General features: G+C 71.1%; 50 protein-coding genes (1 of these 50 running past the window's edge). 32 read left to right on the forward strand and 18 right to left on the reverse strand.

The genetic code is table 11. The features are described 5' to 3' along the window. Window positions 1-6: 6 nt before the first annotated feature. The 14 genes from IEY91_RS29355 (at window position 7) to recQ (ending at window position 18022) form a co-directional block, all read left to right on the forward strand. Window positions 7-561, forward strand: a complete 555-nt coding sequence (locus IEY91_RS29355; RefSeq protein ID WP_016640165.1) for a NuoB/complex I 20 kDa subunit family protein — start codon at window positions 7-9, stop codon at window positions 559-561. After that, the gene (locus tag IEY91_RS29360; RefSeq protein WP_189176306.1) at window positions 558-1310 is read left to right on the forward strand and encodes an NADH-quinone oxidoreductase subunit C; all 753 of its coding nucleotides are present in this window, start codon (window positions 558-560) and stop codon (window positions 1308-1310) included. Before IEY91_RS29355 ends, IEY91_RS29360 begins: the two co-directional genes overlap by 4 nt. After that, complete coding sequence (locus tag IEY91_RS29365) at window positions 1307-2641, forward strand: NADH-quinone oxidoreductase subunit D (protein ID WP_189176307.1); 1335 nt, start codon at window positions 1307-1309, stop codon at window positions 2639-2641. The genes IEY91_RS29360 and IEY91_RS29365 overlap by 4 nt, the downstream gene beginning before the upstream one ends. Next, window positions 2638-3495, forward strand: a complete 858-nt coding sequence (nuoE, locus tag IEY91_RS29370; RefSeq protein WP_164321902.1) for an NADH-quinone oxidoreductase subunit NuoE — start codon at window positions 2638-2640, stop codon at window positions 3493-3495. Before IEY91_RS29365 ends, nuoE begins: the two co-directional genes overlap by 4 nt. Continuing rightward, window positions 3495-4865 carry an NADH-quinone oxidoreductase subunit NuoF gene (nuoF, locus tag IEY91_RS29375; protein WP_189176308.1) on the forward strand — a complete coding sequence of 457 codons (1371 nt, stop codon included), beginning with the start codon at window positions 3495-3497 and terminating at the stop codon, window positions 4863-4865. The genes nuoE and nuoF overlap by 1 nt, the downstream gene beginning before the upstream one ends. Continuing rightward, window positions 4862-7375 carry an NADH-quinone oxidoreductase subunit G gene (locus IEY91_RS29380; RefSeq protein ID WP_189176309.1) on the forward strand — a complete coding sequence of 838 codons (2514 nt, stop codon included), beginning with the start codon at window positions 4862-4864 and terminating at the stop codon, window positions 7373-7375. Before nuoF ends, IEY91_RS29380 begins: the two co-directional genes overlap by 4 nt. Beyond that, window positions 7375-8763 (forward strand): NADH-quinone oxidoreductase subunit NuoH, encoded by a 1389-nt coding sequence (gene nuoH / locus IEY91_RS29385; protein ID WP_164328285.1) that lies wholly within the window; start codon window positions 7375-7377, stop codon window positions 8761-8763. The genes IEY91_RS29380 and nuoH overlap by 1 nt, the downstream gene beginning before the upstream one ends. Next, window positions 8756-9424, forward strand: coding sequence for an NADH-quinone oxidoreductase subunit NuoI (nuoI, locus tag IEY91_RS29390; RefSeq protein ID WP_373288045.1), 669 nt, complete (start codon window positions 8756-8758; stop codon window positions 9422-9424). Before nuoH ends, nuoI begins: the two co-directional genes overlap by 8 nt. Further along, window positions 9421-10284, forward strand: coding sequence for an NADH-quinone oxidoreductase subunit J (locus IEY91_RS29395; RefSeq protein WP_164321895.1), 864 nt, complete (start codon window positions 9421-9423; stop codon window positions 10282-10284). Before nuoI ends, IEY91_RS29395 begins: the two co-directional genes overlap by 4 nt. Continuing rightward, window positions 10281-10580: an NADH-quinone oxidoreductase subunit NuoK gene (nuoK, locus tag IEY91_RS29400; protein WP_164321893.1), complete on the forward strand. Its 300-nt coding sequence runs from the start codon at window positions 10281-10283 to the stop codon at window positions 10578-10580. Before IEY91_RS29395 ends, nuoK begins: the two co-directional genes overlap by 4 nt. Window positions 10581-10594: 14 nt before the next feature. Beyond that, the gene (gene nuoL / locus IEY91_RS29405; protein ID WP_164321891.1) at window positions 10595-12490 is read left to right on the forward strand and encodes an NADH-quinone oxidoreductase subunit L; all 1896 of its coding nucleotides are present in this window, start codon (window positions 10595-10597) and stop codon (window positions 12488-12490) included. 5 nt (window positions 12491-12495) lie between these two features. Beyond that, window positions 12496-14067, forward strand: coding sequence for an NADH-quinone oxidoreductase subunit M (locus IEY91_RS29410; RefSeq protein WP_189176310.1), 1572 nt, complete (start codon window positions 12496-12498; stop codon window positions 14065-14067). After that, window positions 14064-15716 (forward strand): NADH-quinone oxidoreductase subunit NuoN, encoded by a 1653-nt coding sequence (nuoN, locus tag IEY91_RS29415; protein WP_164321887.1) that lies wholly within the window; start codon window positions 14064-14066, stop codon window positions 15714-15716. The genes IEY91_RS29410 and nuoN overlap by 4 nt, the downstream gene beginning before the upstream one ends. A gap of 293 nt (window positions 15717-16009) precedes the next feature. Further along, window positions 16010-18022, forward strand: a complete 2013-nt coding sequence (recQ, locus tag IEY91_RS29420; protein ID WP_229697298.1) for a DNA helicase RecQ — start codon at window positions 16010-16012, stop codon at window positions 18020-18022. 195 nt (window positions 18023-18217) lie between these two features. Here the strand turns inward: recQ and fahA are convergent, their stop codons facing one another. After that, window positions 18218-19525: a fumarylacetoacetase gene (fahA, locus tag IEY91_RS29425; RefSeq protein WP_189176311.1), complete on the reverse strand. Its 1308-nt coding sequence runs from the start codon at window positions 19523-19525 to the stop codon at window positions 18218-18220. Between the two features lie 193 nt (window positions 19526-19718). On the opposite strand from fahA, the gene IEY91_RS29430 reads away from it, so the two are divergent. Both IEY91_RS29430 and IEY91_RS29435 read left to right on the forward strand, forming a co-directional pair. Further along, the gene (locus IEY91_RS29430; protein WP_373288046.1) at window positions 19719-20999 is read left to right on the forward strand and encodes a carboxylate--amine ligase; all 1281 of its coding nucleotides are present in this window, start codon (window positions 19719-19721) and stop codon (window positions 20997-20999) included. Between the two features lie 154 nt (window positions 21000-21153). After that, entirely contained in the window at window positions 21154-22338 is a 1185-nt protein-coding gene (locus tag IEY91_RS29435; protein ID WP_189176395.1) for an NAD(P)-binding domain-containing protein, read from the forward strand. Between the two features lie 65 nt (window positions 22339-22403). Here the strand turns inward: IEY91_RS29435 and IEY91_RS29440 are convergent, their stop codons facing one another. Then, on the reverse strand, window positions 22404-22721 hold the full coding sequence (locus tag IEY91_RS29440; protein WP_189176312.1) for a hypothetical protein: 318 nt from the start codon (window positions 22719-22721) through the stop codon (window positions 22404-22406). Between the two features lie 140 nt (window positions 22722-22861). Here IEY91_RS29440 and IEY91_RS29445 point away from each other — a divergent pair, with 140 nt between their 5' ends. From IEY91_RS29445 to IEY91_RS29475, 7 genes are all read left to right on the forward strand, one after another. Beyond that, window positions 22862-23368: a carboxymuconolactone decarboxylase family protein gene (locus IEY91_RS29445; protein ID WP_189176313.1), complete on the forward strand. Its 507-nt coding sequence runs from the start codon at window positions 22862-22864 to the stop codon at window positions 23366-23368. 329 nt (window positions 23369-23697) lie between these two features. Continuing rightward, complete coding sequence (locus IEY91_RS29450) at window positions 23698-24504, forward strand: HAD family hydrolase (protein ID WP_164321878.1); 807 nt, start codon at window positions 23698-23700, stop codon at window positions 24502-24504. 606 nt (window positions 24505-25110) lie between these two features. Then, entirely contained in the window at window positions 25111-26121 is a 1011-nt protein-coding gene (locus IEY91_RS29455) for a polyprenyl synthetase family protein (RefSeq protein ID WP_164321876.1), read from the forward strand. Between the two features lie 156 nt (window positions 26122-26277). Continuing rightward, the gene (locus IEY91_RS29460; protein WP_189176314.1) at window positions 26278-27306 is read left to right on the forward strand and encodes a CHRD domain-containing protein; all 1029 of its coding nucleotides are present in this window, start codon (window positions 26278-26280) and stop codon (window positions 27304-27306) included. A 398-nt stretch (window positions 27307-27704) separates the two neighbouring features. Continuing rightward, window positions 27705-28952 carry a LolA family protein gene (locus tag IEY91_RS29465; RefSeq protein ID WP_189176315.1) on the forward strand — a complete coding sequence of 416 codons (1248 nt, stop codon included), beginning with the start codon at window positions 27705-27707 and terminating at the stop codon, window positions 28950-28952. A 116-nt stretch (window positions 28953-29068) separates the two neighbouring features. Then, window positions 29069-30022: an ABC transporter ATP-binding protein gene (locus IEY91_RS29470; protein WP_164321870.1), complete on the forward strand. Its 954-nt coding sequence runs from the start codon at window positions 29069-29071 to the stop codon at window positions 30020-30022. After that, complete coding sequence (locus IEY91_RS29475; protein ID WP_229697299.1) at window positions 30009-31007, forward strand: ABC transporter permease; 999 nt, start codon at window positions 30009-30011, stop codon at window positions 31005-31007. Before IEY91_RS29470 ends, IEY91_RS29475 begins: the two co-directional genes overlap by 14 nt. Before the next feature lie 42 nt (window positions 31008-31049). Here the strand turns inward: IEY91_RS29475 and IEY91_RS29480 are convergent, their stop codons facing one another. The 5 genes from IEY91_RS29480 to IEY91_RS29500 form a co-directional block, all read right to left on the reverse strand. After that, on the reverse strand, window positions 31050-31661 hold the full coding sequence (locus tag IEY91_RS29480; RefSeq protein ID WP_164321867.1) for a flavodoxin family protein: 612 nt from the start codon (window positions 31659-31661) through the stop codon (window positions 31050-31052). 93 nt (window positions 31662-31754) lie between these two features. Continuing rightward, window positions 31755-32723 carry a M28 family metallopeptidase gene (locus tag IEY91_RS29485; protein WP_189176316.1) on the reverse strand — a complete coding sequence of 323 codons (969 nt, stop codon included), beginning with the start codon at window positions 32721-32723 and terminating at the stop codon, window positions 31755-31757. A 169-nt stretch (window positions 32724-32892) separates the two neighbouring features. Further along, on the reverse strand, window positions 32893-34365 hold the full coding sequence (locus IEY91_RS29490; protein ID WP_229697300.1) for a hypothetical protein: 1473 nt from the start codon (window positions 34363-34365) through the stop codon (window positions 32893-32895). A 74-nt stretch (window positions 34366-34439) separates the two neighbouring features. Continuing rightward, window positions 34440-35186: a hemerythrin domain-containing protein gene (locus IEY91_RS29495; protein ID WP_189176317.1), complete on the reverse strand. Its 747-nt coding sequence runs from the start codon at window positions 35184-35186 to the stop codon at window positions 34440-34442. A 34-nt stretch (window positions 35187-35220) separates the two neighbouring features. Continuing rightward, on the reverse strand, window positions 35221-37977 hold the full coding sequence (locus tag IEY91_RS29500; RefSeq protein WP_189176318.1) for an AfsR/SARP family transcriptional regulator: 2757 nt from the start codon (window positions 37975-37977) through the stop codon (window positions 35221-35223). Window positions 37978-38184: 207 nt separating this feature from the next. Between IEY91_RS29500 and IEY91_RS29505 the strand changes: the two genes are divergently transcribed. Beyond that, complete coding sequence (locus tag IEY91_RS29505; protein ID WP_189176319.1) at window positions 38185-39072, forward strand: TIGR03619 family F420-dependent LLM class oxidoreductase; 888 nt, start codon at window positions 38185-38187, stop codon at window positions 39070-39072. A gap of 49 nt (window positions 39073-39121) precedes the next feature. On the opposite strand, the gene IEY91_RS29510 is transcribed toward IEY91_RS29505, so the two are convergent. Then, window positions 39122-40123 (reverse strand): helix-turn-helix domain-containing protein, encoded by a 1002-nt coding sequence (locus tag IEY91_RS29510; protein WP_189176320.1) that lies wholly within the window; start codon window positions 40121-40123, stop codon window positions 39122-39124. A 52-nt stretch (window positions 40124-40175) separates the two neighbouring features. Between IEY91_RS29510 and IEY91_RS29515 the strand changes: the two genes are divergently transcribed. Next, a complete protein-coding gene (locus tag IEY91_RS29515; protein WP_189176321.1) occupies window positions 40176-40592 on the forward strand; it encodes a cupin domain-containing protein in 417 nt (138 codons plus the stop codon). 38 nt (window positions 40593-40630) lie between these two features. Here the strand turns inward: IEY91_RS29515 and IEY91_RS29520 are convergent, their stop codons facing one another. Next, window positions 40631-41080: a VOC family protein gene (locus tag IEY91_RS29520; RefSeq protein ID WP_164321851.1), complete on the reverse strand. Its 450-nt coding sequence runs from the start codon at window positions 41078-41080 to the stop codon at window positions 40631-40633. 7 nt (window positions 41081-41087) lie between these two features. Then, a complete protein-coding gene (locus IEY91_RS29525) occupies window positions 41088-41564 on the reverse strand; it encodes a winged helix-turn-helix transcriptional regulator (RefSeq protein WP_373288047.1) in 477 nt (158 codons plus the stop codon). A gap of 102 nt (window positions 41565-41666) precedes the next feature. Here IEY91_RS29525 and IEY91_RS29530 point away from each other — a divergent pair, with 102 nt between their 5' ends. Next, window positions 41667-43175, forward strand: a complete 1509-nt coding sequence (locus IEY91_RS29530) for an MFS transporter (protein ID WP_189176322.1) — start codon at window positions 41667-41669, stop codon at window positions 43173-43175. Here IEY91_RS29530 and IEY91_RS29535 read toward each other — a convergent pair. After that, a complete protein-coding gene (locus IEY91_RS29535; RefSeq protein WP_164321846.1) occupies window positions 43079-43984 on the reverse strand; it encodes an AraC family transcriptional regulator in 906 nt (301 codons plus the stop codon). The two genes, IEY91_RS29530 and IEY91_RS29535, sit on opposite strands and share 97 nt — an antisense overlap. 106 nt (window positions 43985-44090) lie before the next feature. Here IEY91_RS29535 and IEY91_RS29540 point away from each other — a divergent pair, with 106 nt between their 5' ends. Beyond that, the gene (locus tag IEY91_RS29540) at window positions 44091-44969 is read left to right on the forward strand and encodes an NmrA family NAD(P)-binding protein (RefSeq protein ID WP_164321844.1); all 879 of its coding nucleotides are present in this window, start codon (window positions 44091-44093) and stop codon (window positions 44967-44969) included. On the opposite strand, the gene rarD is transcribed toward IEY91_RS29540, so the two are convergent. Together rarD and IEY91_RS29550 are read right to left on the reverse strand one after the other, a co-directional pair. Next, a complete protein-coding gene (rarD, locus tag IEY91_RS29545) occupies window positions 44923-45906 on the reverse strand; it encodes an EamA family transporter RarD (RefSeq protein WP_164321842.1) in 984 nt (327 codons plus the stop codon). The genes IEY91_RS29540 and rarD overlap by 47 nt on opposite strands. A gap of 117 nt (window positions 45907-46023) precedes the next feature. Next, window positions 46024-46884 (reverse strand): SDR family oxidoreductase, encoded by an 861-nt coding sequence (locus IEY91_RS29550; protein WP_189176323.1) that lies wholly within the window; start codon window positions 46882-46884, stop codon window positions 46024-46026. Window positions 46885-46993: 109 nt separating this feature from the next. Here IEY91_RS29550 and IEY91_RS29555 point away from each other — a divergent pair, with 109 nt between their 5' ends. Continuing rightward, on the forward strand, window positions 46994-47389 hold the full coding sequence (locus IEY91_RS29555; RefSeq protein ID WP_189176324.1) for a winged helix-turn-helix transcriptional regulator: 396 nt from the start codon (window positions 46994-46996) through the stop codon (window positions 47387-47389). A gap of 47 nt (window positions 47390-47436) precedes the next feature. Here IEY91_RS29555 and IEY91_RS29560 read toward each other — a convergent pair whose 3' ends face one another. The 5 genes from IEY91_RS29560 to IEY91_RS29580 form a co-directional block, all read right to left on the reverse strand. Further along, window positions 47437-48519, reverse strand: coding sequence for a 2-oxoacid:ferredoxin oxidoreductase subunit beta (locus tag IEY91_RS29560; protein WP_164321836.1), 1083 nt, complete (start codon window positions 48517-48519; stop codon window positions 47437-47439). Beyond that, complete coding sequence (locus tag IEY91_RS29565) at window positions 48512-50446, reverse strand: 2-oxoacid:acceptor oxidoreductase subunit alpha (RefSeq protein ID WP_189176325.1); 1935 nt, start codon at window positions 50444-50446, stop codon at window positions 48512-48514. Before IEY91_RS29565 ends, IEY91_RS29560 begins: the two co-directional genes overlap by 8 nt. Before the next feature lie 352 nt (window positions 50447-50798). Beyond that, window positions 50799-51458, reverse strand: coding sequence for a response regulator transcription factor (locus IEY91_RS29570; protein WP_306309925.1), 660 nt, complete (start codon window positions 51456-51458; stop codon window positions 50799-50801). Window positions 51459-51754: 296 nt separating this feature from the next. Further along, entirely contained in the window at window positions 51755-53194 is a 1440-nt protein-coding gene (locus IEY91_RS29575) for a sensor histidine kinase (protein WP_189176326.1), read from the reverse strand. A 251-nt stretch (window positions 53195-53445) separates the two neighbouring features. After that, complete coding sequence (locus tag IEY91_RS29580) at window positions 53446-54630, reverse strand: sensor histidine kinase (RefSeq protein WP_229697301.1); 1185 nt, start codon at window positions 54628-54630, stop codon at window positions 53446-53448. Between the two features lie 321 nt (window positions 54631-54951). Here IEY91_RS29580 and IEY91_RS29585 point away from each other — a divergent pair, with 321 nt between their 5' ends. The 4 genes in view from IEY91_RS29585 to IEY91_RS29600 are tightly spaced (each overlapping or abutting the next) and all read left to right on the forward strand, a layout consistent with a single transcriptional unit that may run on beyond the window. Further along, entirely contained in the window at window positions 54952-55347 is a 396-nt protein-coding gene (locus IEY91_RS29585; protein ID WP_189176398.1) for an NADH-quinone oxidoreductase subunit A, read from the forward strand. After that, window positions 55338-55964, forward strand: a complete 627-nt coding sequence (locus tag IEY91_RS29590; protein ID WP_164321829.1) for an NADH-quinone oxidoreductase subunit B — start codon at window positions 55338-55340, stop codon at window positions 55962-55964. The genes IEY91_RS29585 and IEY91_RS29590 overlap by 10 nt, the downstream gene beginning before the upstream one ends. Further along, window positions 55961-56992, forward strand: coding sequence for an NADH-quinone oxidoreductase subunit C (locus tag IEY91_RS29595; RefSeq protein ID WP_189176327.1), 1032 nt, complete (start codon window positions 55961-55963; stop codon window positions 56990-56992). Before IEY91_RS29590 ends, IEY91_RS29595 begins: the two co-directional genes overlap by 4 nt. Continuing rightward, a protein-coding gene (locus IEY91_RS29600) for a complex I subunit 1/NuoH family protein (RefSeq protein ID WP_189176328.1) crosses the window boundary here: on the forward strand, window positions 56989-57082 show its beginning. The gene runs 875 nt beyond the window's last position; the window shows 94 of its 969 coding nt (coding positions 1-94); its start codon is at window positions 56989-56991; its stop codon lies off the right edge, out of view. Before IEY91_RS29595 ends, IEY91_RS29600 begins: the two co-directional genes overlap by 4 nt.

The following is a 57082-nucleotide window of genomic DNA, read 5'->3' on the forward strand; positions in this document are numbered from 1 at the left end:
CTGAGCATGGGACTCGAAGAGAAACTGCCGAGCGGATTCCTGCTGACCACCGTCGAGCAGGCCGCAGGGTGGGTGCGCAAGTCATCCGTCTTCCCCGCCACGTTCGGACTCGCGTGCTGCGCCATCGAGATGATGACGACCGGCGCCGGGCGGTACGACCTGGCGCGCTTCGGCATGGAGGTCTTCCGCGGCTCACCCCGCCAGGCGGACCTGATGATCGTGGCCGGGCGGGTGAGCCAGAAGATGGCGCCCGTCCTGCGCCAGGTCTACGACCAGATGCCGAACCCCAAGTGGGTCATCTCCATGGGGGTCTGCGCCTCGTCGGGCGGAATGTTCAACAATTACGCGATTGTGCAGGGCGTCGACCATGTCGTCCCCGTCGACATCTATCTGCCCGGCTGCCCGCCCCGGCCCGAGATGCTGATGGACGCCATTCTCAAGCTGCACCAGAAGATCCAGACCTCCAAGCTCGGCGTGAACGCCGAGGAAGCGGCCCGCGAGGCGGAGGAGGCGGCCCTCAAGGCACTCCCCACCATTGAGATGAAGGGGCTGCTGCGGTGAGCGAGAAGCACCCGAACAACGAGGGCACACCCGGCGGCGCCGGCGAGCAGGCGAACGGCACCGGCGTCCCGGCACCGCGCGACGCCGCCGGCGAGGTCATCGGCGTACGCAGGGGCATGTTCGGCGCCGACAACGGCGGCGACACCTCCGGCTACGGCGGACTCGTCCGCACCATCACGCTGCCCGGCGCCTCCTCGCGCCCCTACGGCGGCTGGTTCGACGAAGTCGCCGACGAACTCGAAGGCGCCCTGGAGGAACAGGGACTCGTCCCCGAGAACGCCATCGAGAAGACCGTCGTCGACCGCGGCGAGCTCACCTTCCACATCGCGCGCGAGCACCTCCTGCGGGTGGCCCGCACCCTGCGCGACGACCCGGCGCTGCGCTTCGAACTGTGCACCGGCGTCTCCGGGGTGCACTTCCTCGGCGACAAGGGCCGCGAGCTGCACGCCGTCTACCACCTGCGCTCGATCACCCACAACCGCCTGATCCGCCTCGAAGTCAGCGCCCCGGACGCCGATCCGCACGTCCCCTCACTGGTCGCGGTCTATCCGACGAACGACTGGCACGAGCGCGAGACCTACGACTTCTTCGGCCTGATCTTCGACGGCCACCCGGCCCTCACGCGGATCATGATGCCGGACGACTGGCAGGGCTTCCCGCAGCGCAAGGACTATCCCCTCGGCGGCATCCCCGTCGAATACAAGGGCGCCCAGATCCCGGCTCCGGACCAGCGGAGGTCGTACTCGTGACTTCTCCTCACACCGCTCCCCACGCAACCCCCCGCGCCACGACCGAAGGCACCGTCTACACCGTCACCGGCGGCGACTGGGACGAGGTCGTCCAGTCCGCGGCGAAGGCCGACGACGAGCGCATCGTCGTCAACATGGGCCCGCAGCACCCCTCCACGCACGGCGTGCTCCGGCTCATCCTGGAGATCGAGGGCGAGACGGTCTCCGAGGCCCGCTGCGGCATCGGCTATCTGCACACGGGCATCGAGAAGAACCTCGAGTACCGCACCTGGACCCAGGGCACCACGTTCGTCACGCGCATGGACTATCTGACGTCCTTCTACAACGAGACGGCCTACTGCCTGGGCGTGGAGAAGCTCCTCGGCATCGAGGACCAGATCCCCGACCGCGCGACCATCCTGCGCGTGCTCCTGATGGAGCTGAACCGGATGTCCTCGCACCTGGTGTGCATCGCCACAGGCGGCATGGAACTCGGCGCGACGACGATCATGATCTACGGCTTCCGTGATCGTGAACTCATTCTCGACATCTACGAGCTGATCACCGGCCTGCGCATGAACCACGCGTACATCAGGCCCGGCGGACTCGCCCAGGACCTGCCGCCCGGCGCGGTGGACCAGATCCGCGAGTTCGTGAAGAAGATGCACAAGAACCTTCCGGAGTACGACAAGCTCGCCACCGGAAACCCCATCTTCAAGGCCCGCATGCAGGACGTCGGCTATCTCGACCTGGCCGGCTGCATGGCCCTCGGCGCCACCGGCCCGGTCCTGCGCTCCGCAGGCCTCCCGCACGACCTGCGCAAGGCCCAGCCCTACTGCGGCTACGAGACGTACGACTTCGACGTCCCCACCGCCGACACCTGCGACTCCTACGGGCGCTTCCTGATCCGCCTGGAGGAGATGCGGCAGTCGCTGCGCATCGTCGAGCAGTGCCTGGACCGGCTCGAGCCGGGCCCGGTCATGGTCGCCGACAAGAAGATCGCCTGGCCCGCCCAACTGGCCCTCGGCCCCGACGGCCTCGGGAACTCGCTCGACCACATCAAGAAGATCATGGGCACCTCCATGGAGGCCCTGATCCACCACTTCAAGCTGGTGACGGAAGGCTTCCGGGTCCCGCCCGGCCAGGCCTACGCCGCCGTGGAGTCGCCCAAGGGCGAACTCGGCGTGCACGTCGTCTCCGACGGCGGCACCCGCCCCTACCGGGTCCACTTCCGCGACCCGTCCTTCACCAATCTGCAGGCCATGGCGGCGATGTGCGAGGGCGGCCAGGTCGCCGACGTCATCGTCGCCGTCGCGTCCATCGACCCCGTGATGGGAGGCGTCGACCGGTGACCACCAGTTCTCCCGAGGGCGTCGGCCTGGGCATGCCCCAACTGCCCCCGCCGGACTACCCGGACGACGTCCGCGCCCGCCTCGAGGCCGACGCGCGCGAGGTCATCGCCCGCTACCCCGACTCCCGCTCGGCGCTCCTGCCGCTGCTGCACCTGGTGCAGTCGGAGGAGGGCCATGTGACGCGCACCGGCATGCGCTTCTGCGCGGACGTGCTGGCGCTGACCACCGCGGAGGTGACGGCGGTCGCGACCTTCTACTCCATGTACCGCCGCAAGCCCTCCGGCGACTACCAGGTCGGCGTCTGCACCAACACCCTGTGCGCGGTCATGGGCGGCGACGCCATCTTCGAGGCCCTCCAGGAGCACCTGGGCGTCGGCAACGGCGAGACCACCGACGACGGCAAGGTGACGCTCGAGCACATCGAGTGCAACGCCGCCTGCGACTTCGCGCCCGTGGTGATGGTCAACTGGGAGTTCTTCGACAACCAGACCCCGGGCAGCGCCAAGCGCCTCGTCGACGACCTGCGCTCCGGCGCCCCGGTCGAGCCGACCCGCGGCGCCCCGCTGTGCACCTTCAAGGAGACGGCGCGGATCCTGGCCGGCTTCCCGGACGAGCGCCCCGGCGCCGTCGACGCGACCGGCGGCGCGGGCCCCGCCTCGCTGATCGGACTGCGCCTGGCCAAGGGCGAGGCGCCCCCCGCGCGCGTGGTCCACCCGCGTGCGGGCGGACCGGAGGGCACCCAGCCGCACGACCCGTCTCCCAGTGAGCACCTCAGCTCGCACGACGCGCCGCAGAAGACCTCGGCCTCCGACCCGGCCCACCCGGCCGGACCGACTGCCGAGGAGGGGGAGTGATGACGTTGGCCGCCGAGATCGACAACGAGACCAGCCCGGAGAAGCTGCTGGCGCCGGTGCTTTCGGCCTTCTGGGACGAGGACAAGTCCTGGACGCTGGAGACCTATCGCCGTCACGACGGCTACGAGGGGCTGCGCAAGGCCCTCGCCATGGCGCCGGACGACCTGATCGCCTATGTGAAGGACTCGGGCCTGCGCGGCCGCGGCGGCGCGGGCTTCCCCACCGGAATGAAGTGGCAGTTCATTCCGCAGGGCGACGGCAAACCGCACTATCTAGTTGTCAACGCCGACGAGTCGGAGCCAGGGACGTGCAAGGACATCCCGCTCCTCTTCGCGAACCCGCACAGCCTCATCGAGGGCATCGTGATCGCCTGTTACGCGATCCGGTCTTCGCATGCGTTCATCTATTTGCGTGGTGAAGTCGTCCCCGTGCTGCGGCGGTTGCACGAGGCCGTGCGTGAGGCCTACGCGGCGGGCTATCTGGGCAAGAACGTGCTGGGCAGCGGACTCGACCTCGAACTCACCGTGCACGCGGGCGCGGGCGCGTACATCTGCGGTGAAGAGACCGCACTGCTCGACTCGTTGGAAGGCCGTCGTGGCCAGCCGCGACTCCGTCCCCCTTTCCCCGCGGTCGCGGGCCTCTACGCATGCCCCACTGTTGTCAATAACGTCGAGTCCATCGCGTCGGTTCCCGCGATCCTGCATCGCGGAAAAGACTGGTTCAAGTCGATGGGCAGCGAGAAGTCGCCCGGCTTCACGCTCTATTCGCTCAGCGGGCACGTCACCTCGCCCGGCCAGTACGAGGCGCCGCTCGGCATCACGCTGCGCCAGCTCCTCGACATGAGCGGCGGCATGCGGGCCGGCCACCGCCTCAAGTTCTGGACGCCCGGCGGCTCTTCGACGCCCATGTTCACCGACGAGCACCTCGACGTGCCGCTCGACTACGAGGGCGTGGGCGCCGCGGGATCCATGCTCGGCACCAAGGCCCTGCAGTGCTTCGACGAGACGACCTGCGTGGTGCGGGCCGTGACGCGCTGGACCGAGTTCTACGCCCACGAGTCCTGCGGCAAGTGCACGCCCTGCCGCGAAGGGACGTACTGGCTCGTGCAGTTGCTGCGCGACATCGAGGCCGGCAAGGGCGTCATGTCCGACCTCGACAAGCTGAACGACATCGCCGACAACATCAACGGCAAGTCCTTCTGCGCCCTCGGCGACGGCGCCGCCTCGCCGATCTTCTCCTCGCTGCAGTACTTCCGCGAGGAGTACGAGCAGCACATCACCGGCAGGGGCTGCCCCTTCGACCCCGCCAAGTCGACGCTCTGGTCCGACCGGGGCGGCCGGTCCGACACGTACACGGAGGTGAACGCATGACAGTGACGACTAATAGCGCTCCCTCCGGAGGCGGCGAAGCGGCGGTACCGCCGGAGGACCTGGTCTCGCTGACGATCGACGGCGTCGAGATCAGTGTCCCCAAGGGCACACTGGTGATCCGCGCCGCCGAACTCCTCGGCATCGAGATCCCGCGCTTCTGCGACCACCCGCTGCTCGACCCGGCGGGCGCCTGCCGGCAGTGCATCGTCGAGGTCGAGGGCCAGCGCAAGCCGATGGCCTCCTGCACCATCACCTGCACCGACGGCATGGTCGTGAAGTCGCAGCTGTCGTCGCCGGTCGCGGAGAAGGCGCAGCGCGGTGTGATGGAGCTGCTGCTCATCAACCACCCCCTTGACTGCCCGGTCTGCGACAAGGGCGGCGAGTGCCCGCTGCAGAACCAGGCGATGCAGGTCGGCGATGCGGACTCCCGCTTCGAGGGCAAGAAGCGCACGTTCGAGAAGCCCGTGCCGATCTCCACGCAGGTCCTGCTCGACCGCGAGCGGTGCGTGCTGTGCGCGCGCTGCACCCGCTTCTCCAACCAGATCGCGGGCGACCCGATGATCGAGCTCCTGGAGCGCGGCGCGCTCCAGCAGGTCGGCACCGGCGACGGCGACCCCTTCGAGTCGTACTTCTCCGGGAACACCATCCAGATCTGCCCGGTGGGCGCGCTCACGTCGGCGGCGTACCGCTTCCGGTCGCGCCCCTTCGACCTGGTGTCGTCGCCTTCGGTGTGCGAGCACTGCGCGGGCGGCTGCGCGACGCGTACGGACCACCGGCGCGGGAAGGTCATGCGGCGGCTCGCGCAGGACGACCCCGAGGTCAACGAGGAGTGGATCTGCGACAAGGGGCGCTTCGGCTTCCGGTACGCGCAGCGGCCGGACCGTCTGACGACGCCCCTGGTGCGTGACGCCGACTCCGGAGAGCTCCAACCGGCTTCCTGGCCCGAGGCGTTGGAGGCGGCGGCCAAGGGGCTCGCGGCCGCGCGCGGGCGTGCCGGGGTGCTGACCGGAGGGCGGCTCACCCTGGAGGACGCCTACGCGTACAGCAAGTACGCGCGCGTGGCTCTCGACACGAACGACATCGACTTCCGCGCGCGGGTGCACTCCAGCGAGGAGGCCGACTTCCTCGCGGCACGCGTCGCCGGGCGCGGCAGGGACCTCGACGGCGGCGGCGTCACGTACACCGCACTGGAGAAGGCGCCCGCCGTCCTGCTCGTCGGCCTGGAGGCCGAGGAGGAGGCGCCCGGCGTCTTCCTGCGGCTGCGCAAGGCCTGGCGCAAGCACGGGCAGCGCACCTACGCGCTCGCCACGTACGCGACCCGCGGCCTGGAGAAGGCCGGTGGCACGCTGCTGCCCGCCGCGCCCGGCACCGAGACCGAGTGGCTGGACGCGCTCGCGGCCGGTGTCGGCCTGGACGAGGACGGCGCCAAGGCCGCCGAGTCGCTGCGCTCCGAAGGCGCCGTGATCGCCGTCGGGGAGCGGCTCGCGGCCGTGCCCGGCGCCCTCACCGCTGTCGTACGGACCGCTTCGGCGACCGGCGCGCACCTGGTGTGGATCCCACGCCGCGCGGGCGAACGCGCGGCGATCGAGGCCGGCGCGGTGCCGTCGCTGCTTCCGGGCGGCCGCCCGGCCACCGACCCGCGCGCGCGGGACGAGGTCGCCGGTGTCTGGGGCGTCGCCGAACTCCCGCACCGCTACGGCCGCGACACCGGCCAGATCGTCGAGGCCGCCGCGACCGGCGAACTGCGCGCGCTGCTCGTGGCGGGCGTGGAGGTCGCCGACCTGCCCGACCCGGCACGCGCGCGTGAGGCACTCGACGAGGTCGGCTTCCTGGTCAGCCTGGAGCTGCGGCCGAGCGAGGTGACGGAACGCGCCGACGTGGTCCTTCCCGTGGCCGCCGTCGCCGAGAAGCCGGGCACCTTCCTCAACTGGGAAGGAAGGGCCCGGCTTTTCGAAGCCGCGCTCAAGCCGGACCACATGACCCGCCGCCTGGCCCCGACCGACGCGCGCGTCCTGCACATGCTGGCCGACGCGGGCGACGTCCACCTGGGCCTGCCCGACCTGCTGACCGTCCGGCGCGAGCTGGACCGGCTCGGCGGCTGGGACGGGCCGCACGCCACGGAGCCCCTGGAGACGGCCGTGCAGCCGCCCCGGCCCGCTGCCGGGGAGGCCGTTCTCGCGGGCCACCGGCTGCTGCTCGACCAGGGCCGCCTCCAGGAGGGCGACGACGCGCTCGCCGGGACCCGGCACCCGGCGGTGGCCCGGCTCTCGGCCGCCACGGCGGCCGAGGCGGGCGTCAAGGACGGCGACACGCTCGCCGTCACCGGCTCCGGGGGCGTGACCACGCTGCCGCTGCAGGTCACCGAGATGCCCGACCGCGTGGTCTGGCTGCCGCTCAACTCGACCGGGGGAGGCGTCACTTCGGACACCGGCGCCCGGCCCGGCGCACTCGTCCGGATCGGCCCGGCCACCCTGCCGGAGCCCGCCGGGGCCACGGAGGTGACGTCGTGATGCTTCACGCAGCGCACACCGCGCACGCAGCGGTGCCCCTGGCGGCCGAGGACCTGTCGATGTTCGGCCGGGACCCCTGGTGGCTGGTCGGCCTCAAGGCCGTCTTCTGCTTCGCGTTCCTGATGGTGACCGTGCTGTTCTCCATCGTGTGGGAGCGCAAGGTCGTCGCCTGGATGCAGCTGCGCATCGGCCCGAACCGGCACGGCCCCTGGGGCATGCTCCAGTCCCTCGCGGACGGCATCAAGCTGATGCTCAAGGAGGACGTGGTCGTCAAGCGCGCGGACAAGGTGGTCTACATCCTCGCGCCGATCATCGCGGCCATCCCCGCCTTCATGGCGATCGCGGTGATCCCCTTCGGGCCCGCGGGCAACGAAGTCTCGATCTTCGGGCACCGCACCACGATGCAGCTCACCGACCTGCCGATCGCGATGCTCTACATCCTCGCGGTCGCCTCGGTCGGCATCTACGGGATCGTGCTCGCGGGCTGGAGCTCCGGCTCGACGTACCCGCTGCTCGGCGGTCTGCGCTCGTGCGCGCAGATGATCTCGTACGAGATCGCGATGGGCGCCGCGTTCGCCTCGGTCTTCCTGTACTCCGGATCGATGTCGACGTCACGCATCGTCGAGGCACAGGAGGGCCGCTGGTACGTCGTACTGCTTCCGGTGTCGTTCCTGATCTACATCGTCACGATGATCGGCGAGACCAACCGCGCGCCGTTCGACATGCCGGAGTCCGAGGGCGACCTCGTCGGCGGCTTCAACACCGAGTACTCGTCCATCAAGTTCGCGATCTTCATGCTCGCCGAGTACATCAACATGATCACCGTCTCGGCGGTGTCCGTGACGCTCTTCCTGGGCGGCTGGCGGGCTCCCTGGCCCATCAGCACCTTCTGGGAGGGCGCGAACCACGGCTGGTGGCCGATGGCCTGGTTCGTGCTCAAGGTGCAGTTGCTGCTGTTCTTCTTCATCTGGCTGCGCGGCACGCTGCCCCGCGTCCGTTACGACCAGCTGATGAAGCTGGGCTGGAAGGTCCTCATCCCCGTCTCGGTGGTCTGGCTGATGCTCGTCGCCACCGTCCGCGCGCTGCGCAACGAGGACTACGACTTCAGTGAGATCGCGCTCTACGTAGGCGGCGGAGTACTCGCCCTGTTGTTGCTCTCCGTACTCGTGGACATCTTCCGCGACAAGCGTGAGAAGCAGGAGACGGCGGCTTCCCCGCCCGCGGAATCCGCCGCCTTCGACCCGATGGCCGGTGGATTCCCGGTGCCTCCGCTGCCCGGACAGAGCCTGCCGCCGGTGCCGCGCCGACGCCCGCGCCACGAGCGGGAGTTGATTGTCAGTGGTGGGCCCGATACTCAAAGTGACGGAAAGGAGGCGTCCGATGGCTGAGCAGTCGAACATGCCGGACCGGCCGAAGCGCTCGCAGCTGCCCGAGCAGCAGCAGGCGGCCGACCCGCAGCAGTCGAACCAGTCCAACCAGGGGTTCCAGAACCCCGTCGCGGGCTTCGGCGTGACCTTCAAGGCCATGTTCAAGAAGCGGCTGACCGAGCAGTATCCGGAGCAGCAGAAGACCACCGCTCCCCGGTTCCACGGCCGGCACCAGCTCAACCGCCATCCGGACGGCCTGGAGAAGTGCATCGGCTGCGAGCTGTGCGCCTGGGCCTGTCCCGCGGACGCCATCTACGTGGAGGGCGCGGACAACACCGAAGAGGAGCGCTACTCCCCGGGCGAGCGGTACGGCCGCGTCTACCAGATCAACTACGCCCGCTGCATCCTGTGCGGTCTGTGCATCGAGGCGTGCCCCACGCGCGCGTTGACGATGACGAACGAGTTCGAGCTGGCCGACAGCAGCCGCGAGAACCTCATCTACACCAAGGAACAGCTCCTCGCCGGCCTCGAAGAGGGCATGGTCGAATCGCCGCACGCGATCTTCCCCGGCATGGACGAGGGGGACTACTACCGCGGGCTCGTCACGGAGGCCGCGTCGGGCACGGTGCCCCAAGTGGCCGTCTCCAAAGGCGAGAAGCCCGTCTCCGGGGAGGGTGCATGACCGGCCTCGCCGCCTACACCACCTCCACCGGTGAGGCCTTCCAGTTCTGGGTGCTCGGCACGGTCGCCGTGATCGGCGCGCTGTGCACGATCCTCATGCGCAAGGCGGTGCACAGCGCGCTCTGCCTGGCCGGGACCATGATCATCCTTGCGGTGTTCTACCTGGCCAACGGCGCGTACTTCCTGGGCATCGTCCAGATCGTGGTCTACACGGGCGCGATCATGATGCTGTTCCTCTTCGTGGTCATGCTCGTCGGCGTCACCGCCGCCGACTCCCTGACGGAGACCATCAAGGGCCAGCGCTGGCTGGCCGCCCTGTGCGGATTCGGCTTCGCGATCCTGCTGTTCGCGGGCATCGGCAACGCCTCCGTGAAGGACTTCAACGGCCTGGCCAAGGCCAACGAGGGCGGCAACGTGGAGGGCCTCGCGTCCCTCATCTTCACGAAGTACGTCTTCGCCTTCGAGATCACCGGCGCCCTGCTGATCACCGCGACGGTGGGCGCGATGGTGCTCACCCACCGCGAGCGCACGGAGCGCGCCAAGACCCAGCGCGAGCGCTCCGAGGAGCGCGTGCGTGGAAAGCACCTGCCGCCGCTGCCGGCCCCGGGTGTGTACGCCCGGCACAACGCGGTGGACATCGCGGGCCTGCTCCCGGACGGCACGCCTTCGGAGCTCACGGTCAACAAGACGCTGCGCGAGCGCGGCCAGATCCGTGACGTCTCCACCGAGGCGCTGAACGACCTGCGGGCCCTGGAGCAGCGCGCCGCGGACCGCCTGGAGCGGCCCGACCCGCACCGCAAGGGCGGCGGCCGCAACGGCGACGGCGATCGTGCCGAGGAGACCGAGGAGGCGTCGAAGTGAATCCGGTCAACTACCTGTATCTGGCGGCGCTGCTGTTCACCATCGGCGCCACCGGCGTGCTGATCCGGCGGAACGTGATCGTTGTCTTCATGTGCATCGAGCTGATGCTGAACGCCTGCAACCTCGCGTTCGTCGCCTTCTCCCGGCTGCACGGCAACCTGGACGGCCAGATCATCGCCTTCTTCACGATGGTCGTCGCCGCCGCCGAAGTCGTGGTCGGGCTCGCGATCATCGTGTCGCTGTTCCGCTCCCGCCACTCGGCCTCGGTCGACGACGCCAGCCTGATGAAGCTGTAAGGGGTCGCTGAATCGTGGAGAACTTGATTGCGCTGCTGGTAGCGGCGCCTCTGCTCGGAGCGGCCGTACTGCTGTGCGGCGGGCGCCGGTTGGACCGCGTGGGCCACTGGCTCGGCACGCTGCTCTCGGCCGCCTCCTTCGTGATCGGCCTGGCGCTCTTCACCGACATGCTCGGCAAGGGCGCCGAGGAGCGGTCCCTGCACCAGCATCTGTTCAGCTGGATCCCCGTGGAGGGCTTCAAGGCGGACGTCGCCTTCCAGCTCGACCAGCTGTCGATGACGTTCGTCCTGCTGATCTCCGGTGTGGGCACGCTGATCCACCTGTACTCGATCGGGTACATGGAGCACGACGAGCGCCGCCGCCGCTTCTTCGGCTATCTGAACCTGTTCCTCGCGGCGATGCTCCTGCTGGTCCTCGCCGACAACTACCTGCTCCTGTACGTCGGCTGGGAGGGCGTCGGCCTCGCCTCGTACCTCCTGATCGGCTTCTGGCAGCACAAGCCCAGCGCGGCCACCGCGGCCAAGAAGGCCTTCCTGGTCAACCGCGTCGGCGACATGGGCCTCTCGATCGCCATCATGCTGATGTTCACCACCTTCGGGACGTTCGCCTTCGGGCCCGTCCTGGAGGCCACCGGTGAGACCAGCGAGGGCAAGCTGACGGCGATCGGCCTGATGCTGCTGCTCGCGGCCTGCGGCAAGTCCGCCCAGGTGCCGCTGCAGTCCTGGCTCGGGGACGCGATGGAGGGCCCGACCCCGGTCTCGGCCCTCATCCACGCGGCGACGATGGTGACCGCCGGCGTGTACTTGATCGTCCGCTCCGGGGCGATCTTCAACGGCGCCCCGGACGCGCAGCTGGCCGTCACCGTGGTGGGCGCCGTGACGCTCCTCTTCGGTGCGATCGTCGGTTGCGCGAAGGACGACATCAAGAAGGCCCTGGCGGGGTCGACGATGTCCCAGATCGGCTACATGATCCTGGCCGCGGGCCTCGGCCCCATCGGCTACGTCTTCGCGATCATGCACCTGGTGACGCACGGCTTCTTCAAGGCCGGGCTCTTCCTCGGCGCCGGTTCGGTCATGCACGGCATGAACGACGAGGTGGACATGCGGAAGTACGGGGGCCTGCGGAAGTACATGCCGGTGACCTTCGTGACCTTCGGTCTCGGCTATCTCGCCATCATCGGCTTCCCGGGTCTGTCCGGCTTCTTCTCCAAGGACAAGATCATCGAGGCGGCGTTCGCCAAGGGCGGCACGGAGGGCTGGATCCTCGGCTCGGTGGCACTGCTCGGCGCGGCCATCACGGCGTACTACATGACGCGCGTGATGCTGTTGACCTTCTTCGGAGAGAAGCGCTGGCAGCCGGACGCTCAGGGCGAACTGCCGCATCCGCACGAGTCGCCCAAGTCCATGACGATCCCGATGATCCTGCTCGCCGTCGGATCGGTGTTCGCGGGTGGCTTCTTCAGCATCGGCGACCGCTTCATGCACTGGCTGGAGCCGGTCACGCACCACGACCACGGCGACTCCCCGCTCAGCGCCGCCACGGTCACGGGCGCCACCATGGTGGTCCTGGTCATCGGCGTGAGCCTGGCCTGGGTCCAGTACGGCCGCAGGCCGGTCCCGGTCGTCGCCCCGCGCGGCTCGCTGCTCACCCGCGCGGCCCGCCGCGACCTGCTCCAGGACGACTTCAACCACGTGGTCCTGGTGCGCGGCGGCGAGCACCTCACGCGCTCCCTGGTGTACGTCGACCACACCCTGGTCGACGGCGTCGTCAACGGCACGGCGGCCTCGGTCGGCGGGCTCTCCGGGCGGCTGCGCAAGCTGCAGAACGGTTACGCACGCAGTTACGCGGTCTCGATGTTCGGCGGCGCGGCGGTCCTCATCGTCGCGACGCTGCTGATGAGGGCGGTCTGATACCGATGTCCTTTCCTCTGCTGACAGCGACGGCCGCGCTCCCCGCGGTCGGCGCGATCGCCACGGCGGCCGTTCCGGCGGCGCGGCGGACCGCCGCCAAGTGGCTCGCGCTGCTCTTCTCGCTGGCCACGCTCGCCCTGGCCATCACGGTCCTGATCCGGTTCGACCCGGACGGCGACCGCTATCAACTGACCGAGTCGCACGCCTGGATCGCCGACTTCGGCGTGCGGTACGAACTGGGCGTGGACGGCATCGCGGTCTCCCTGATCGCGCTGACCGCCCTGCTGCTGCCCTTCATCATCCTGGCGGGCTGGCACGACGCGGATCCCCTGGAGACCAAGTCGTCGCGCTGGCGGCCGACTCAGGGCTTCTTCGCCCTGATCCTGGCCGTCGAGGCGATGGTGATCATCTCCTTCCAGGCCACCGACGTCTTCCTGTTCTACATCTTCTTCGAAGCCATGCTCATCCCGATGTACTTCCTCATCGGCGGCTTCGGAGACCGCGCCCACGCGGGCAGCGACGAGAAGGCCTCGGCCCAGCGTTCGTACGCGGCCGTGAAGTTCCTGCTCTACAACCTGGTCGGCGGCCTCATCATGCTGGCCGCCGTGATCGGGCTCTACGTGGTCGCCGGAAACTTCTCGATCCAGGAGATCGCCGAAGCACGGGCCAACGGCTCGCTCGACATGGCGACCAACACCGAACGGCTGCTGTTCCTGGGCTTCTTCTTCGCCTTCGCGGTGAAGGCGCCACTGTGGCCACTGCACACCTGGCTGCCGAACGCGATGGGCGAGTCCACGGCCCCGGTCGCCGTGCTGATCACGGCGGTGGTCGACAAGGTCGGCACGTTCGCGATGCTGCGCTTCTGCCTCCAGTTGTTCCCGGAGGCGTCGAAGTGGGCGACGCCGGTCATCCTGGTCCTCGCCTTGATCAGCATCATCTACGGCGCGCTGCTGGCCGTCGGCCAGCGCGACATCAAACGCCTGGTGGCGTACGCGTCGATCTCGCACTTCGGGTTCATCGTCCTCGGCATCTTCGCGATGACGTCCCAGGGGCAGTCCGGTGCGACGCTCTACATGGTCAACCACGGCCTCTCCACGGCCGCCCTGATGCTGGTCGCCGGCTTCCTCATCTCGCGCCGCGGCTCGCGTCTGATCGCGGACTACGGAGGAGTGCAGAAGGTGGCGCCCGTGCTCGCGGGCACCTTCCTGATCGGCGGTCTCGCCACGCTCTCGCTGCCGGGCCTCGCGCCCTTCGTCAGTGAGTTCCTGGTCCTGGTGGGCGCGTTCGCGCGCTACCCGGTGGTCGGGATCATCGCGACCCTCGGCATCGTGCTCGCCGCGCTCTACACCCTCGTCCTCTATCAGCGGACGATGACGGGCCCGGTGAAGCCGGAGGTGTCGACGATGCCGGACCTGCGGGTGCGTGAACTCGTCGTCGTCGCCCCGCTGATCGCGCTCCTCATCAGCCTCGGCGTCTACCCGAAGCCGCTCACCGACCTGGTGAACCCGGCGGTCGAGCACACCATGTCCGACGTACAGAAGAAGGACCCCAAGCCCGAGGTGGAGGCCGCCAAGTGAGTGCGACAGCCGTCCACAACCTGTGGACAATGGCGGCGGCGGATCCGATCGACAAGATCGACGCGCCGAACATCGAGTACGGCCAGCTGGCACCGACCCTGATCGTCATCGGTGCCGCCGTCATCGGAGTGCTCGTCGAAGCCTTCGTGCCGCGCAAGTCCCGTTACTACGCCCAGCTCTTCGTGTCCGTCGTCGCGCTGACCGCAGCGTTCGCCGCGGTCGTCGCCCTCGCCTCCAGCGGGTACGGCACCACGAAGGCCCGGATCGCGGCGATGGGCGCGATCGCGGTCGACGGCCCCGCGCTCTTCCTGCAGGGCACCATTCTGCTGGCCGGCCTGGTCGCGATCTTCACGTTCGCGGAACGCAGGCTCGACCCGGTGGCGCACGGCAACCGGATCGACTCCTTCGTGGCGCAGGCCGGCGCCGTGCCCGGCAGCGAGGGCGAACAGGCCGCCACCAAGGCCGGGTTCACCACCACCGAGGTGTTCCCACTGGCGCTCTTCGCCATCGGCGGCATGCTGGTCTTCCCGTCGGCGAACGACCTGCTGACCCTCTTCATCGCCCTGGAAGTCTTCTCGCTGCCGCTGTACCTGCTGTGCGCCCTGGCGCGCCGCAAGCGGCTCATGTCGCAGGAAGCGGCCGTGAAGTACTTCCTCCTGGGAGCGTTCGCCTCCGCGTTCACGCTGTTCGGCATCGCGCTGATCTACGGCTACGCGGGCTCGGTGACGTACGGCACCGTCGCCAAGGTCGTCGACGGGACCCTCACCACCGTCGACCCCGCCCTCGCGGGCACCATGGGCAACGACGCGCTGCTCCTCATCGGCTCCGCGATGATCGTGATGGGGCTGCTGTTCAAGGTCGGCGCGGTGCCGTTCCACATGTGGACGCCCGACGTCTACCAGGGCGCGCCCACGCCGGTCACGGGCTTCATGGCGGCGGCGACGAAGGTGGCCGCGTTCGGCGCGCTCCTGCGCCTGCTGTACGTCGTGCTTCCGGGGCTGCGCTGGGACTGGCGTCCTGTGATGTTCGGCGTCGCCGTGATCACGATGCTGGGCGGCGCGATCGTCGCGATCACCCAGACCGACATCAAGCGGCTCCTCGCGTACTCCTCGATCGCGCACGCAGGCTTCATCCTCGCCGGTGTCATCGCGACGACGGAGGACGGCGTCTCGTCGGTGCTGTTCTACCTGGGCGCGTACTCGTTCGTGACGATCGGCGCGTTCGCGGTGGTCACGCTGGTGCGGGACGCGGGCGGCGAGGCGACGCACCTGTCGAAGTGGGCGGGGCTCGGCCGCCGCTCCCCGCTGGTCGCCGCGGTGTTCGCGGTCTTCCTGCTCGCCTTCGCGGGCATTCCGCTGACCTCCGGGTTCTCCGGGAAGTTCGCGGTGTTCAAGGCGGCGGCGGAGGGCGGCGCGGGCTCCCTTGTCGTGGTCGGTGTGATTTCGTCCGCGATCGCGGCGTTCTTCTACATCCGCGTGATCGTCCTGATGTTCTTCAGCGAGCCGAAGGCGGACGGCCCGACGGTCGCCGTGCCGTCGCCGCTGACGATGACGGCGATCGGGGTCGGCGTCGCGGTGACGCTGGTGCTCGGTGTGGCGCCGCAGTACTTCCTCGATCTGGCCGGGCAGGCGGGAGTCTTCGTCCGGTAGGCGGGGCTTTCCGGCCCGGGGCTTCGGCTCCGCCGGGCCTGTTCGCGTACGGTGCCGCCCGGCACCCCGGTTCCGCGGGGTGCCGGGCGGTGGCGTGTGCGGGGGCGTACGGGCCGTACGCGCGGTCGTACGTGTCGTGCGTGCGCCATGGCGCATTCGTCATACCGCGGCGGCGAGCCTGTGGATAACTTCGAGGAGTGTCGGCGCGGACCCCTATCGTGGACGCAGTGGTGGAAGCACGCGGTGGTCGAGCCGTGACGTACGGGGGCTGGGCGATGTATGGGATCGGTGGCATGACAGAGATGGACGAGGGCGCGAGCCCCTTCGCGGACCCGGACCCGTTCGAGGACCCCTTCGAGGATCCGTTCGGGGACGAGGACCCGTTCGCGCCCGCGGAGGCTTCCGTGAGCGCGGGCACGCGTGCGGGCGTGGGCTCGGGGCCGGTCGGCTCCGCGGCCGCGGGGGGCGGCGACCCCGTGAGCACGCTGAACCGCGTGTTCGGGTACGACTCGTTCCGCGGCGAGCAGGAAGCGATCATCGAGCACGTGGTCGCGGGCGGTGACGCGGTCGTCCTCATGCCGACCGGCGGCGGCAAGTCCCTGTGCTACCAGATCCCGGCGCTCGTCAGGCCGGGCACGGGTGTCGTCGTGTCCCCGCTCATCGCGCTGATGCAGGACCAGGTGGACGCGCTGCGGGCGCTCGGCGTGCGGGCCGGGTTCATGAACTCGACGCAGGACTTCGACGAGCGCCGCGTGGTGGAGGCGGAGCTCCTCGCGGGTGAGCTGGACGTGCTGTATCTCGCCCCGGAGCGGCTGCGTCTGGACACCACTCTCGACCTGCTCTCGCGGGCTACGATCTCCGTCTTCGCCATCGACGAGGCCCACTGCGTCGCCCAGTGGGGCCACGACTTCCGCCCCGACTATCTGGCCCTGTCCGTCCTCGGCGAGCGCTGGCCGGACGTGCCCCGCATCGCCCTGACGGCGACGGCGACGGACGCCACCCACCGCGAGATCACCCAGCGCCTGGCCATGCCGGACGCCAAGCACTTCGTGGCGAGCTTCGACCGGCCGAACATCCAGTACCGGATCGTGCCGAAGGCGGACCCGAAGAAGCAGCTCCTGACGTTCCTGAAGGAGGAGCACGACGGCGACGCGGGCATCGTCTACTGCCTCTCGCGCAACGGCGTGGAGCGGACCGCCGAGTTCCTGTGCGCGCACGGCGTGCGGGCGGTGCCGTACCACGCCGGTCTGGACAGCGGGACGCGCGCGCTGCACCAGTCGCGGTTCCTGCGGGAGGACGGCCTGGTGGTCGTCGCCACGATCGCCTTCGGCATGGGCATCGACAAGCCGGACGTCCGCTTCGTGGCCCACCTGGACCTGCCCAAGTCGGTCGAGGGGTACTACCAGGAGACGGGCCGCGCGGGCCGCGACGGGCTGCCCTCGACGGCCTGGATGGCGTACGGACTGCAGGACGTCGTCCAGCAGCGGAAGATGATCCAGGGCAGCGAGGGCGACGAGGCGTTCCGGCGCCGCGCCGCCGCCCACCTGGACGCCATGCTGGCCCTCTGCGAGACCGTCCAGTGCCGCCGCACCCAGCTCCTGACCTACTTCGGCCAGGACCCCACGGCCTCCAACTGCGGCAACTGCGACACCTGCCTCATCCCGCCGGAGACCTGGGACGCGACGGTGGCCTCGCAGAAGCTCCTGTCGACGGTGGTGCGGCTGAAGCGGGAGCGCGGCCAGAAGTTCGGCGCGGGCCAGATCATCGACATCCTGCTCGGCCGCAGAACGGCCAAGGTCATCCAGTTCGACCACGACCAGCTGTCCGTCTTCGGCATCGGCGAGGAGCTGGGCGAGGGCGAATGGCGGGGCGTGGTGCGGCAGTTGCTGGCCCAGGGGCTGCTCGCCGTCGAGGGGGAGTACGGGACGCTGGTGCTGACCGAGGCGAGCGGGGACGTCCTTGGCCGGCAGCGGGAGGTGCCCATGCGCAAGGAGCCCAAGAAGGCCGCCGGCGGGGGGCGTTCGGGGGCGAAGGGGGAGCGCAAGGCGCGGGCCGCTGCCGCGGTGGCCGAGCTGCCCGAGGAGGCTGTGGCCGTCTTTGAGGCGTTGCGGGCGTGGCGGGCCGCGCAGGCTCGGGAGCTGGGGGTTCCCGCTTACGTCATCTTCCATGATGCGACGTTGCGGGAGATTGCTTCCCTGCGGCCCACTTCCGTGGGGGAGCTGGGGGGTATCGGCGGGGTCGGTGAGAAGAAGTTGGCCACGTATGGGGAGGGTGTGCTGGAGGTTGTGGCGGGGGTGGGGGCGTAGGCCCTGCGGGGCTTTCCCCAATCCCGCCCCTTCCCGAAACCGGGGGCTGCCGCCCCCGGACCCCCGCTGTCGGCCTGAACGGCCTCGTCCTCAATCGCCGGACGGGCTGGAAAACCCAGCCACACCGGCAAGGTTCAGCCCCTCCGGCGTTTGAGGAGCGGGGGTCTGGGGGCGGAGCCCCCAGCAGGGACCGCCTCAGCCCCGCGTCGCGGCGATGCGGCCCGATACCTCGCCCAGGCCGATGCGCGTGCCGTCCGGGCCGGGGGCCCACGCGGTCATCGTGACGACATCGCCGTCTTCGAGGAACGTCCGCTTTCCGTCGGGGAGTTCGAGCGGGTCGCGTCCGTTCCAGGTCAGCTCGATGAGGGAGCCGAACTGTTCGGGGGAGGGGCCGCTGACGGTGCCGGAGCCGTAGAGGTCGCCGGTGCGCAGGGAGGCGCCGTTGGCGGTCATGTGGGCGAGCTGCTGGGCGGCGGTCCAGTAGACGGTGGAGAAGGGGGGTTCGGAGATGACGTGACCGTTGAGGGAGACGGTGATGCGGAGGTCGTAGCCGCCGGGCTCGTCGGCGACGGACTCGGCGGAGTCGTCGAGGTAGGGCAGGAGCGGCTCGGTGCGCGCCGGCGGGGTGACGCGGGCGGCGTCCAGGGCCTCCAGGGGCGTGATCCAGGCCGAGACGGAGGTGGCGAAGGACTTGCCGAGGAAGGGGCCGAGCGGGACGTACTCCCAGGCCTGGAGGTCGCGGGCGGACCAGTCGTTGAGGAGGCAGAGCCCGAAGACGTGCTCGCGGAAGTCGGCGAGGGGCACGGGAGTGCCGAGCGTGGAGGGCGCGCCGACGACGAAGCCGACCTCGGCCTCGATGTCGAGCTTGACGGACGGGCCGAAGACGGGCGCCGCGTCGGCGGGTGTCTTGCGCTGACCGGTGGGGCGTACCACGTCCGTGCCGGAGACCACAACGGTGCCGGATCGGCCGTGGTAACCGATCGGCAGGTGCTTCCAGTTGGGAGTGAGCGGGGTGGGTGCGTCCGGGCGGAACATCCGGCCCAGGTTCGAGGCGTGGTGCTCGGAGGCGTAGAAGTCCACGTAGTCCGCGACGTCGAACGGCAGGTGCAGGGTGACGTCGGACAGGGGGTGGAGCAGCGGGCGGACGATGTCGCGGTGGGCCGGGACCGTCACCCAGGCGGTGAGGGCGCGGCGGACGTCGCTCCACGTGCGGCGGCCAGCGGCGAGCAGCGGGCCCAGCGTGGGCTGGGCGAGCAGCGAGACATAGGGCGAGCCGAGGGCGGCGGCGGCCGCGCCGGCGTCGAGGACGTACGAACCGAGCCGGACACCGACACGGCGCCCGTCCGGGGCGGCCGCGTGCCCGGAGGCGACGGGGGCAGAACCAGGCGCTGATCCGGGCGCGGAGTCCGTGGCGGACCCGGCCGGGGAGAAAACTCCGTACGGAAGATTGTGCGGGCCGAAGGGGTCGCCCTCGGGGAGATCGAGCGGGTTCTGCTCGGACATGCGTGCCTGCCTCGCTTTCCAATCTGAGTGCCTCACACGTTACGTGGGAAGCACGTCCGGGGGCAGTGTCTAAAGAGTTCGCAATGTCCGGATAAACCTTGGGTGGAATGGTCAGATCCTGCTTAGCTTCCTTGGGGGGACGCGGACAGGGGTGGGTCCGGGTTCGGTGCGGAGGGGACGCGTGGGGGGACCCGTGACCAATTCCAGTGGCCGTGGCCGTGTGGGCTTGCAGCCCGACCGTGAAGTGCCCGGACTCGTCGTGAAGTTCGGTGATTACCCGCTGCACCACGGCGGGGTGGGGGCGATCCGCAGTCTCGGGCGCCTCGGCATTCCCATGTTCGCGATCACGGAGGACCGGCACACGCCGGCCGCCGCGTCGCGCTATCTGACGCGGGCGTTCCCGTGGCCGACCACCGGCACCGAGGACCCCGCGTTCCTGGTGGAGGGGCTGCTGCGGATCGGGCGGCGCATCGGCAGACCGACGGTGCTGATCCCGACGGACGAGGAAGCGGCGGTGCTGATCGCCGAGCACCAACGGGAGCTGAGCGGGGCGGACTTCGGCGGGTTCCTGTTCCCGCGCGTGGAGCCCGCGCTGCCGCGGCGGCTCGCCAGCAAGCAGGGCCTGCACGAGCTGTGCGTGGAGCACGGACTCGCCTCGCCCGCGTCGGTGTGCCCGCAGAGCCAGGACGACATAGAGAAATTCGCGGCGACGGCGCAATTCCCGGTCGTCGCCAAGAACCGGGAGGCGTTCCAGCGCCGCGAACAGCCCGCGGTGAACGGCACCACGCGCATCAACACCCCCGAAGGCCTCCTGAAGCTGGCGCCCGGCTGGGGAGAGCGGCCCGGGGTGATCCTCCAGGAGTATCTGCCGCGTGAGCAGGCCGAGGACTGGGTCGTGCACGCCTATTTCGGCGCGGACTCGACGCCGCTCGCCATGTTCACCGGCGTGAAGGTCCGTTCCTGGCCGCCACACGCGGGCATGACGGCGAACGCGTACGTCGTGGACAATCCGGAACTCGCCGACCTCGCCGCACGTTTCATCAAACAGATCGGCTTCACCGGCATCATCGACCTCGACCTCCGCTTCGACCGCCGCGACGGTCGGTACAAACTGCTCGACTTCAACCCACGCATGGGCGCCCAGTTCCGCCTCTTCGAGAACGAGGCGGGGATCGACGTCGTCCGGGCGATGCACCTGCATCTGACCGGCCGCGCCGTCCCCGAGGGGGAGCAGCGCGCGGGACACCGCTATGTCGTGGAGAACATCGATCTGCCCGCCTATCTCGCCTACCGCCGCAGCGGCTATGTGACGCCGCACGCCCCGGCGCGCGCCAGCGGCACCGAGCTCGCCTGGCTCGCTCCGGACGACATGTTGCCGTTTTTCACCATGCTCGCGCGTTTGGTACGGCCTGGCGCGAAGCATCTGTACCAACTGTGGCGGACCAACCGCCACGGCAGCACGACCACGAAGTGACGGTGCGCCCGTGCGACGGCACGGCGCACATGACGTCCCGGGGAGGGACTTCGTGAATCAACCAGTTCAGCCAGACCAGCCATCCCAGCCATCCCAGCCATCCCAGCCACCCCAATCGGGCCATCCGGCCCCATCGCTCCAACCGGTCGTAGTCATCGGCGCGGGGCCCTACGGCCTGTCCACGGCGGCGCATCTGCGGGCCCGCGGTGTACGGGTGCGCGTGTTCGGCGAACCCATGGTGAGTTGGGACGCGCACATGCCCGCGGGCATGCTCCTGAAATCGACACCCGTGGCGTCCAGCATCGACGCGCCGCAGCGCGGCCACACCCTCGTCGACTACTGCGACGCGGCGGGCCTGCCCCGCCTGATCACCGACGAGGACATCATCCCCGTGGAGACGTTCGTCGGATACGGACGGTGGTTCCAGGAGAAGCTCGTGCCCGGCCTGGAGCGGGTGCGGGTGGTCTCCGTCGACCAGCGGCAGGCCGGTGGCTTCGAGGTGAAGCTGGATTCCGGGGAGCAGTTCGCCGCCCGCGCGGTCGTCGTCGCCACCGGCCTGTCCGGCCTCGCCCGGCTGCCGCGCGAGCTCGGCGCGGCAGCGCCCGACGGCCCTTCGCCCGCGGGCCCCGTCTCGCACAGCGCCCAGCACCACGACCTGACGCGGTACGCGGGCCAGGAGCTGATCGTCGTCGGGGCGGGACAGTCCGCCCTGGAGACCGCGGTGCTCGCGGCGGAGGCGGGCGCGCGCGTGCGGGTCGTGGCCCGCGGCAGGCGCTCGGTGGCCTTCGGCGGGCCGCCGTGGGAGCAGCCCAAGCTGCGCCCGGAGTCGCCGTTCGGCCGCGCCTGGTCGCTGTACGCGTTCAGTTACTACGCCCAGGCGTACCGCCATCTCCCCGCCGGCACCCGGCACTACCTCACCCGCCGCGTCCTCGGCCCGCTCGGCGCGTGGTGGCTGCGGGAGCGGTTCGAGGGGAAGGTCGAGGCGCGCGAGGTGCGGCGCATCGCGACGGCGGGCACGCGCGAGGGCCGCCCCGTCCTCACCGTGGAAACCCTCGGCGGCCGCTCCAGGGAGCTCACCGCCGACCACGTCATCGCCGCGACGGGATACCGCGTCGACCTCGCCGCCCTCAGCTTCCTCGGCCACGGCCTGCGCGCCCGCCTCGCCGTGAGCCGCGGCACCCCCAAGCTGGGCCCGGGGTACGCCTCGTCGGTGCCCGGCCTGTACTTCACGGGGATGCTGGCCGGGTCGTCGTACGGCCCGGTGATGCGGTTCGTGTGCGGCACGGAGTTCGCCTCGCCGCGGCTGGCACGGCACTTGGCGGCGGCGTACCGGAGCTGACGGTGCCCCGGTCCCGGCGGGGGTGAAGCGCGGCCGCCTGTCCCTGCCGACGGCGGCCGCCCGGCTCAGCGGCCGGAGTTCGCGCTGTCCGTGTCGTCGGGGAGTACCGGCATCGGCGCCGGAGCGGCCTCGCGCATGCGCTCCGGCGTCCAGTACTCCGCGGCGGAGGAGGCGTCGTGCGCGACCTCCTTGCTGCTCACGGTGTCCGGCTTCGCCCCCGGCGACGACGTGCGGTCGGTGCCGTCCGAGTCCGCCGCCGACGCCTGCCAGGCGAGCCCCGCGGTGAGCAGCGTGAGGGCGCTCGCGGTGGCGAGGGCGAGTTTGCGGGTCAGGGGCAGTGCCATGTCGTGCCGTTCCTTGTCGTCGGGTTCTTGCTCTTCCACGTCTGCTGTACGTCCTCCATGTGACGCGCGCCGTCGCCGACAGGTTCCGTCGCGCATCGGCGGTCACATTTCTCCGGCGCCATCCGTCAGGGCAGTGAAAGCAACTTGAAGGCCCTGAGGAAACGACGATGGAGATGGCGATGGAAACGCGTTCGATCACGGCTGAGGTCCCGATGGTTCCGCGGATGACCGAGGACCCGGCGGAGCTCGTCCCCGAACTGGCTGCGGTGTCGGCGGCGCTGTTCAAGGTGACCGGCAACGGCTCGGTGCCGCGCTCGACGATCAGTCTGGTGCAGTTGCGTGCGGGGCAGATCGTGGGCAGTACGTATCTGACCGTTCTGCACACGGGATTCCTGCGCAAGGCGGGGGAGTCGGAGGAGCGGATCACGTCCGTGGCGACCTGGCAGGACTCGCCGTACTTCACCGGTGCGGAGCGGGCCGCGCTGGCGCTGGTGGAGGCGGTGTTGCAGCCGGCGGCGCACGGCGAGCGGGTCTCCGACGAGCTGTACGCGGAGGCGGTCGAGCACTTCGAGGACAAGGCGCTCGCCACCTTGATGTTCGCTATCGGCCAGGTCAACTTCTTCATCGCCGTGGCGCTCATAGCCAAGCCGGTGCCCGGCCGGTCGTTCAACGACCCGTGGAAGTGAGGAGGCTCGCCGCCTTCCCGGGCGTCGGCCGCGTCGGGCTTTCGGGTGACTTCCGGTACGGGGGCAACCAGCCATCCGTACAAGGAAGTTCGAAGCCGGTCGGGTGCAGGGGCCCGCGTCGTCCCGGTGGCCGGTTCTGGGACGCCTCGTTCCGGTGAACCGGGAGTGGGGCGTCAAGTCCGACGCGCTAGTGCGCCCCGGGCGCGCGTCACCCGGCGTATCCGGGCCCACACCCCGGTGTCTGCCGGGAGTGCGCCGGGCGCACCCGAACCGTCACAGCTCCTGCCACACGGCTTACCGCCCGGCGTCAGATCCGTATTCTTCGGATCATGGCCGCTCCCCTCGCATATGCCCTCATCGCCACTGACCTGGACGGAACCCTGCTGCGCTGCGACGACACGGTTTCCGACCGGTCGCGCAGGGCGCTGGCCGCCGCGAGCGAGGGCGGAGCGCGGCACCTTGTCGTCACCGGGCGCCCCGCGCCCCGCGTGCGCCCGCTCCTCGAGGAGCTGGGCTGCGACGGGCTCGCCGTGTGCGGGCAGGGGGCGCAGCTCTACGACGCGGGCAGCGGCCGCATGGTGTGGTCGGTGACGCTGGACCGCGAGCTCGCGGAGGCGGCGCTCGGGAAGATCGAGGCCGAGGTCGGGCAGGTCTTCGCGGCCGTCGACCAGGACGGGGTCGACGGGCTGACGCTGATCGAGCCCGGGTACGAGATGCCGCACCCGACGCTGCCCGCCGTGCGGGTGCCCCGGCGCGACGTGCTGTGGGAGGAGCCGATCAGCAAGGTGCTGCTGCGGCACCCGGCCCTCGCGGACGACGAGTTGGCGGAGGTGGCCCGGGGCGCGGTGGGGTCGCTCGCGACCGTCACGATGTCCGGGCCAGGCACCGTCGAGCTCCAGCCGTGCGGGGTGACGAAGGCGACGGGGCTTGCGCTGGCCGCGGAGCGGATGGGGCTGCGGGCGGCCGACACGATCGCCTTCGGTGACATGCCGAACGACATCCCGATGTTCGCGTGGGCCGCGCACGGCGTGGCCATGGCCAACGCCCACCATGAACTCAAGGCGGTCGCGGACGAGTTGACGGCGTCCAACGAGGAGGACGGGATCGCGGTGGTGCTGGAGCGGCTGGTGGGGTGAGGGGCGGCTGCGCGCCGCGTGTTCGGGGCCGCAGGTGTGGCCGGTCACTGAGCGCGCCGGGGTCGGGCGGGGGCGTCGGGCTCAGCGGCGTGTGTGGCTCGTGTGCCGCAGGCGGTGTACGTGACTCATGCGCCGTAGGCGGTGTACGTGGCTCCCGGGCCGTGATGGGCGAGTGGCCGGAAACGTACGCGAGGTGGATGTCTGGCCGGATGCCGTCAGGTGGCGGAGGTGGAGGCTCCGGTTCGGTGGGCGGGGCAGGGTGCCGCTGTCGGGGTCGGCAGGGTCCGCCGCCGGACCCTCGTCCGGACCCTCGGCCGGTCCGGCGCTCCGTCCGGGGACCGGTCCGCCGGTGTCGGGCGGCCGTCCGTGGGGCGGCAGGCATCACTCGCTTCATGTGGGGCACATCGTTGCCTGTGGAGTAATTCGGTCATTCCATGTCTATCGGGCAGGCTGGTCTCCCTTGCTCGGGCAGGCGCTCGCTGTGATCGAAAGGCGACCGGATACGCTGACTTGAGTGATGGCAGCGACACATCGACAAACCGTGTCATCGACGAATGATCGACCGAGTGATCGACTTGTGATCGTCAGCAGACAGGAGAACCCCTCGTGACCGTCGTCGGGCCCTTCGGGCTGAGCGTGCGGGACCAGGCTCTCGAAGCCGATGTCCAGGCCGGGTTGGCGGCTGTCGAGGAAGGCCTGCTCGAGGCCACCAAGAGCGAGGTCCCCTTCATCACCGAGGCCGCGCAGCACCTCGTGCGCGCGGGCGGCAAACGTTTTCGGCCACTCCTTGTGATGCTCGCGGCCCAGTTCGGTGATCCGTACGCGCCCGGAGTCGTGCCGTCCGCCGTGGTCGTGGAGCTGACGCACCTCGCGACGCTCTACCACGACGACGTGATGGACGAGGCCGATGTGCGCCGGGGAGTGGCGAGCGCCAACCAGCGCTGGGGCAACTCCGTGGCCGTCCTCACCGGCGACTTCCTGTTCGCGCGCGCGTCCCACACGCTGGCCGATCTCGGGCCCGAGGCCGTCCGGATCCAGGCCGAGGCGTTCGAGCGCCTTGTCACCGGGCAGATCTTGGAGACGGCCGGGCCGTCCGACGGGCGGGACCCCGTCGACCACTATCTCGAGGTCCTTGCCGGGAAGACCGGCTCGCTGGTCGCGGTCGCGTGCCGCTTCGGCGCGATGATGTCGGGCGCCGACGAGACCGTGGTGGACGTGCTCACCCAGTACGGGGAGCGCCTTGGGGTCGCCTTCCAGCTCGCGGACGACGTCCTTGACATCGCTTCCGAGTCGACGGAGTCCGGGAAGACGCCGGGCACGGATCTGCGTGAGGGCATTCCCACGCTGCCGGTGCTGCGGCTGCGGGAGCGGGTCGCCCGGCTTGGGCTCGCGGAGGACGTCGCGCTGTGCGAGCTGCTCGACTCCGACCTCACGGACGACGCGCGGCACGCGGAGGCGCTGGCCCGGCTGCGGGTGCATCCGGCTCTCGAGCAGGCTCGACGGGACACCGTGCGGTACGCCGAGGAGGCTCGGGCCGCGCTGGCCCCGCTGCCCGAGTGCGACTCCAAGGCGTCGTTGGTCGAGCTCTGTGACCTGGTGGTCCACCGGGCTGGTTGAGGCTCGGGGCCTCGCCCTCACCGCACCGACCGACGTGTGACGCACGTCACGTGAAAATGCTCAGCCTGGATTGAGTCCAGGCTCGGATCCGTTCCGTACTCATGCCCAGAAGCCGACGCAGGGGGCGTCGGCTGAGGAACGGGGAGATTTCACGCCATGGGCGCTATCAGTACTTCTACGAAGAACCGCCGCCGCACGCTGCTCGTCACCGGTGTCGCGGTCGCCGCGGCCGCCGGGGTGGCCGCCGCCGTCCTGCCCGCGACGGCGGACAGCGGGAGCGAGTCGCAGGGCTCCAGGAACGCCGCGCACGGCGGCTCGCACGGCGGGGACGCCGTCGAGGTGCAGAGCAGCACCGCCGCCCGCGGCGGCAGCCTCTTCGTGGCCAGCATGAACGGTGCCAACGAAGTGCCCGTCCAGGGCGGCCCCGCCGTCGGCGACAAGGACGGCGCGGCCCTGCAGTTCGTGAAGGTCAAGGGCGACAAGGTCAGCGTCACCGTGAAGTGGCGCGGCACCGCCAAGCCCTCCGCCCTGCACATCCACCAGGGCGCCAAGGGAACCAACGGCGGCATCAAGGTCGACTTCACCAAGCTGCTCGCCAAGGCCAAGCACCAGCGCGTGACCGGCACGGTCAAGGTCAAGGATGCCGCCCTGCTCAAGCAGCTCAAGGCGAACCCGAACGGCTTCTACGCCAACCTGCACACCGCAGAGTTCCCCGGCGGAGCCGTCCGCGGCCAGCTCCACAAGGTCACCGCGAACGTCTCCCTGGACGCGGCCGCGCGCAGCTTCCAGGCGTCCGTGGTCAAGGGCAAGCAGATCTACCAGTGCAAGAAGGCCGAGGACGGCTCGGGCGGCTTCACCTTCCAGCAGCGTGACGTCCGCGCGACCCTCGGCGGCCACATCGCCCACGACTTCGTCGCCCCGAACTCCGGCACCCCCCGCTGGGTCGCCCCCGACCGCAGCGGCGTCACCGGCAAGCTGATCTCCAAGACGCCCAACGGCAAGAAGAACATCGCCGAACTCGACCTGAAGGCCAAGCAGGTCGGCAAGAAGCGCGGGCTGCTCGCGGGCGCGACCGAGATCCTGCGGCTCAACACCGTCGGAGGCGTCCAGCCGTCCGGCAGCTGCAAGCCCGGCAGCATCACGTCGGTGCCGTACGGCGCGGACTACGTCTTCGTGCAGCGCTAAACGCTTCGCTGGATGTGCGGTGCGAAACCTGCGGGCCGTCAGTGGCTGGTCGCGCAGTTCCCCGCGCCCCTTCAGGGCGCTCTTCGTACCGCAGTGCCAGCTCAGACCACGTGACGTACGTGCGGAACTCCCCCGTGACGCACCGATCGTCACCACCCAGGGCGGCGCCTCCCCTTACGGGACGGGGGAGGCGCCGCCCCTTTTTGTCATCCCAGAGCAGTACGCCGAGTTGCTCCCGCGGTCTGACGCTTCTGGCTGGCCGATTTGGTCGGATGGAGACAGCCGAAAGCCAACAGGGACAACCACTCCTGACCAATTCGGGTGAGAATGGCGGCGCGGGGTGGACGAGTGCACGCGAGGACGGAACGCCGCCGCCGACGACGGAGGTAAGGCACACAATGGCACCGTACGAACCGGAGCAGGACACCAACGAGGCGGACGAGTTGAGCGCGGGCCGACGCAAGGCCGCCCGCTATGTCGTCCCGCTCGCGGTGGCGGGGGTGGCCGCGGCGACCATCGGGCTCGTCCCGGCGCTCGCCACCTCGGGCGACCCGGATCTGAAGGACATCACCGCCCAGGAACTCATCGAGAAGATCGCCGCGTCGGACACCGAGCAGCTCTCCGGCACGGTGAAGATCAGCACCGACCTGGGCCTGCCGTCGTTCGGCGGCTCCGGCCTGGCCGGCGGCTTCGGTCCTGGCGCCGGTGGCGGCGGGGGTGAGGGCGGCAAGGGCTCGGCCGCAGACCCCAGCGCCAAGCTGATGGAGCTGGCATCCGGCACGCACACGCTGCGCGTCGCCGCCGACGGCCCGGACAAGCAGAAGCTGTCGGTGCTCGACGACGCCGCCGAGTACAGCCTGATCCACAACGGCGACGACGTATGGGCGTACGACAGCGCGTCGAACGAGGCGTACCACTCGAAGGAGGCGGGCAAGCAGGAAGGCCGAAAGGGCGAGAAGGAGCTGGGCAAGGAACTCCCCGCCACGCCCAAGGAGTTCGCCGAGCAGGCCCTGAAGGCCGCCGACAAGTCCAGGACGTCCGTGAAGGTCGACGGCAGCGCGCAGGTCGCGGGCCGTGACGCCTACCGCCTGGTGCTCAAGCCGAAGGAGTCCGGTTCGACGGTCGGCCAGATCACCATCGCGGTGGACGCGAAGACGGGTACGCCGCTGAAGTTCACGCTGTCCCCGGCGGGCGGCGGTTCCGCGGTCGTCGACGCGGGCTTCACGAAGGTCGACTTCGGCAAGCCGTCCGCGTCCACGTTCGACTTCAAGCCCCCGAAGGGCACGAAGGTCACCGAGGAGAGCGACGCGGCCAAGGGCAAGGGCGGCGAGCACGGCGAGGGCTTCTCCGGCGTCGAGGGCGGCGGCCTGAACGTCATCGGCGACGGCTGGACGTCCATCGCCGAGCTGAAGACCCCCGGCGGCCAGGGCCTGCCCACCTCGGGCTCGGGCGCCGACTCAGGCGACGTACCCCCGGAGGCCGAGAAGTTCCTGAACTCCCTCGGCGACCAGGTGAAGGGCGACTTCGGCTCGGGCACGGTCTTCAAGACCCGCCTGATCAACGCCCTGATCACCGACGACGGCAAGGTGTACGTCGGCGCGGTCACGAAGGACGCGCTGGTCAAGGCGGCGAACGCGGCCCACTAGGGGCGGCTCGGCCCACCAGGGCCGAAAGCCGTGAGCACGTGAGAGCGGGCGGCGGTTGGGAGGTACCGGACCGGTACCTCCCAACCGCCGCCCCATCGTTCAACGGGAGGAAGCCGGTGCCGAGCACCAAGGGCGGGGCCACGGGCAGCGTGATCGAGACGTTCGGGCTGACCAAGCGGTACGGCAGGCATCTCGCCGTGGACCGGCTCGACCTCACCGTGCCCCGCGGCAGCGTCTTCGGTTTCCTCGGCCCGAACGGTTCCGGCAAGACCACGACGATCCGCATGCTGATGGGCCTGATCGAGCCGACTTCCGGCCGCGCGAAGGTCCTCGGCCGCCCCATGCCGTTCCAGGCGCGCAGGGTCCTGCCGCAGGTGGGCGCGCTGATCGAGGGCCCGGCGCTGTACGGATTCCTCTCCGGCCGCGACAACCTCCTGCGCTACGACTCCGCCGACCCGACCGCCGACCCCCGCACCCGCCGGGCCCGCGCCGAGGCCGCCCTGGACCGGGTCGGCCTGACCGCCGCCGCGGCCAAGAAGGCGAAGGCGTACTCCCTGGGCATGAAGCAGCGCCTGGGCCTCGCGGCGGCCCTGCTGCAACCGCGCGCCCTCCTCGTACTCGACGAGCCGACGAACGGACTCGACCCGCAGGGCATGCGCGAGATCCGCTCCCTGGTGCGGGAGCTGGCGTCCGAAGGCACCACGGTGTTCCTGTCCTCGCACCTCCTCGACGAGATCGAACAGGTCTGTACGCACGCCGCGGTGATGACGCAGGGCCGGCTGATCACGCAGGGCCCGGTCGCCGAACTCGCCGCGGGCGCGCGCGGGCGGCTGACCGTGACGACGCCGGACACCGGCGACGCGGCCCGCGTACTGAAGGAACTCGGCGTGGCCGACCTGGTCGTCACCGAGGACCGCGTCACGGGCGAACCGCCCGGCGCGGACCTCGCGGACGTCAACGCCGCACTGGTCGAGGCGGGCGTCCGCGTCCGCGGATTCGGCGTCGAACGGGCCTCACTGGAGGACGCGTTCGTCGCGCTGACGGGGGAGGGATTCGATGTCGCGGGCTGAGGCCGACGCGGTGGCGGGAACGGGAACACCGGTACCGGGAAAGAGCGCACCGGCGGCACCGGAGACGGGAGCACCGGAAGCGCCGGGTCCGGCCGCCGGACCGGCAAGCGCGAGCGACAGCGGGCCCAGGCCGGTCCGCCTCGCCTGGACCCTCGGCCTCTTCCGCAGCGAGCTCTCGATCACGTTCCGCCGCTGGCGCACCCTCGCCCTGCTCGCCGTCCTTGCCGCCGTGCCCGTGCTGGTGGGCATCGCGGTCAAGATCGAGACGAGCGACGGCGGTTCGATCGGCGGCGGCGGACCCGACGGAGGCGGCGGACCCGCGTTCATCGCGCAGGTCACCAACAACGGACTGTTCCTCGTCTTCACCGCGCTCGCCGCGACGCTGCCGTTCTTCCTGCCGATGGCGATCGGTGTCGTCGCGGGCGACGCGATCGCGGGCGAGGCCAGCGCCGGAACGCTGCGCTATCTGCTCGTGGCGCCCGCGGGCCGCACCCGGCTGCTGCTCGCCAAGTACGCCACGACGCTGACGTTCTGCCTCGTCGCGACGCTGGTGGTGGCGGTGTCCGCGCTGGCGGTGGGGGCGCTGCTCTTCCCGCTCGGCGAGGTCACGACGATATCCGGGACGCGGATCGGCTTCGGGGACGGGCTGCTGCGCGCCCTGCTGATCGCGCTGGTCGTGGCCGCCTCACTGATCGGTGTGGCCGCGCTCGGTCTGTTCGTGTCGACGCTGACGAGCAGCGGCATCGCCGCGATGGCGACGACGGTCGGGCTGCTCATCACCGTCCAGATCATCGACCAGATCCCGCAGCTGCACGCGGTCCACCCGTATCTGTTCTCGCACTACTGGCTGTCCTTCGCCGACCTGATGCGCGACCCGATCTACTGGGACGACCTGGTCAAGAACCTCGGCCTGCAGGCGCTGTACGCCGGGGTGTTCGGCTCCGCGGCGTGGGCGCGGTTCGGGGCGAAGGACATCGCCACGTAGGCCTGCCAGTCGTACGCGGGCCTGCTCCTCGTACGAAACGGCCTACTCGTCGTACGAAGAAGTGCCGAACGGGAACTGGGCCACCGGCACGTCCTCCTGCGCGAAGAACGTCTTGGCGCGCGCAAGGGCCTCGGTGTCGTTCAGGACGTGGCCCGGCCGGGTGCCGTTGCCGAGCAGGACGCCGCCGAAGCGCATCGGGAAGAACGCGGCCGTGTTGAGCAGCGTGCCGACCAGCGGGTCGGCCGCCGCCTCGTTGCGGTCGGCGAGCGCCGTCACGCCCCACAGGGTGCGCTTGGCCATCTCGGCCTTGAAGTCGAGCTCCGGGACCTCCAGCCAGGCGTCCCAGAAGTCGAGGTAGCGCTTGGTGGTGGCCGAGAGCGAGTACCAGTAGAGCGGCGACGCGATGACGATGTCCGTGGCGGCGAGGGTGGCCTCCAGGAGCAGTGCCTCGGTGTCGCCCTCGGGGCGGGGGCGGGCGCGCGGGTGGTTGTCGTCGTGCCGCAGGTCCTGGAAGTCCGGGAGCGGGTGGTCGGCGAGGTCGATCCAGCGCTGCTCGACGTCCGACGGCAACTGCTCGGCGGCCTTGCGGGCCAGGAGCTCGGTGTTGCCCTGCTTGCGGGCGCTGCCGTGGACGAAGAGGAACGAGCGAGTCATGGGTGCCCCCTGGGTGCATACGCTTGCGTACGAGGAATGCTTGCGTGTGCACTATATGCACACGCAAGCATTCTCGTCCAGGGAGGCCAGAGGCTAGGAGGACAGCCCCCAGATCGCGTACGCGACCGCGTCACTGTTGCGGTCGAGCGCCGTGTCGTTGATGTTCGCCGTGGTGTCGCACGACGAGTGGTAGCAGCGGTCGAAGGCCTGTCCTGCCGTGCCGCCCCACTTCTGGGCCTGCGCCGAGGTCTTGGCGGTGCTGGCGCCGGCGAAGACGCCGCCGACCGGGACGCCCGCGTTCTTGAACGGCGCGTGGTCGGAGCGGCCGTCGCCCTCGCGGTCGGGCTCGGTGCTCACGTTCTTGGTCGCGTAGTAGTCCTTGAACGTCTTCTCGATGGTGGGGTCGTCGTCGTACACGAAGTAGCCCGGGTTCGGCGAGCCGACCATGTCGAAGTTGAGATAGCCCTTGATCTTCGTGCGCTCCGCGGCGGGCAGTCCGCGGACGTAGTTCGAGGAGCCGATCAGGCCCAGCTCCTCGGCGCCCCACCAGGCGAAGCGCAGGTGCTTGGCGGGCTTGTACTGCTCACGGGACACCGTGAGCGCGGTCTCCAGGACGGCGGCCGAGCCCGACGCGTTGTCGTTGATGCCGGCGCCGCGGCTGACGCTGTCGAGGTGCGATCCCGCCATCAGGATCCGGTTGGCGTCGCCGCCGGGCCAGTCGGCGATGAGGTTGTAGCCGACCCGGCCGCTGGTGGTGAACTGCTGGACGGTGGTGGTGAATCCGGCGGCGTCCAGCTTGCCCTTGATGTAGTCGATCGAGGCCTTGTAGCCCGCGCTGCCGTGGGAGCGGTTGCCGCCGTTGGCGGAGGCGATGGACTGGAGCTGCGAGAGGTGCGCCTTGACGTTGGCCACGGATATGTCCGGGGCGGCCGCTCGTGTGGGCGCGGTGGTGCCGGCGCCGGGGGACCCGGTGGCGGCGGTGGATATCGCGCTGGTCGTCAGGAGGGCGGCGGCGGCTATGACGGCGGCTGCCGCGCTGCGTCCGGATACGGAGAGTCTCATGTGGGGGGTCCGGCTTTCCGTGAGTTGAATTCCGAATGAGCCTGGAGTGCCCGATGGTGGAGCGCTGTTGAGTTCACGTCAAGAGCGGGATCCGGACGGCTTGTTCCGCATAGCGGTTCACTGGCGGTTCACCAGGCGTCGGTCGCTGCCGGTCTTTCGCGTTGCGGGGTCAGGGTCCTGACGGTACGTAGACCCGCCACCCCTGCGCGTACGTGTCCGGGACCGGGACCCGCTCCCAGTCCCGCGCCCACTCCGGCGCCGCGTGCTGCCGCAGCACCAGCACGTCGGGGCGCCGCTCGCCCCACCCCGGCTCCCCCTTCCGCGGCGCGGGCTCACAGCCCGCCGCGTACGCCAGTGGAATCACCGACGTGTTGCCCCCGAGCAGGCACGGCGGCCGCACCTCCTCCCGGTGCACCACCCGCGCCACCCGCTGCCAGTCCTCCCTCGCGGCCGACTGGATACGGGAGTTGGAGGACACGATCGACCCCTGCACGCCGAGATGCGCCGCGAGGAGCGCCGCGAGCAGCCCCCCGGCGAGCGCCGGCACCCGCGCCGCCCGCGCCCACCGCACCGCGGCGAGCACCCCGAGCGCCGCGGGCACCGCGAGCAGCGCGTGCGTGGGCAGCAGGAACCGCGGCGCGGTGTACGGCACGAGGGCGACGTACGGCAGCGCCGCGCACACCCCCACGGCCAGCGCCAGCCAGACCCCCGCCGCCGTCCGCCGGACCCGCCGCACCGACCACAGCCCGACCGGCACGAACACCACGAGCAGCACCCACCACCCGAGCGCGGGCGGCCGCACGCCGTCCCCGACGCACGGGCGGCACAGCAGGGGCCCGTCGATCGCGGTCCACTGGTGCAGCGCGGAGTCCGTGAACCGCAGCCCGCCCTGCACTTCGCTCGCGTCGCCGAGCCGTTCGCGTACGCCACCGAAGCGAACGTAAGCCTCGATCACCCACGGCAGCAGACCCGCCCCGAACCCGCCGAGCACGGCGAGTGCCCGGCCGCGCGAGCGCCACAGCGGCACCAGCGCGGCGGCGGCGAGCAGCGGCACCGCCACGGCGGCGCCGTCGTTGGGCCGCATCAGGGTGGCGAGCAGGAGTCCGGCGGCGATCCCCGTGTACGTGCGCGGCCCTGGGCGCCGGTGCAGGAAGAGTCCTGCGGCGCCCGCCGCGCCCATGGCGGTGTAGTGGTTGGGCATCGCGGCATTGGCGTAGAACACCGCGAACCAGAGGCTGCCGTACAGCGCCGCGGCGACCGTCGCGACCTCCGGGGTCCGGGGCACGGCCCGCAGCCAGGGCCGGAACCCCAGGTAGAGCGCGGCGGTGGACAGCGCCGTCAGCCACACCCGGAGCAGCACCACCGAGTCGCTCCAGAACGCGACGGGCGCGAGGAGCACGGGCACGCCGCGGGTGCGGGGCGCGCTGAACGGGACGCCCGGGGCCTGGTCGGGGGCGAACGGGCCGAAGCGGCTCGCGTAGACGAGCTCGTCCCAGCCGAGGCGCAGATCCAGCGGTACGAGGGTGAGCGAGGCGAGCGCGAACGCGGCGCAGACGGCGAGCAGGAGCTGGTGGGCGCGGTGTTCGCGGTCGCGACGCACGGGGAGGTCGCTCGTCGGCTGTCGCGTTTCGACCAGGTTCATCCACCAACGTTAAGGAAAGACAGGGTTGGGGCGGCAGCATCTTTATGGCCAGGCGTGGCGCCGAAGTCCTCCGCTCAGTGGTCCGCGTACGCGCCGAACACCTCCACTTCGTCGTCCGTGTACGCGCGGAACACCGACTCGGCGCCCGCCGCGGCAGTGCTGGCGCCGCCCGGTGCCAGGACACGCAGGTCCTCCGTGGTGGCGTACGACATCAGCCAGCCCCGCATCCACGCCGCGTGTTCGACCGGCGTTGCACGGCGGATCCTGGCCTCGGCGTCGGCGTAGTCCTGGGCGCGGACATGGCGGGTGATGACGGGAAAGAGGTCGCGCTCCTCGGCGGTGATGTGGTCGACGAGCACGTCACGCTGTGCGGTGAGGGCCTCGGCGAGGCGGCCCGCGTGCTGTGCCGGGGCCTCGCCGAAGAGCGTCGCCGCCCAGTCGCAGGCGTCCTGCAGCGGTTGGAGGGCGTCATGCTCCTCGGAGAGCGGCGCGAGGTCGACCGCCCCCTCGGCGGCGGCCGCGACGACCGGCCAGAGGATGTCGTCCTCGTTGCGGTGGTGGTGGCGTACGGCGGCGTTGAAGCGGTGTACGTACGCCGCGACGGCGCGGGCGTGCGCGTGGTCCACCGGTGGGGCGGTCACGCGGGTTGTCGTCCGGGTCCTGGTGGTGAGGTCCGTGAGCAGGGTGACGAGGCGGTCGATGTCGCCGAGGATCGCCCGGTGGGCGAGGCGGATGCCGGTGAGGTCGGGGGCCGTGGCTGTGGTCGTGGCCGTGGCTGTGGTCGTGGTGCGGTCGGCGGGCGAAGGCGTGCTGTCGGTCATGGCGTGACTGTGCGGCACCGTTGTCCCGATGGGGTCAACGATCGCTCAACGGCGCCGCCCGGTGCAGTTCGTCGCCCAGGCGGGCCACCCCGTCGTCGGTGGTCAGGGACGCGCCCGTCGCGTCGACCGCCCGCATCATCGGTGTCATCACGGACAGGCCGGGCTGTTCCGCGCTGAGGGTCACGTGCAGCCGGGACACGAAGCTGGCCACGGAGGCGGGGCTGCTCGGGTCCTCGGGGTCGCCCGCGTGGCGCTGGGCCGTGCGCATGGCCTCGTCGGCCTCGGCGGCGCGGCCCATCGCCCGCAGGGTCAGGGCGAGGAGGACGCCGGACATGTGGTGGCGCAGCGGGTTGCCGGTGCGGGCCGCGCAGTCGAGCGCGGCGCGCACGTCGGCCTCGGCGGCCGCGTACCGCATCACGACGACGGACAGCCAGGCCCGGGTGTGCAGGGCGCGTGCCTCGCACTCGTCGTCCCCGTGGGCCCGCGCCCGGTCGGCGGCCAGGCCCGTGATCCGGGCCACTTCCAGGTAGTGGGCGCGGCCCAGGAAGATGCCGCTGGTCGCGACGATGATCAGCAGGTCGATCGACTTGCGCAGGAACTGCGGCCCGGAGCCCAGCAGCTGCTCGACGGCGGCCGCGAGCAGCGCGTGCTCGGTGCGGAACCAGGCCCGTACCTCGTCGATGTCCGTGAACGACAGGCCGGGGTGGTGCGCCGGGCTGAGCCAGATGGCGGGCATCGGGGCGCGTACCGCCGCCTCGGCGGCCCGCACCACGCTGCCGAGCAGCAGGTCGAGTACGCGCATCAGCGCCGCTCGGCGCTCCTCGGCGCTCTCGGTCCGCTCCGCCTGGCGGCGCGCGTACAGCCGCAGCAGGTCGTGGAACCGGTAGCGGCCGGGACCGTACGACTCCAGCATCCCGGCGTCCACCAGTTCCTCGGCGAGCGCCTCCGCGGTGTGTTCCGCCAGGCCGAGCAGCGCCGCCGCGACGGGCAGCGGCAGGTCGGGCGCGTCCAGGAGGGAGAGCGTGCGGAAGGCGCGGGCGGGTCCGGGCGCGAGCGCCTCGTAGCCGAGGCGGAACGTCGGCTCCACGCGCAGCGTGCCGATGTTCAGCTCGTCGAGCAGCGTGTGCGTGTCGCGCAGGCGCGCGTCGAGGGAGGCCAGGGTGCGGCCGGGCCGGGCGGCGAGCCGGGAGCCGATGATCCGCACGGCGAGTGGAAGGCGTCCGCACGCGGCCACGAGCGCGTGGGCGGCCACCGGCTCGGCGGCGACGCGCTCGGGCCCCGCGATCGCGGCGAGCAGCGCGAGCGCGTCCCGCTCCGGCGGTACGTCCAGGTCGATGCGGTGGGCCCCGGCGAGCGCCAGGTCGCGGGCGCGGCTGGTGACCAGGACGGCGCAGCCCGCGGTGCCGGGCAGCAGGGGCCTGACCTGTTCGGCGTCGCGCGCGTTGTCGAGGACGAGCAGGACGCGCCGGTCGGCGAGCACGGTCCGGAAGAGCGCGGCCCGCTGCTCCAGTTCGAGCGGGACGCGGTCGGAGGGCGTGCCGAGGGCGATGAGGAAGTCGGTGAGGACGCTGGCGGGTTCGGCGGGGGTGCTGCCGGCGCCCAGGTCCACGTGCAGCCGCCCGTCGGGGAAGTCGGCGCGCAGCGCGTGCGCCACGTGCACCGCCACGGTGGTCTTCCCGACGCCGCCGGTGCCGATGAGGGTGGCGACGGTGACGGTACGGGCACCGTCACCGTGCCCGCCGCCGCGCAGGACGGCGCCGAGCTCGTCGACGACGTGCGTGCGTCCGGTGAAGTCGGCGGTGTCGGTGGGGAGTTGCTGGGGGCGGGCGGAGCGAGCGGGGTGAGCGGGGAGGGGCGCGGCGGGGGTTCGCGGCCGCGCCGGGGCCGGTGCGGTCGCATGGACCGTGGTGGCCGTGGTGGCCGTTGTGCTCGTGCCGGTCGCTTCGGCTCTGTACGACGAGTCGTTGCCCGCCTGGTACGGAGGGCTCTGCGGCCGGGGCTCGTCGGCCGCGTACGCGAGTTGTGGATCACCGGTGAGGATGGCCTGGTGCAGCGCCGTGAGGTGGGGGCCGGGGGTGATGCCCAGTTCGTCGCGCAGGCCGCGCCGGGTGTCCGCGTACACGGCGAGGGCGTCGGCCTGTCGCCCCGAGCGGTACAGGGCCAGCATCAGCAGCGCGCGCAGCCGCTCCCGGAGCGGGAACTCGACGGCCAGCGCGGTCAGCTCGGGCACGGAACGGGCGTGCAGGCCCAGGTCGAGCGCGTACGTGTGCAGCGCTTCCAGCGTGGTCGTGCGCACTTCGGCCAGCCGGTCCCGCTGGCGCTGGGCGTAGGGTCCGGGCACGCCCGCGAGCGCGCTGCCGCTCCACCGGCCGAGTGCGCGCGACAGCCGCTCGTGCGCCTCGCGCGGGCCGCCGCCGCGGGCCGCCACCGCGCGCTCGAAGCACACCGAGTCGACGGAGTCGTCGGGCAGGGGCAGGGCGTAGCCGCCGCCCACGGAGACGAGGACCCCGTCCGTTCCCCGGGCGGCCCGGCCGGGTTCGAGTACGCCCCGCAGCCGCGACACGTACGTGCGGATCGCGCCGAGCGCCCGCCGTGGCGCCTGCTCGCCCCACACCCCGTCGACCAGCTCCTCCGCGCCTACGGGCCTGCCCTCGTGCAGCAGCAGCATGGCGAGCACCGCCCGCTGTTGGGGCGAGCCGAGGCCGAGCCGCACGCCGTCCCGGTGGGCCTCGACGGGGCCGAGTAGCCGGAAGGTGAGATTCCGTGGCTGTGTGTGCGTGTGCGTGTGCATTGCGCGTGTTCCCCCGTGTCGCGTGCCGTGCGTTCCCCCTGATTGAGAGTAGATGTGCGATCTCCCGGTTCGGCGTGCCGGTACGCCCACGTCGGCGGCACTCTGACGGCACGTCGAGGCGGGGCGTGGCTGCCCGTGTCGTGGCGTGGCGGGCGTCACACGTGGGGCTGTGCGGGCCAGGGACGGTACGGCCCTCAGGATGACCTCATGCACATAGGTATCGCTCTGCCGCAGTACGGAACCCACGCCCGCGCCGAGGCGATCGCGGCCTTCGCGCGCGACGCGGAGGCAGCCGGGTTCGACTCGCTCTGGGCCGGGGACCGGTCGCTGACGCCGGTCGCGCCCAGTGACCTGTATCCGGGCCACACCCCGGACAACCCGTACCCGCCCGAGTACAAGACCTTCCTCGATCCGCTCACCGTCCTGACCGTCGCCGCCGCGGCGACCAGTCGCGTGCGGCTTGGTACGAGCACCCTCAACGCCCCTTGGTATCCGCCGCTGTTGCTCGCGCGTTCGCTCACCTCGCTGGACCAGGTCAGCGGCGGCCGCCTCGACGCCGGGCTCGGCATCGGCTGGCTGCGCGACGAATACACCGCCGTCAACGCCGACTTCGGCAAGCGCGGTGCCCGCCTCGAAGAGATCCTCGACATCCTGGAGGGCATCTGGACGCGGGAGGTCTTCGAGCACGACGGGCCGCACTGGACGATCCCGCGGTCGTACGTCGGCCTGCGGCCGGTCCAGGCGCCGCATCCGCCGGTCTACCTGGGCGGGTTCAGCCCGGCCGCGATGGCCCGGATCGGCCGCCGGGCCGCCGGGTGGGTCGGCGTCTCGCTGCCCGCCGAGGCGCAGGCGGGGCTGTGGGGCATCGCGCGGCGCGCCGCCGAGGACGCGGGCCGCGACCCGGACGCGCTGCGCCGCCAGATCCGCCACAACCCGAAGCCCGGCGCGACGAGCGAGGAGATCGCCGCCGTGCTGCGCGGGGTGCGGGACACGGGGGCGGAGAGCTGCTTCGTGGACCTCCAGCAGTGTGTGCGGGAGCCGGGGGAGGCGCTGGAGCTGGGGGGTGCGGTGCTGGAGCGGGTGCGGCGGGCTTAGGCCCGTAACGGTGCCCTAGGCCGTACCGGCGCTCGGCAGGTTCAGGGGTTCAGGGGCCGAAGCGGCGGCGGTACGCCGACGGGGTCAGGCCCGTTTCGCGGCGCAGCCGGGACCGGAGGTTCGCCGCCGTGCCGAGGCCGCTGCGGTGGGCGACCACGTCGAGGCGCTCCTCGCCGCGCTCGATGAGGCGGCAGGCGAACGCGGTGCGCTCGCCGTTCAGCCAGGCCAGCGGGGTCGTGCCGAGCTGGGCGCGGAAGCGGCGGTGCAGTGTCGCCGGGCTCATCGCGGCGTGCGCGGCGAGTCCGGCGACGGTGAGCGGTTCGCCCAGGCGCTCCTGGGCCCACGCGAGCAGCGGCGCGAGGGACTCGTCGGGCACGTCGGGCACGGGGCGCTCCACGAACTGCCGCTGTCCTCCGTCCCGGTGGGCCGCGAAGACCAGCCGCCGTGACACCGAGTTGGCGACCTCCGCGCCGAAGTCGCGGCGCACGATGTGCAGCCCGAGGTCGAGCGCGGCGGCGCTGCCCGCGGCGGTGAGGATGTCGCCGTCGTCGACGAAGAGGACGTCCGGTTCGAGGCGTACGGCCGGGAAGCGCCGCCGGAAGTCGTCCGCCCACTGCCAGTGCGCGGTGGCCCGGCGCCCGTCGAGCACTCCCGCCTCGGCGAGCGTGAAGGCGCCGCTGCAGAAGCCGACGAGCCGGGCGCCGCGCGCGTGCGCCCGGCGGACGGCGGCCAGGACGGCGGGGCGGCGCGGGACCTCCGTGTCGGGCCGGTTCGGCACGATCAGGGTGTCCGCCGAGTCGGCCGCGGTGAGCTCGGCGACCCCGGTGAGCGTGAAGAAACCGTCCCGCATCAGGGTGCGCGGCTCGGGCGAGCAGAGCGTGAACTCGTAGAGGTCCCGGCCCAGTTCGGGCCTGCGGAGGCCGAAGATCTCGGTGACGCAGCCGAGCTCGAAGGGGTTGGAGTTCTCGTCGATGACGACGACCACGCGATGCGGGCGGCTGCCGCGTCGTGCGGACCCTTGAGAGTTTCCGTGAGAGTTTTCTTGCGCCATGTGCGATTTCTAGCACTCGTACGGAGCCGGGGGCGAGGCCGACGATGGGTCCATGAGCAACGAGACCCCCGTCCACCGACGGGAACCCATCGCCCTGAACGACGCCCTGGCCTCCTTCGACGCCCTGTGGAGCCCCCGCATCGTCACCCACGTCAACGACTACGACGTACGCGTCGCCAAGATCGAGGGCGAGTACATCTGGCACGTCCACGACGACACCGACGAGTTCTTCCTCGTCCTCGACGGCGAGCTGGACATCGCGCTGCGGGGGCCCGACGGGGAGCGCGCGGTCACGCTCGCCAAGGGCGACGTCTTCACGGTCCCCCGGGGCACCGAGCACAAGCCGATCGCCCGCACCGGCGCCTCGATCCTGCTGTTCGAGCCCACCGGCACGCTCACCGTCGGGGACAGCCACGAGGCCGTACCGGACCACGTGGACGCGACGACGGGCCACGCGCTGCGCGCCTAGCCGCGCCCGGCCGCCCCCCGGCTGCCCCCCGGCCGCCCCTAGTGGAGGCAGAACTCGTTCCCCTCCGGGTCCGCCATCACCACCCACTCGCCGCCGGGCTCCTTCACGTGCCGCAGCACGCTCGCGCCCAGCGCCCGCAGGCGGGTCAGCTCCTCGTCGCGGGTGCCGGGCCCGGAGTGCACGTCCACGTGCAGGCGGTTCTTGCCGGACTTCGTCTCCGGCACCCGCTGGAAGAGGATGCGGCGGCCGAGGCCCGTGCCGCTGTCCTCGTCGTACGGATCGTCCGGGTGCCGTACGGCGATGAGGTCCCGCCAGGCGCGGCGCCCGCGGAACTCGACGGTCAGTGCCTCCGGTACGGCGCCGACGCCGAGCAGCCGCTCGATCAGCGCGTCGTTGTCCTCGACCTCGTACCCGAGCGTCTCGCCCCAGAAGGCGGCCTGGGCGTGCGGGTCCCGCGCGTCGATCACGAGTTTCCAGTGCAGGGTCATGCCCTGATCATGCGTCGGCCGACTCCTGTGCCGCCACCCGCGCGTCGTACGCCGAACGGGCCGCCGCGACCTCGTTCTGGTGCTCCTCCGTCCAGGTCACCAGGGCCCGGATGGTGTGGTGCAACGTGCCGCCGAGCGGCGTGAGTTCGTACTCCACCCGGGGCGGCACCACCGGGTGGACCGTGCGCTTCACCAGGCCGTCGCGCTCCAGCTGGCGCAGCGTGACCGTCAGCATGCGCTGGCTGATGCCGTCGATCTCGCGGCGCAGCTCGGTGAAGCGCAGACAGCGGCGGTCCAGGAGCGCGATCACGAGCAGGGACCACTTGTCGGCCACCCGGTCCAGGATCTGCCGCACCTGGCAGTCCTCGCGGGTGTCCCACTGGAACGGGTCGGGGTCTCCGCAGTCGACGCTCGCGTCGGTTTCGAGAGTGCTCTCGGTGCCCTTGGTCTCCACGGTGCCCTCGCAGTGCCTCGGTGACTTCAAAGTGCCTTCTTCCGCACCTGTAGATGCTGCCGCAGGATCTCAGTGGTTACAAGAAGGAACCGGCCCCCATTGGGGTAACCACTGCACTCCGAAGGAGACACCATGGGCGCCCGCGCCTGGGCACTGCTGCTCGTCCTGTGCGGAACGATCTTCCTGGAGGGCGCGGACATCGCGATGCTCGCCGTCGCCATCCCCTCCATCAGGTCCGACCTGGGCCTTTCCACCGGCACCGCGGCCTGGGTGATCAGTGCGTACGTCCTCGGCTACGCCGGGTTCACGCTGCTCGGCGGCCGCGCGGCCGACCTGCTCGGCAGGCGCCGGATGTTCCTGACCTGGCTCGGGGTGTTCCTGGTCTTCTCCGGGCTCGGCGGCTTCGCGACCGAGGGCTGGATGCTGATCGTGGCGCGGTTCGTGACCGGCGTGGCCGCGGCGTTCATGACGCCCGCCGCGATGTCGATCATCACCACGTCGTACGCGGAGGGCCCGGCCCGCAACCAGGCGCTGCTCGTCTTCGCGGGCACCTCCGCGGGCGGCTTCTCGCTCGGCCTGGTCATCGGCGGGCTGCTCACGGAGCTGGGCTGGCAGTGGGTGTTCTTCGCGCCGGTGCTGTTCGCGGCGGTGATCCTGGTGGCGGCGGTACGGCTGATTCCGGCCCCGGCCCCGGCCCCGGTAGTCCCGGCCCCGTCCCCCGGCGGAGGCTTCGACCTGCCGGGCGCCGCCGCCGCGGCCGGGGCGATGCTGCTCCTCGCCTATGGCGTCGTCAGCCTCGAACACGGCCTCGCCGACTGGCCGTTGACGCTCACTTCAGTGGCCGCGGGCCTGCTCCTCGTCGCGGCTTTCGTCGGCATCGAGCGCCGCGCCGACGTGCCGCTGGTCCGCCTGGGGATCTTCCGTACGGGGACGGTGGTGCGGGCCGGGCTCGGGGCGCTGCTCTTCCTCGGCGCGTTCATGGGCTTCCAGTTCGTCCTCACGCTCTACCTCCAGGAGCTGCGCGGCTGGTCGTCCTGGCAGACCGCGATCGCCCTGGTCGTGATGGGCTGCGACGTCGTCCTCGCGCCGACGCTCACCCCGCGCCTGGTGAACCGCTACGGCCACGCCCGCGTGATCCTCGCCGGGTTCCTGCTCGCGGCGACGGCGTACGCGCTGTTCCTGCCGGTCGGCATGGACTGGACGTACGCGGCGATGTTCCCGACCCTGATCCTCGCCGGCACCGCCTTCGCGCTGGCCTACGGCCCGCTCCTGATCGCGGCGACGGACGGCGTGGCCGAGGCCGAACAGGGCCTGGCGGGCGGCCTGTTGCAGACGGCCACGCAGTTCGGCGCGGCCATCGGGATCTCGGCGGTGACGGCGGTGTACGGGATCGCGTCGGCGGGCGGCGGGAGCGGCGGGGCGCACGGCGGGGACGCCGAGGGTTCCCTGGAGGCGTTCCGGGCGGCGCTCACCGTGCCGGTGGTACTCGCGGTCCTCGGGGTCGTGGTCTCGCTGGCCGGGGTGCGCGGGAGCCGGCGGAAGGCTCAGCCCGCGACCCGCAGCCACGAGTCGGGGTCCACCCTCTCCGCCACCGCAGACCCGGCCCCGGCCGCCGCCTCCGCGGCCCGCGACGCCCGGTAGCCGCTCGGCGTGACCCCGCGGGTCCGCTTGAAGGCGTCGCTGAACCCGAACCCGTCGGCGTACCCGACGCGCGCGGCCACGGAGGCGACCGTCGCGCCCGGCTCGGTGAGGAGTTCGGCCGCGAGGGTCATGCGCCAGTCGGTGACGTACGCCATCGGGGGCCGCCCCACCAGGTCGGCGAACCGCCGGGCGAAGGCGGCGCGGGAGACCTGGGCCCGCGCCGCCAGGGACGCCACGGTCCAGGGCCTGGCAGGGTCCTCGTGCAGGGCGCGCAGGGCGGGGCCGACCACGTCGTCGCCGAGCGCCCGGTACCAGGCGGGCGGGCGCGACTCGGGCAGGTCGAACCACTCGCGCAGGGTGCAGGCGAGCAGCCAGTCCAGCATCCGGTCCATCACGTACTGCCTGCCGGGACGGTCGGCGGCGATCTCGGCGGCGATGAGCTCCACGATCGGCATGCACTCGTCCTCGGCGGGCACGACCAGGAACGGCGGCAGCGCGCTGGTGAGGCGGCGGCCCACGGCTCCTTCCAACTCGTAGTACCCGGAGACCAGTTCGGTCTCCCCGGCGCCGGGTCCTGTCGAGGTCAGCGCGAACGGGGCCGTGGTGCAGGCGATCGTGGCGTCCCCCGCGCGCAGGGTGCGCGGCTCGCATCCGGCACCGGCGATCCGGGCCGTGCCCCGCACGACCAGGAACAGTTCGAGCGCGGCGCCCCGCGGGCAGCTCCGTTCCCAGTCGTCCGTGAGCACCTCGCGGCCGAACAGCGCGCCGTCCGCGCGTACGCCGCGCAGCAGATCCCCCAGAGCGTCCATGCGGTCCACGGTAGACGCCCGTCCGGGGGCTCGCCGTGGACGTACTCCCATGGTCGTGAGACGGGCACCCATGTCACGGGCGCGGCCGGGCGGATTGGCTGGTGCCATGACCGAATCCCAGCGGAACACCGAATCCCAGCAGGACCCGGCAGCAGCCACCGCCGCCCCCGTCCTCGTCCTCGGCGCCACCGGCAAGACCGGCCGCCGCATCGTGCCCCGGCTGCGGGCGGCGGGCCATACGGTGCGGGCCGCGTCCCGCTCCGGCGAAACCCGCTTCGACTGGACCGACCGTGCCACCTGGGCCCCGGTCCTGTCGGGCGTCCGGGCCCTCTACCTCGTCGCGCCGGAGGACCCTGAGCCCGTCGTCGACTTCGTGAAGCAGGCCGAGGAGGCGGGCGTGCGCCGCTTCGTGGTCCTGTCCGGGCGCGGCGTCGACGTGTCCGGCGAGGCCTTCCTGCCGGGCATGTGGCGGGCCGAGCGGGCCGTCGCGGAGGCGGGCGTGGACTGGTCGGTGATCCGGGCCAACAACTTCGCGCAGAACTTCTCCGAGGACTTCTTCCACGCGCTGCTCCTCGCGGGCCGCCTCGCCCTGCCGGTCGGCGACGCCACGCCGGAGCCGTTCGTCGACGTGGAGGACATCGCGGACGTGGCGGTCGCGCTGCTCACCGAGGACGGCCACACCCACCGCGTGTACGAACTGTCGGGCCCGCGCGCCCTCTCGTACACCGAGGCGGTCGCGGAGGTCGCGGCGGCGTCGGGCCGCGAGATGCGCTACGAGACGCTCACGCCGGAGGACTTCCTGGCCGAGCTGGCCGCCGATGGCGTGCCCGAAGCCCTCGCCGAGGAGCTCACCGCGCTCTTCACGTTCGTCTCCGAGGGCCACCTCAGCCCGGTGGCGACGGGCGTACGCGACGTACTGGGCCGCGAGCCGCGGGACTTCAGGGAGTACGTGCGGGCGGCTGCTTCAGCGGGAGCCTGGAAGTAGCCGGGGCTTCCTGGGCGGCGGCCAGGGCGGACGCCCGTACGGCGTTGCGCCGCGCGGTGCGAAACGCGTCGAAAGTGAGCAGGGCCAGCGCCAGCCACACCAGCGCGAACCCGGCCCACCGCTCCGGCGGCATCGCCTCGTGGAAGTACAGGATGCCGAGCATGAACTGGAACACGGGCGCGAGGTACTGGAGCAGGCCCAGGGTGGACAGCGGCACCCGTATCGCCGCCGCGCCGAAGCAGACGAGCGGTGCCGCCGTCACCACACCGGTGGCGGCGAGCAGCGCGGCGTGCCCGAACCCCTCGGTGGCGAACGTGGCCTCGCCCCGTGAGCCGAGCCACAGCAGGAAGGCGACCGCGGGCAGGAACTGCACGGCGGTCTCGGCGGCGAGCGACTCCAGGCCGCCGATGTTGACCTTCTTCTTGACCAGTCCGTACGTGGCGAAGGAGAAGGCGAGGCAGAGGGAGATCCACGGCGGGCGGCCGTAGCCGAAGGCGAGGACCAGGACGGCGGCGGCGCCGACGCCGACGGCCGTCCACTGCACGGGCCGCAGCCGCTCGCCGAGCAGCAGGACGCCGATCGCGATGGTGACCAGCGGGTTGATGAAGTAGCCGAGGGACGCCTCGACGACGTGGCCGGAGTTCACGGCCCAGATGTAGACGCCCCAGTTGAGGGTGATCACGGAGGCGGCGATCGTCACCAGGCCCAGCTTGCGGGGCTGGCGCAGCAGCTCGCCTGCCCAGGCCCAGCGGCGTACGACGAGCAGCGCGACGCCGACGACCACGAGCGACCAGGCCATGCGGTGGGCCAGGATCTCGCCCGCGCCCGCGGGCTTGAGGAGCGGCCAGAACAGGGGGACCAGGCCCCACATGCCGTACGCCGCGAAGCCGTTCAGCAGGCCTATGCGTGCCTCGGCCTTGGCCTGCGCTGGGGTCACGGCTCCTCCTTGGTGCTCGGCAGCCACCCGCTGCCCGGGCACGAAGGTAGCGCCCGCGCCGGGGGGCTGTCATGTCCGTATCGCCATACGGTCATGACAGCCCCCCGGCGGCACGGTTCAGCCCTTGAGCGCCGCGGCCACCGCGTCCGTCAGCGGCGTCGTCGGCCGCCCGATCAGACGGCTCAGGTCACCGCTGCCCCCGGCGAGCAGCCCCCGCGCTATGGCGGCGTCCACGTCCACGAGGATCGCGGCCATCGGCTCCGGAAGCCCGGCACCGGTGAGGACGGCGAGGTGCTCCGCGGGAGCCACCTGCCGGTACGCGACCGGCTTGCCGGAGCGCGCGGCGATCTCGGCCGCGTACTCGGGGAAGGTCCACGCCACATCGCCGCTCAGCTCGTACGCGCGGCCCTCGTGCCCCTCGCCGGTCAGCACCGCGACGGCCGCCGCCGCGTAGTCGGCGCGGGCCGCGGACGCGACCCGGCCCCCGCCCGCGCTGCCGACGACCGCGCCGTGCGCCAGGACCGGAGCCAGGTGCTCCGTGTAGTTCTCGTGGTACCAGCCGTTGCGCAGGAACGTGTACGGAAGCCCGGAGTCGAGCACCGCCTGCTCGGTGGCCTTGTGCTCGTCCGCCAGGTCGAAGTCGGCGTCGGGCCCGCCGAGCACGCCCGTGTAGACGAGGTGGGCGACCCCGGCGGCACGCGCCGCGTCGATCACGGCCCGGTGCTGCGGCACCCGCCGCCCCACCTCGCTGCCGGAGACGAGGAGCACCTTGTCGCCCGCGCCGAACACTCCAGCGAGCGTCTCCGGCGCGTTGTAGTCGGCGACGCGCAGCTCCACCCCGCGCTCGGCGAGGTCCGCGGCCTTCTCCTTGTTCCGTACGACGGCCGCGACCTGCCCGGCGGGCACGCCCGCGGCGAGGAGGCCCTCGACGACGAGGCGGCCCAGGTGACCGGTGGCTCCGGTGACGACGATGCTCATGGGATTTCTCCTGCTGTGCCTAGTTATGCCCGGTGACGTTCGGTATGCCACTCACCCTAGTTCCGGCACTAACTATCCGTAAGTACCCACTTTGAAGTAAGGTACTGGCATGGCAGTAAGGTCCTTGTGGAACACCGACGCCGAGGTGATGTGCCCGCACCGCCTCGTCCTGGAGCACGTCACCAGCCGCTGGGGCGTCCTCGTCCTGATCGCGCTGTCCGAGCGTTCGTACCGGTTCAGTGAGCTGCGCCGGGAGATCGGCCGCGTCAGCGAGAAGATGCTGACCCAGACCCTGCAGACCCTGGAGCGCGACGGCGTCGTGCACCGCGACGCCAAGCCCGTCATCCCGCCCCGCGTCGACTACTCCCTCACCGACCTGGGCCGCGAGGCCGCCGAACTGGTCCGCGCCCTCGGCGAGTGGACGGACCGGCGCATGGATGACGTCCTGGCGGCGCGCGTGACGTACGACGAAGCACGGGCGAAGCACGACGAAGCCCGGCCCTGACGGATCAGGACCGGGCTTCGGGCGCCGGAAAAGCGGGCCGGGCCGGACTAGCCGACGACCGTCCAGGTGTCCCCGCCGGCCAGCAGCGCAGCCAGGTCACCCTTGCCGTGCTGCTCGATGGCCGTGTCGAGCTGGTCGGCCATCAGCGTGTCGTACACCGGGCGTTCGGTGGAGCGGAAGACGCCGATGGGGGTGTGGTGCAGCGTGTCCGGGTCGGCGAGGCGGGAGAGCGCGAAGGCCGTGGTCGGGGACGCGGCGTGGGCGTCGTGGACCAGGATCTGCGACTGGTTCTCCGCCGTCACCGCGACCACCTTCAGGTCGCCGGTGAGCGAGTCGCGGACGACGCCCTTGGAGCCGTCGGTGCCGAAGCGGATCGGCGCGCCGTGCTCCAGGCGGATCACGGCCTCCTCGGCCTGCTGCTTGTCCTTGAGGACCTCGAAGGCGCCGTCGTTGAAGATGTTGCAGTTCTGGTAGATCTCCACCAGCGCCGTGCCGGGGTGGTCGGCGGCCTGGCGCAGCACGTCGGTGAGGTGCTTGCGGTCGGAGTCGACGGTGCGGGCCACGAACGACGCCTCCGCGCCGATCGCCAGGGACACCGGGTTGAAGGGCGCGTCGAGCGAGCCCATCGGCGTCGACTTGGTGATCTTGCCGACCTCGGAGGTCGGGGAGTACTGGCCCTTGGTGAGGCCGTAGATCCGGTTGTTGAACAGCAGGATCTTCAGGTTCACGTTGCGGCGCAGCGCGTGGATGAGGTGGTTGCCGCCGATGGACAGCGCGTCGCCGTCACCGGTGACCACCCACACGCTCAAGTCCCGCCGGGATGAGGCGAGTCCGGTGGCGATGGCGGGGGCGCGGCCGTGGATGGAGTGCATCCCGTACGTGTTCATGTAGTACGGGAAGCGGGACGAGCAGCCGATGCCGGAGACGAAGACGATGTTCTCCTTGGCCAGGCCGAGCTCGGGCATGAAGCCCTGCACGGCGGCCAGGACCGCGTAGTCACCGCAGCCGGGGCACCAGCGCACTTCCTGGTCGGACTTGAAGTCCTTCATGGACTGCTTGCCCTCGGCCTTGGGCACGAGCTTCAGAAGCGTCTCGGAGCCTGTGGGCCCCTCGAGCGTGGTGTCAGCCATCGATGGCCTCCTTGAGAGCCGTGGCGAGCTGCTCGGCCTTGAACGGCATGCCGTTGACCTGGTTGTAGGAGACCGCGTCCACGAGGTACTTGGCGCGGATCAGTGTGGCGAGCTGACCGAGGTTCATCTCGGGGATCACCACCTTGTCGTAACGCTTCAGGACCTCGCCCAGGTTCCGCGGGAACGGGTTGAGGTGGCGCAGATGCGCCTGCGCGACGCTCTGCCCGGCGGCGCGCAGGCGGCGTACCGCCGCGGTGATCGGCCCGTACGTCGAACCCCAGCCGAGGACGAGGAGGTTGGCGTCGCCGGTCGCGTCGTCGACCTCCAGGTCGGGCACGTCGATGCCGTCGACCTTGGCCTGGCGGGTGCGGACCATGAAGTCGTGGTTGGCCGGGTCGTAGGAGATGTTGCCGGTGCCGTCCTGCTTCTCGATGCCGCCGATGCGGTGTTCGAGGCCGGGGGTGCCGGGGATGGCCCACGGGCGGGCGAGGGTCCCGGGGTCGCGCTTGAACGGCCAGAAGACCTCGGTGCCGTCCTCCAGCGTGTGGTTGGTGCCGGAGGCGAACTGCACGCGCAGGTCCGGGAGTTCGTCGACCTCCGGGATGCGCCACGGCTCGGAGCCGTTGGCCAGATAGCCGTCGGAGAGCAGGAAGACCGGCGTGCGGTACGTGACGGCGATGCGGGCCGCCTCGATGGCCGCGTCGAAGCAGTCCGCCGGGGTGCGCGGCGCGACGACCGGCACCGGGGCCTCGCCGTTGCGGCCGAACATCGCCTGCAGCAGGTCTGCCTGCTCGGTCTTGGTCGGCAGCCCGGTGGAGGGGCCGCCGCGCTGGATGTCGACGATCAGCAGCGGCAGTTCGAGCGAGACCGCGAGCCCGATGGTCTCGCTCTTGAGCGCCACACCCGGGCCGGAGGTCGTGGTCACGGCCAGCGAGCCGCCGAAGGCGGCGCCGAGGGCCGCGCCGATGCCGGCGATCTCGTCCTCGGCCTGGAAGGTGCGTACGCCGAAGTTCTTGTGCTTGGACAGCTCGTGCAGGATGTCCGAGGCCGGCGTGATCGGGTACGAACCCAGGTACAGCGGCAGGTCCGCCTGGCGCGAGGCCGCGACGAGGCCGTACGACAGGGCGAGGTTGCCGGAGATGTTGCGGTACGTGCCCGTGGGGAACGCCTTCGACGCGGGCGCCACCTCGTAGCTGACCGCGAAGTCCTCGGTGGTCTCGCCGAAGTTCCAGCCCGCGCGGAACGCCGCGATGTTCGCCGCCGCGATGTCCGGCTTCTTGGCGAACTTGGTCTTCAGGAACCGCTCGGTGCCCTCGGTCGGCCGGTGGTACATCCACGAGAGCAGGCCGAGCGCGAACATGTTCTTCGAGCGCCCCGCGTCCTTCCGGGACAGCTCGAACTCCTTCAACGCCTCCACCGTCAGCGAGGTCAGCGGCACCGGGTGCACCTGGAAACCGTCCAGGGAGCCGTCTTCGAGCGGTGAGGTCTCGTACCCGACCTTCTGCATCGCGCGCTTCGTGAACTCGTCCGTGTTCACGATGATCTCGGCGCCGCGCGGTACGTCCCCGATGTTCGCCTTCAGGGCCGCCGGGTTCATCGCGACCAGCACGTTCGGCGCGTCGCCGGGGGTCAGGATGTCGTGGTCGGCGAAGTGCAGCTGGAACGAGGAGACGCCCGGCAGGGTGCCTGCGGGCGCGCGGATCTCGGCGGGGAAGTTCGGCAGCGTCGACAGGTCGTTGCCGAAGGACGCGGTCTCCGATGTGAACCGGTCGCCCGTGAGCTGCATGCCGTCACCTGAGTCACCCGCGAACCGAATGATCACCCGGTCGAGTCGGCGCACGTCCTTCTCGCCCGTAGCGGGCTTGCGCTGCTCTCCTACGACGGCTTCGTCGGCCTGCTCGGCCGGGCTACTGACCTGGCTGGTCACTGAACTGGACCTCCCTCGAGGCGGCTCTGCGGGAGCGGCAGGCCGCCCTGCGCTCCCATGGCCCACCCTACGTCTGTAAGGGTCACCTTCTTAGGGCCGCTCGCATGATGGACGCACCTTTGAGACAGCCGAATGCCCTGGTTTGTCATGCTGTGACTCGCCCCCCGGCCTTTCATGAAGACGCTCTCCGCTCATCCTTTGGTTCTAGGACCATGCCTGGTTCCAGTGCCGTGCTGCGGTGCGGTGTCGTTCTGTCCGTACGGGTGGTGCCCACGGTGGCGCTGTGCGGTCGACCCTCGATCGTGTCCCGGTGGCGGGACGGCGCGAGGCGCTAATTCAGCGACTCACGAATTCACGAGTTCAGGTACGTGAGGACGGCGAGCACGCGGCGGTGGTCCCCGTCGCTGGGGGAGAGCCCCAGCTTCAGGAAGATGTTGCTGACGTGCTTCTCGACGGCGCCGTCGCTCACGACGAGCTGACGTGCCACGGCCGAGTTCGTGCGGCCCTCGGCCATCAGGCCCAGGACCTCCCGCTCGCGCGGGGTGAGACCGGCGAGAACGTCCTGTTTGCGGCTGCGCCCGAGCAACTGCGCCACGACCTCGGGGTCGAGCGCGGTGCCGCCCTGCGCGACACGCACGACCGCGTCCACGAACTCACGCACCTCGGCGACGCGGTCCTTGAGCAGATACCCCACGCCCCGGCTGGACCCGGCGAGCAGCTCCGTCGCGTACTGCTCCTCCACGTACTGCGAAAGGACCAGCACCCCGAGCCCCGGATGCCGCGCGCGCAGCTTCACGGCCGCCCGCACCCCTTCGTCCGTGTGTGTCGGCGGCATCCGCACGTCAGCGACCACGACGTCCGGCAGCAGGTCCTGCGCCGCGAGATCGGTGACCGTCTTGATCAGCGCCTCCGCGTCACCCACACCCGCGACCACGTCGTGCCCACGGTCGGTCAGCAACCGGGTCAGGCCCTCCCTGAGCAGCACTGAATCCTCGGCGATGACCACCCGCACCTTGTCCTCCACGATGTTCCGGCCCCCATGCCCTGTCCCCGCCCCATTGACAGGACCAAGCATCCCAGCATTCGGGCGCCGGGGCTTCACGCTCTTTCAATTAGTCGAGCGGGTCGGCTCCGTCAGCGCTTGAGGGCGAGGCCTGGGGCGGCGAGTTTCAGCCTGTCCGGCGTTTGAGGACGAGGCCGTTCAGGCCGATACGGGGGTCCAGGGGGCAGAGCCCCCTGGTTACGGGAAGGGGCGCCCGCGCGCGGAGCGCGCTAATGGACGCAGCGGGGAGCCCCCGGCAGGGCCCCCTACCCCCGCCAAGGCAACTCCGCCGTGATCACAGTCGGCCCTCCCAAGGGCGACTCGACCACCAGAATCCCGTCAACCGCGTCAAGCCGCTCCGCGAGCCCCGCAAGCCCGGACCCCCCGGAAACATCCGCCCCACCCCGCCCATCATCACTGACCTGCAACATCAGCCGACCCTCCACCTGCCACACATCCACAGAAGCCCGCCCCGCCCCACTGTGCTTGCTCACGTTCTGCAGCAGCTCGGACACGGTGAAGTAAGCAATCCCCTCGATGGCCGCCGCCGGCCGCGCCGGCAGATCCACCTCGACATCCACCGGCACAGTGCACCGCGCGGACAGCGAGGACAGCGCCGCATCGAGCCCCCGGTCGGTGAGCACGGCCGGATGAATCCCACGAGCCAGATCCCGCAGCTCCTGCAAGGCCACCTTCACCTCGCCGTGCGCCTCGTCCACCATCCGGGCCGCCGCCTCCGGGTCCTCGGTCAGCTTCTCCTTGGCGAGCCCGAGGTCCATGGCGAGCGCGACGAGCCGCGCCTGCGCCCCATCGTGCAGATCCCGCTCGATGCGCCGCAGGTCAGCCGCGGCGGTGTCCACGACGACCCCCCGGTCCGACTCCAGCTCGACGACACGTGACACCAGCCGCGAGGGACCGAGCAGCCCGAAGACCAGGACCCGGTCGACGGTGGTCAGCGCGCGAATGATCCAGGGCGTGGCCAGCGTGACGAGCAGACCTGTCGCCGCGGTGAGCCCGATCTCGAAGGGGTTGTCCAGGTATATGCGGTGGCCGTCGTCGCCGTAGAGCTGGATCCCGTCCTGTCCCCCGTACATCGGGAACAGCCAGAACCACAGCGGATACGTCAGCATCGCCCAGCCGTACGTCCAGAAGAGCGTCGTCACCACGAACGAGAAGATCGCCCACGGCATGTGGATCACCGCGTACACGACGTGCCGCCAGGAGACCCCGCTCTTGAGCATGGCCCCCATCCACGCCATGAAGCCGCCGCCGCGCGGCTGCAGCGGATGCGGGTCCTTGACGTCCACGCCGAGCAGCGTCCGCGCCCGCATCCGCTCCAGCGAGCCGAAGCCGCGGAGGGACGCGAGGCCCAGGGCGAGCACCGGAATGCCGATGAACGTGACCAGCAGGCCCACGCCGACCGACAGCATCGTCACCGCGAAGACGAAGCCGATGATGCTGATCGGGAACGAGAGCATCACGTAAAGGAACTCACGCCATGTGCGCCCCTCCAGGGGCGCCCGCAGCGCGGCCGGCAGCCGGCTCAGGCGGCCCTCGCCGCGCCCGCCGCCCGGCTGGCTGCCGTAGCCGCCGTGGTCCCCGTAGCCGCTGTGGTCCCCGTAGCCGCCCTGGTCCCCGTGGCCCCAGCGGTCCTCGACGTCGGCTCCCATGACGTGTCCGTACCCCTGTCCGTAGTCCGTGGCCATCGGTGTCGTCCGTTTCTGCTCGGCCCCGCGCGGCTCGTACCCGCTCCGCGAGAGCTGTTCCTTGTCGTACGTCCAGACTGCGGGTCGGCGACCGCGCGGGCCATGGAGTGCGTCGGCCTCTTGGACCGGGGGTTTTCCCTACCTTCAGGGGTGGCCCGGAGCATCCGAAGCACCGGGCCGCGCAGCCGGCCGAAGCGCCGGGCCGCAGGCGGCCGAAGCGTCGAAGCACCGACCGCACCCCGGAGCGACCCTCACCCCTCCGCGCGGTCCCGCCACGGCAGTTCCGCCGTGATCGTCGTCGGGCCGCCGACAGGTGACTCGATGATGAACAGGCCGTCCACCGCGCCCAGCCGGTCCGCGAGGCCCGCCATGCCCGTGCCGCCGTCCAGGCTGGCGCCGCCGTGGCCGTCGTCCCACACCTGTATGAGAAGCCGCTGGTCGGAGCGCCACACCTCCACGCTCGCCGTGCGCGCGCCACTGTGCTTGCTCACGTTCTGCAGGAGTTCGGAGACCGTGAAGTACGCGATGCCCTCGATCGCGGCGGCCGGGCGCTCGGGCAGGTCGGCGGTCACCTTCACCGGCACCGTGCACCGTGCGCCGACCGAGGAGAGCGCCGCGTCGAGCCCGCGGTCGGTGAGGACCGCCGGGTGGATGCCGCGCGCGAGATCCCGCAGCTCCTGGAGCGCCAGCTTCACCTCGCCGTGCGCCTCGTCGACCATCGCCGCCGCCGTGTCCGGGTCCTCCAGGAGCTTCTCCTTGGCGAGGCCCAGCCCCATGGCGAGGGCCACCAGGCGGGCCTGCGCGCCGTCGTGCAGATCGCGCTCGATGCGCCGCAGGTCGGCCGCCGCGGTGTCCACGACGACGCCCCGGTCCGACTCCAGTTCGGCGATGCGCCGCTCCAGTTCGTCCGACCGCGACAGCAGGCCGCGCACCATCGCCCGGTCCGCGTTGGCGAAACCCCGCGCGATGTACGGCAGCACCGGCCACAGTACGAAGAGCCCGACGGCCATCACGGAGAACGTCACGACGGCCCACGGCAGCCGGATGAAGCCGTACAGCATCGTCCGCCAGCCCACCGGGTCCTTGAGGCTGGACCACAGCCAGTTGAGCCAGCTGCCGGAGCGCTTCGACGGCGCGGGCATCGGGCTCGGCTCGTCGATCCGCACGTCGAGCAGCATCCTCGCCCGGCCCCGCTCGAACTTGCCGATCAGGCGCGCGCCGAACAGCGCGAGCGCGAGCAGCGGCAGGCCGACCACCGTCACCGACAGAAGGCCGCCGACGAACACGGCCGTCACCACGTACGTGAATCCGATGATGCCGACGGGAAGGTTCGCCAGCAGATGCGCGATCTCCTTCCAGGTGTGCACACCGAAGGCGAAACGGGCAGGCGGCGGGCCCTGTGGCGGGTCGTGCGCAGAGATGGTGCTTGCGGTCATACGCCAAAGGATCCCCGTCGCGCCGCGCTCGCGCCATGAGGGGGACCGCACGATCGCACTGTGGATAACCCCAGCCATCCCAGACTCGCCCACGGCTTGCCCCTGGCTTGTCCGTGACGGTCTGCTTACCTCGCCTTTAGCAGGCCCTAGACTCCCGTGCGTACAGATCGTCGAACAGGCGAGACGGTGAGTGGCGGAGTTCGCCGGTGGTGTGCCGGAGTCCGCCGGTGTCACCGGTGTTCAGGAGTGACCGGTGGCCAGGAGCGACCGGTGTCCAGGAGTGATTCGGGAGTGTTTCGGGAGTGAGGGGCTGACGTGTCAGTGACGAAGCACCACACGGACGTCGCGGCGAGCTACTTCGAGTCGTACTCCGTCGTCGGGCTGCTCGCCGTCGTGGGCGTGCTGTTCGTCGCCGTGTCGTTCGGCGCGAGCCGGCTCCTGCGCCCCGTCGTACCGACCCCGGAGAAGCTGCTCACGTACGAGTGCGGCGTCGACCCCGTCGGCGAGGGCTGGGCCCACACCCAGGTCCGCTACTACGTCTACGCGTTCCTCTACGTCATCTTCGCCGTCGACTCGATCTTCCTCTTCCCCTGGGCGACGATCTTCGCCGCGCCCGGCTACGGCGCCGCGACCCTCGTCGAGATGTTCATCTTCCTCGGCTTTCTGGCCGTGGGACTGCTGTACGCATACAAGAAGGGCGTCCTCACATGGACGTGAACCAGGAGCCCGCGGCCGAGCCCGTGTACCTCCCGGAGCCGAAGCGTCTCGGCGTCCTGTCCCGCCTCGCCCCCGAGCCGATGAAGGTGGTCCTCAACTGGGGCCGCCGGTACAGCCTGTGGGTCTTCAACTTCGGACTCGCCTGCTGCGCCATCGAGTTCATCGCGGCCTCCATGGCCCGGCACGACTTCATCCGCCTCGGCGTCATCCCGTTCGCGCCGGGCCCGCGCCAGGCCGACCTGATGGTCGTCTCCGGCACGGTCACCGACAAGATGGCGCCCGCCGTGAAGCGTCTGTACGAGCAGATGCCCGAGCCCAAGTACGTCATCTCGTTCGGCGCCTGCTCCAACTGCGGCGGCCCCTACTGGGACTCGTACTCCGTCACCAAGGGCGTCGACCAGATCATCCCCGTCGACGTGTACGTCCCCGGGTGCCCGCCGCGCCCGGAGGCGCTGCTCCAGGGCATCCTCAAGCTCCAGGAGAAGATCGCCCGCGAGTCGCTCGGCGAGCGGTACGGAGCGAACGGGGCGCGGCCGTCCACGGCGGCGCTGCAGAGCGGCCTGGTCGCACCGCCCGCGCCGGGCGCCGCGCCGGTGACGGGGGAGGACGCCGGATGACCGGCTGGCTGCCCGCTCCCGTCGAGGAGCTGTTCGGCGCGGAGGCGACCGCCGAGGAGTCGTACGAGGTCCTGACGGTGGACGTGCCCGCCGCCTCCTGGACCGACGCCCTGCGCACCGCCCGCGACGCACTGGGCTGCACCTACTTCGACTGGCTGAGCGCCGTCGACGAACCGGGCACCGGCTTCCGCGTGTCCGCGCACGTCGTCGCCCTCGCCCCCGTACGACGCCTGCTCGTCCGTACGACCGTGCCGCACGAGGCCCCGGTGCTGCCGACCGCCATCGACGTCTACGCGGGCGCGGGCTGGCACGAGCGCGAGACCCACGAGATGTTCGGCGTCCGCTTCGACGGCCACCCCCACCTCGTACCCCTGCTGCTGCCCGACGGCTTCGAAGGCCACCCGCTGCGCAAGGACTTCGTGCTTGCGGCGCGCGTCGCCAAGGCGTGGCCCGGGGCGAAGGAGCCGGGGGAGTCGGAACACGGCGGTGCCAAGCGCCGTCAGATGCTGCCGCCCGGCGTGCCCGACCCCAACGAGTGGGGTCCGCTGAAGGGGCAGCTTCCGGCCGCTCCGGCGCGACCCGCGCGCGGGGCGGCGGGGCGGGCGGCCGGCGAGAGGCCTGCACGACGTACGCGTACGGCGGGTGAGGGCTCGGCGAGCCAGGCCGCCGACAAGCCCGCCGACAAGCCCGCAGGCCAGGCCGCTGATAAGCCCGCCGGCCAGGCTGCTGACAAGCCCGCCGGCCAGCCGGAGGCCGCCGCTCCGGTACGCCGCGCGCGCAGCGCGTCGCAGGGCTCGGCCTCACAGCAACGTACGGAGCCGAAGCCGGAGTCGGCGCCGGAGTCGGCACCCGCGACCGGACCCACCGCCACCCCGGACGCCCCCTGGCACCACGCCCGCCCGGCCTTCGAACCGGACGCCCCGGCAACCCCCGAACCGAAAGCCCCTGAACCGAAAGCCCCTGAAGCCCCCGAAGCCGACGACCCCCAAGCAGACGACCCCGAAACCCGCCCAGGAGGCCCGCAGTGAACGACGCCCTCGACGTCGCCCTGCGACTCCTCGTCGTCTTCGTCGTCTTCCTGACGTTTCCCCTGATCATCGGCCAGACCGAACACAAGG

Origin of the sequence: Streptomyces lasiicapitis (assembly GCF_014646335.1) — a bacterium.
Classification (GTDB): domain Bacteria; phylum Actinomycetota; class Actinomycetes; order Streptomycetales; family Streptomycetaceae; genus Streptomyces; species Streptomyces lasiicapitis.

Coding starts and splice junctions, on each gene's coding strand:
- IEY91_RS29355 (WP_016640165.1), top strand. CDS start 7: ATGGGACTCGAAGAGAAACTGCCGAGCGGATTCCTGCTGACCACCGTC.
- nuoF (WP_189176308.1), top strand. CDS start 3,495: ATGACGTTGGCCGCCGAGATCGACAACGAGACCAGCCCGGAGAAGCTG.
- IEY91_RS29380 (WP_189176309.1), top strand. CDS start 4,862: ATGACAGTGACGACTAATAGCGCTCCCTCCGGAGGCGGCGAAGCGGCG.
- nuoH (WP_164328285.1), top strand. CDS start 7,375: ATGCTTCACGCAGCGCACACCGCGCACGCAGCGGTGCCCCTGGCGGCC.
- nuoI (WP_373288045.1), top strand. CDS start 8,756: ATGGCTGAGCAGTCGAACATGCCGGACCGGCCGAAGCGCTCGCAGCTG.
- IEY91_RS29395 (WP_164321895.1), top strand. CDS start 9,421: ATGACCGGCCTCGCCGCCTACACCACCTCCACCGGTGAGGCCTTCCAG.
- IEY91_RS29410 (WP_189176310.1), top strand. CDS start 12,496: ATGTCCTTTCCTCTGCTGACAGCGACGGCCGCGCTCCCCGCGGTCGGC.
- recQ (WP_229697298.1), top strand. CDS start 16,010: ATGACAGAGATGGACGAGGGCGCGAGCCCCTTCGCGGACCCGGACCCG.
- fahA (WP_189176311.1), bottom strand. CDS start 19,525: ATGTCCGAGCAGAACCCGCTCGATCTCCCCGAGGGCGACCCCTTCGGC.
- IEY91_RS29445 (WP_189176313.1), top strand. CDS start 22,862: ATGGAAACGCGTTCGATCACGGCTGAGGTCCCGATGGTTCCGCGGATG.
- IEY91_RS29450 (WP_164321878.1), top strand. CDS start 23,698: ATGGCCGCTCCCCTCGCATATGCCCTCATCGCCACTGACCTGGACGGA.
- IEY91_RS29460 (WP_189176314.1), top strand. CDS start 26,278: ATGGGCGCTATCAGTACTTCTACGAAGAACCGCCGCCGCACGCTGCTC.
- IEY91_RS29465 (WP_189176315.1), top strand. CDS start 27,705: ATGGCACCGTACGAACCGGAGCAGGACACCAACGAGGCGGACGAGTTG.
- IEY91_RS29475 (WP_229697299.1), top strand. CDS start 30,009: ATGTCGCGGGCTGAGGCCGACGCGGTGGCGGGAACGGGAACACCGGTA.
- IEY91_RS29480 (WP_164321867.1), bottom strand. CDS start 31,661: ATGACTCGCTCGTTCCTCTTCGTCCACGGCAGCGCCCGCAAGCAGGGC.
- IEY91_RS29485 (WP_189176316.1), bottom strand. CDS start 32,723: ATGAGACTCTCCGTATCCGGACGCAGCGCGGCAGCCGCCGTCATAGCC.
- IEY91_RS29490 (WP_229697300.1), bottom strand. CDS start 34,365: ATGAACCTGGTCGAAACGCGACAGCCGACGAGCGACCTCCCCGTGCGT.
- IEY91_RS29495 (WP_189176317.1), bottom strand. CDS start 35,186: ATGACCGACAGCACGCCTTCGCCCGCCGACCGCACCACGACCACAGCC.
- IEY91_RS29500 (WP_189176318.1), bottom strand. CDS start 37,977: ATGCACACGCACACGCACACACAGCCACGGAATCTCACCTTCCGGCTA.
- IEY91_RS29505 (WP_189176319.1), top strand. CDS start 38,185: ATGCACATAGGTATCGCTCTGCCGCAGTACGGAACCCACGCCCGCGCC.
- IEY91_RS29510 (WP_189176320.1), bottom strand. CDS start 40,123: ATGGCGCAAGAAAACTCTCACGGAAACTCTCAAGGGTCCGCACGACGC.
- IEY91_RS29515 (WP_189176321.1), top strand. CDS start 40,176: ATGAGCAACGAGACCCCCGTCCACCGACGGGAACCCATCGCCCTGAAC.
- IEY91_RS29520 (WP_164321851.1), bottom strand. CDS start 41,080: ATGACCCTGCACTGGAAACTCGTGATCGACGCGCGGGACCCGCACGCC.
- IEY91_RS29530 (WP_189176322.1), top strand. CDS start 41,667: ATGGGCGCCCGCGCCTGGGCACTGCTGCTCGTCCTGTGCGGAACGATC.
- IEY91_RS29535 (WP_164321846.1), bottom strand. CDS start 43,984: ATGGACGCTCTGGGGGATCTGCTGCGCGGCGTACGCGCGGACGGCGCG.
- IEY91_RS29540 (WP_164321844.1), top strand. CDS start 44,091: ATGACCGAATCCCAGCGGAACACCGAATCCCAGCAGGACCCGGCAGCA.
- IEY91_RS29550 (WP_189176323.1), bottom strand. CDS start 46,884: ATGAGCATCGTCGTCACCGGAGCCACCGGTCACCTGGGCCGCCTCGTC.
- IEY91_RS29555 (WP_189176324.1), top strand. CDS start 46,994: ATGGCAGTAAGGTCCTTGTGGAACACCGACGCCGAGGTGATGTGCCCG.
- IEY91_RS29560 (WP_164321836.1), bottom strand. CDS start 48,519: ATGGCTGACACCACGCTCGAGGGGCCCACAGGCTCCGAGACGCTTCTG.
- IEY91_RS29575 (WP_189176326.1), bottom strand. CDS start 53,194: ATGGCCACGGACTACGGACAGGGGTACGGACACGTCATGGGAGCCGAC.
- IEY91_RS29580 (WP_229697301.1), bottom strand. CDS start 54,630: ATGACCGCAAGCACCATCTCTGCGCACGACCCGCCACAGGGCCCGCCG.
- IEY91_RS29590 (WP_164321829.1), top strand. CDS start 55,338: ATGGACGTGAACCAGGAGCCCGCGGCCGAGCCCGTGTACCTCCCGGAG.
- IEY91_RS29595 (WP_189176327.1), top strand. CDS start 55,961: ATGACCGGCTGGCTGCCCGCTCCCGTCGAGGAGCTGTTCGGCGCGGAG.